Below are 57,671 nucleotides of genomic sequence, written 5' to 3' on the forward strand. Positions count from 1 at the left end.
GGCCCGATAAGCGACCGTTATGGGCGTAAAAAAATTTGGTTAACAGGGATTGTTATCTTTACTCTAGGATCTGCAATTTGTGCATTTTCTGCGTCGCCACACATGTTGATAGCGGGGCGGGTTATCCAAGGAGTCGCTGCTGCTGCTTTAATTCCAGGGGCACTTTCTATTATTACGCAAGCTTTCTCGAATGATATCGAGCGCATCAGAATTATTGGTATTTGGTCAGCAGTGAGTGCACTTTCGTTAATTATTGGTCCTATTTTAGGGGGCTTTTTAGTCGATAGCTTCGATTGGACAACGATATTTTTAATTAATATCCCGATTGGACTACTGACATTACTGTTAGGCTGGTTAGGTATACAAGAAAGTGCAGATCCAGATAAAGCCGCATTAGATCCAATGGGACAAGTTTTAAGTATCATTGCGTTAGGTGGGTTAACTTTTGCTTTAATCGAAGCTGGAGAACACGGTTGGGGCAGTTACCTCACATTGAGTGGGTTAATCATTGCGATTTTTGCATGCTTAGGGTTTATTTGGGTTGAACTTCACGTAACTCGGCCATTATTACCGCTTTTTTTATTCAAAAAAAATCCTTTTTTCTTTCAATATAATATGGCGTCTTTTGCTTTGGGTTTTGCAACTTACAGTAATGTATTCTTCATCGCACTATTTTTGCAAAAAGGCCAAGGGTGGGGGGCATTTGAAGCCGGGATCCGCATGGCTCCTGAGTTTATTGCCATGGCTATTTTTTCATTTTCTTTTGGTAAACTGTCTCGCCGTTTAAGCGTGCGAAACCTCATGATTTTGGGTTTTATTTTAATTGCATTGGCTTCATTATTATTAACTCGTGTGAATACTGAAACACCTTATATTCCTATTGCGATAACCTTATTTATTTTGGGGGCTGGAATGGGGATGTCTACCCCAGCAATTGGGGCACTGGTTATGGCGAGTGTTGATAAGGCCTATTCTGGTATTGCTTCTGCGGTCATGAACGCATTAAGGCAAACAGGTATGACCCTTGGCATTGCTTTTTTAGGGACATTGATGACACATCGCGCTGTAGAGCAGCTATTACAGGATAACAAGCTGGCCATGATGTTGTCGGCACAGGAAATCGAACGTTTGATTCAAACTTCCTCGGTGATGCCATCAACATTTATTGAGCAGGCAACGCGTTCTGCTTTTGTTTCCGGTTTTAATCTGGCGATGTTAGGTGGCGCGATAGCGATATTGATAACGTTATGTCTGATGGCAAGGAATAAATCAGAGAATTAGCGAATATTGGGTAGTAAGCATAAAAAAACACCTGCCGGAGCAGGTGTTTTTAGATATAAATGAATCAATTATTCGTCAAGGAAGCTGCGTAGCACTTCTGAGCGGCTTGGGTGACGTAATTTACGTAACGCTTTCGCTTCAATCTGACGGATACGTTCACGGGTAACATCAAACTGTTTACCAACTTCCTCAAGGGTGTGGTCAGTATTCATGTCGATACCAAAACGCATACGCAGTACTTTTGCTTCACGAGCGGTTAAGCCTGCTAACACTTCGTGAGTTGCAGAGCGTAAGCTTTCTGATGTTGCAGAGTCTAAAGGCAGTTCTAAAGTGGTATCTTCAATAAAATCACCTAAATGTGAATCTTCATCATCACCAATAGGGGTTTCCATTGAAATCGGTTCTTTAGCAATCTTCAGTACTTTACGAATTTTATCTTCCGGCATTAGCATGCGTTCTGCCAGTTCTTCTGGCGATGGCTCACGGCCCATTTCTTGCAGCATTTGACGAGAGATACGGTTCAGCTTGTTGATAGTTTCAATCATGTGAACCGGGATACGAATAGTACGTGCTTGGTCAGCGATTGAACGCGTGATAGCCTGACGGATCCACCAAGTCGCATAAGTTGAGAACTTATAGCCACGGCGATATTCAAACTTATCAACGGCTTTCATCAGACCGATGTTACCTTCTTGAATCAGGTCAAGGAACTGCAAGCCACGGTTGGTATATTTCTTAGCAATAGAAATTACCAGACGTAAGTTTGCTTCAACCATCTCTTTTTTCGCACGGCGTGCTTTCGCTTCACCGATAGACATACGACGGTTGATATCTTTAACTTGTTCGATTGTCAGACCCGTTTCTTCTTCAATTTGGCGCAGTCTTTGTAGGCAACGCAGAATTTCTTCTTCAACTTCAAGTAATTTTTCTGACCAAGGCTTGTTCATTGCTTTTGCAGCAGTTAACCAAGTTTCACTGGTCTCATTACCACTAAATAAAGTAATGAAGTTTTTCTTCGGCATTTTACATTGTTCAACACACAGTTTCATGATGGTACGCTCTTGTAAGCGAACTCGGTCCATCATTTCACGCATGTTATTGACCAAATAGTCAAATTGCTTAGGAACTAAACGGAACTCTTTAAATACTTCGGAAAGCTGCTCGATAGCGGCAGCCGTTTTCGCGTCACTACGACCATATTGTTTAATATGTTGACGCGTTTTTTCATATTGCTCACGAAGATCAGAGAATTTTTGACGCGCTAATTCAGGATCGATGCTGTTATCGTCATCGCTATCGCTGTCATCGCCGTCTTCATCTTCTTCGTCTTCGTCATCGTCTTTATCAAGCTCTTCTTGTGGTAATTCAGAGCCAACGTGAGTCGCTGTTGGTGCGAGATCTTCTTCCGCGTTAGGGTCAACAAAGCCGGTGATTAAATCAGATAAACGGCTTTCTCCTGCTTCAACACGGTCATATTGCTCAAGAAGATAAGTGATAGCCTCAGGGTATTCAGCAACAGAGCACTGAACCTGATTGATCCCATCCTCGATACGTTTTGCAATGTCGATTTCGCCTTCTCGAGTGAGAAGCTCGACGGTTCCCATTTCGCGCATATACATGCGGACAGGGTCGGTTGTACGGCCGATTTCACTTTCAACACTGGACAGCACTTGTGCAGCGGCTTCAGCTGCATCTTCATCAGTATCGGAAGTATTTTCAGCCAAAATTAAATCATCGGCATCAGGTGCTTCTTCCATGACCTGGATGCCCATGTCATTAATCATCTGAATGATATCTTCGATTTGATCTGAATCGACGATATCTTCCGGCAGATGGTCGTTGACCTCAGCATAGGTTAAGTAACCTTGCTCTTTACCCTTGGTTACGAGTAGCTTAAGCTGCGACTGCGGGTTTTGCTCCATAAGACGGTATCCACACTTCTGAGTATTTAGATTGGTGTCGGTCGGCGAAACATTCGGCCAACAAGAACATACAAAGGGAACATTTATTATTTGCTACGCCCTTTATTTTTCGTAGCATTTTACAGGCATCTGCCTTGTGTTTATCGGCACTTAAGCCGTTTAAAATACTAATTCTGTTTTGGGTTGATACTATGTTTTCACTCTAGAAAGAGTGATTAAGCGGACTTCTTCGCGCTCTTCTGGGGTCAGCCCTTCAGTTCGTTCTTTTGCTATTAAGTAGTCAAAACGTTCGTCGAGTGCGCTGTTAAATAGATGGTTTAAGGCATCTATAAAAGTATTTTCCGCTATCTCCTCTATTTCTATATCGTTCCACGTTGCGAGTTTTTCAAGCTGTTTCGCAAATTTATTATCACGATAACGCTCTAGCAACTGCCCAGTTGACATTCCGGGGGTGGAACGGCAGACATCGACCAATTCCTGAAATAGAGAAAGCCCCGGCATTTGAATATGGGCAATTCCCTCTAACGAGGGAACAAGTTCCGAAAAGTTCGGATTCTGTACCAACAGCGCGATAAGTATTCGCATTGTGGTTGGTTTTAATTTGGGCGCCTGATAGTTAACTTGTTCTGTGCTCTCTCTATCAATCATAGCAAGAACTTGAGAAATATCCGGTATACCAATAAAATTTCCTAGCTCTTGTGCCATATAAAGGCGCAGTGTTTCACCAGGTATTTGTTTAATCAAAGGGATAGCCAGTTTACTAAATTTTGCTTTCCCTTCTTGTGTTTTTAAATCTACCTGTGGCACAAGTGAATCAAATAAAAAAGCAGAAAGGGTTTGAGCATCTTTCATACGTTGCTCAAAAGCGTCTTTGCCTTCTTTTCGTACTAATGAATCTGGGTCTTCACCGTCGGGTAAAAACATAAAACGCAATTGACGGCCGTCAGTCAGATAAGGCAGTGCTGTTTCAAGTGCTCGCCATGCCGCTTCTCGGCCAGCGCGGTCTCCATCATAACAGCAAATAACCGTATCTGTTGAACGATAAAGTAACTGAATATGTTCTGAGGTTGTTGATGTGCCAAGTGAAGCAACCGCATAGCGGATATCGTACTGAGCAAGTGCAACAACGTCCATATAGCCTTCAACTACCAGTAATTTTGATAATTCATTACTGTTTTGTGTTGCTTCATAGAGGCCAAATAACTGACGGCCTTTATGGAAAATATCTGTTTCGGGGGAGTTTAAGTATTTAGGGAGAGCATCTCCTAATACGCGCCCACCGAAGGCAATCACACGACCGCGCCTATCCCGAATTGGGAACATGACACGCTCTCTAAAGCGGTCATAGACTCGGCCATTATCATTTGTCACTAACATGCCTGCATCATCAAGCTGTTTGCGACTTTCTGGGTTTACAGCGAATTTTTTGAGCAAATTGTCCCAGCCCGCAGGGGCGAAACCAATTGAAAAATGCTCAATAATTTCGGCACTTAAACCACGTTGGCTTAAATAATCTTTCGCTTTATTAGCTGAAGAATGACTTAAGGCAGCACAGTAAAATTGATTAATTTTTTCCATCAACTGATATAAATTTTGTCGTTGATGAAGTTCTATTTGGCTTGAACCCGTTCCTTTTTCGTAAGGAACATCAAGGCCATGTAGTGCAGATAATTCTTCAATGGCTTCAACAAAATCGAGTTTGTCATAGTTCATTAAAAAATCGATAGCGTTGCCATGAGCACCACAACCAAAACAGTAATAAAATTGTCTTTCACCATTTACGGTAAAAGAAGGTGTTTTTTCATTATGGAACGGACAACAAGCGTGATGGTTTTTACCCTGTTTTTTTAACGGGACTTTTGCATCGACTAAATCAATGATGTCGGTTCTTGCTAACAAGTCATTGATAAATGAACGCGGAATTCGTCCAGCCATAAGCCTCTTTTTCGCCTGTTGATGAACGATAATAAGCCGCGCTTCCTTTAGGAAAGCACGGCCTTTAACTGCTTAGCTATGTACTACTACAAAAACTGGAGTGACTACAAGAGAAACTAAAGTTTTGTATTAGCTATCGTCTACAATGAATGCGGCTTTCACCGCAAACAATTAATACAGACGAGTACGGCGTGCGTTTTCGCGAGCCAGTTTCTTAGCGTGACGCTTTACAGCTGATGCTTTAGCGCGTTTACGTTCAGTCGTTGGTTTTTCATAGAATTCACGACGACGAACTTCAGCTAAAACACCTGCTTTCTCACAGGAACGTTTGAAACGACGCAGTGCAACGTCGAATGGCTCGTTTTCACGTACTTTAATTACCGGCATGTGCCTCTCACCTCAATAGAAATCGGTTTGTTGCTGGTACTGATTCACCAGCCTTCATTTAAAATGGTGCGGAATTTTACTTCAATGAGTACGGGTTTGTAAAGTGCCGTATAAAATTGAATCACACAAGATTACCTGATTTGCAGTTCATTTGATGAAAAAGCAAACAAAACCAGATAATAATGAGAATTAGCCACACGAAATTTTTATTACAGGGGACTGATTATAGACTATACAGTCAGGAAAGTCAGCCTTTTGACAACATTAATTACGCGATTGAACGAAAATAGTGATAGACTTGCGGTTATGCAATAAACAAGGGTAGTGCAATGCGTGTTTTAGGTATCGAAACCTCTTGCGATGAAACTGGTATCGCAATCTATGATGATGAGCATGGCTTATTAGCCAATCAATTATACAGCCAAATTAAAGTTCATGCAGACTACGGTGGTGTCGTGCCTGAATTGGCTTCACGCGATCATATTCGTAAAACAGTGCCGTTAATTCAAGCAGCGTTGAAAGAAGCCAATTTAACAAGTCAAGACATCGACGCTGTAGCCTATACTGCGGGGCCAGGTTTGGTTGGGGCTTTAATGGTTGGTGCAACAGTAGGGCGTTCATTAGCTTTTGCCTGGAACGTTCCCGCCGTGGCCGTTCACCATATGGAAGGCCATTTATTGGCACCGATGTTAGAAGAGAAAAGCCCTGAATTTCCTTTTGTCGCGTTACTGGTTTCTGGTGGGCATACTCAGCTTATCAGTGTGACCGGAATTGGTGAGTATGAGCTGCTAGGCGAATCCATCGATGACGCAGCAGGCGAAGCGTTTGATAAAACAGCAAAACTATTAGGTTTAGACTACCCAGGTGGCCCAGTGTTATCTCGCATGGCGGAGCAGGGTACTGCGGGTCGTTTTGTGTTTCCTCGCCCAATGACCGACAGACCAGGGCTGGATTTCAGCTTCTCTGGGCTAAAAACCTTTGCAGCCAATACCATCCGTGAAAATGCGGATGACGACCAAACTCGTGCGGATATTGCGAGAGCCTTTGAGGATGCCGTGGTCGATACTCTGGCAATTAAATGCAAACGCGCTTTAGAACAAACAGGTTTTAAACGTTTGGTGATGGCGGGGGGTGTTAGTGCTAATCGCGCACTTAGAGCTAAAATGGAAGATGTTCTCAAGCAGCGTGGCGGTGAAGTTTTTTATGCTCGCCCTGAATTTTGTACGGATAACGGCGCAATGATCGCGCTGGCGGGGCTTATTCGCCTTAAAGGTGGAACCACTACAGGGCTTGGGGTGACGGTTCGCCCACGTTGGCCTTTGGCAGAATTGCCCCCGCTAGAAAAATAGTGTTGTTGGTGTATCTCTATTTTTGTAAAAGGGCTGGGATGACAGCCCTTTTGTTATTCAGTTAAGTACTAATGTAAAATAACGACCGCATCTTCCAGCCGGCTTGACCGTTCTTTTACCATTTTCGATGTCTCTGTGCTTTGTTCTACCAGTAATGTGCTTTGTTGTGTGATGGTTTCGAGCTCACTGACTGCTTGGGTAATATCGGCTATCCCTGCCGCTTGTTCAGAGGTTGCTTGGCTAATATGGGTGATCAATTGCGTGACGTTTTGTATTTGGTCAACAATCTCCTTCATGGTATCCCCTGCCGTATGGACTTGATTTTTCCCTGAATAGACTTTCTTTTCACAATCATTAATTAATTCACGAATATCATTTACTGCACTTGCACTACGGCTTGCTAGGCTACGAACCTCATTTGCGACAACGGCAAAGCCTTTGCCTTGTTCACCTGCACGTGCGGCTTCTACCGCGGCATTTAACGCGAGTATATTGGTTTGAAATGCGATGTCTTTAATCACGTCAGTGATGGAGTTAATTTTGCTGGTGCTACTGACAATTTCATCCATGGTATCCACAACAGCTTCCATCATGGCGCCCCCATTCACTGCTGTTTTGCTCGTTGTATTCGAAAGTTGGTCAACTTGAATCGTGTTATCAGCATTCATTTTTACGGAAACGGCCATTTGGTTCATTGTTGCAACGGTTTGTTGCATATAGCCGACGGTTTGTTGAGTGTGAGTGTCTAATTCATGACAATCGGAGACTAAAGATTCACTGCCTTTGCGAACGTTATCAACTTGTTCGGAGACATCTTTTATTAACCAACGGCAGATTAGCCCAAGTTGCCCGATAGAACGTAATATTAAGCCAATTTCATCTGTGCGCTGCATATGGTTAACGCTATGTCGATTTCCTCGTGCAATACCAAGTGCCTGTTTGGTCATGTTTTCCAGTGGAGTTGCTAGCATTTTTTCAAGTATCACATCACCGACCAATAGTATGATAAATGTACAGGCACTCATCAGCAGTAGAGGCACGCTTGGCTGCAAAATAAAGCTAGCCGTAATAAGCCAAAGGATAAATAACAGACTCATGATGAGTCGGATACGTGAACGTGTTGAATATGTTGAGAAGTGAAATGGTAATTTTTTAGAAAGCACAATCCCCTTGAAAATTTTTTGTTGGCTTTTATTTTCATTCATTGCTGCATAGAGTGGTTCTACCGTTGCAATTTCTTGGCGTGTTGCTCGAGTACGAATGGACATATAGCCTGTAATAACGCCTTTGCGTTCCACTGGGACAATATTAGCTCGAACCCAGTAGTGGTCACCATTTTTCCGACGATTTTTCACAATGCCAGTCCAGGGTTCTCCTTTTTTAAGTGTTGTCCACATGTCGGCAAAAGCTTCTTTGGGCATATCTGGATGGCGGATAATATTGTGTGGACGTGTTAATAATTCATCTAATTCATAACCACTAACCTGCACAAAGAAATCATTAGCGTGAACAATGTTTCCTTGTAGATCGCTGGTTGTCATTAATGTGATGTTTTCATCTAACACATATTCATTTTGAGTGATATAAGGGGTTCTGCTCATTATAAATACCATTATTATAGTTTAATTTTCCTTTTATATAGTCGACAGCTTTTAAATATTCCTTAGTAATAAATTTGCAATAATTTAACTTTTTTTTAAAAGTGTGCGCTAGTTATGGCAAAAATGTAACGTAGCACAAATTACTACTAGTACAGTTTTAAGGAGGGATATCACGCTGTTGTTATCAATGAGGATTTTTGGGAAATTTTAAACAAGGCAAGTAACATAAAAAAAGAGCTGAAATCAGCTCTTCTTAGAGAAAATCAAATGTCACCATTAGTCATCGAGTTCTTGTTCTTTAGCTTCTTGGGCTATTTCTTTATTGGTTTTTCGTTTTTTATTTTTCAGCTTTTGCCAAATACGACTTTCTTGACCACGCCAAAGGCGTTGTATATTACCGTGATGGCGAACTAACACTAAACAAGATAGCATAGCGACCGGAAAGGTGAATTCAGGTTTAAACCACCAAACATAAAAGGGAGCAAGTAAGGCGCTGACAATCGCTCCTAGTGACGAATAACCACTAAGTAACACCGTCAGTAACCATGTTCCTGCGACTAAACCAGAAAGATCCCAACCAATAGCGGCAATTGAACCAAATGCGGTTGCTACCCCTTTTCCGCCTTTGAAACGAAAGAAAATGGGATATATGTGCCCAAGACAAGCTGCAATTGCAACAAAGCCAAGATAGAATGGTTGCACATTTAAATAATAAGCAAGCCAAACTGGGATCATCCCTTTTAATACGTCACAAATGAGTACTCCGGCAGCGGCTGCTTTACCGCCTACACGTAATACGTTAGTTGCACCAGGGTTACCAGAGCCGTGTTGACGGGGGTCGGGTAGTCTCGCCAAACGGCAGATCAGTATCGCACTCGAAACTGAGCCGCAAAGATAGGCGAAGATTATCATGCCAAGCGCGGTTGCACTCATAGCTAGCTCCAAAAACGGTTAAGGCCATAAATTCACTTCAGTCTTGGATAATACGCATATTTTTGCTGAAGTGGTATCAATTCAGTACATAAATGAGAAAATGACGTGATGGATATCGTATTTATTGAGCAATTATCAGTCATCACCACGATTGGTGTATATGACTGGGAACAAGATATTGAACAGAAATTGGTGCTCGATATCGAAATGGGATGGGATAACAAACGCGCGTCTATGAGCGATAATGTTGAACATTGCTTAGATTATGCCAAAGTTAGCCAAGCTATCCTTGCTCATGTTGGGAATAATAAATTTGGTTTAGTTGAACGTGTTGCCGAAGAAGTTGCACAATTATTGCTAACACAGTTTGATAGTCCATGGGTTCGCATTAAAGTGGCTAAACCGGGGGCAGTAGCACGCGCTAAACAAGTTGGGGTTGTTATCGAAAGAGGCACGAAAACCGCTTAAATGTTGTCTGGCGGTGTTTAACCGCCAGTTTTGTATCTATTAGGCAACGACAACTATGATTTTTTGTCTCTGTTGCCAATTGCCGACCGCTTCTATACGTTGTCGAGTGAGTTCTTGACGAATTTCAGGGCCTTTAAACCCTTGCTCAACAATAGGTTTGACTTCAACAGCTTGCGCAATAGCAAAAGCTTGCCTGAAATATACCCCTTGTGGGTACGGCTGTTGTTCAAGACCTAACCGACCTCTGGCATCCGCTTCACTGATTAAACTTAGTTGTTCAACACGTTCTGGTTTACGCCAACTATCAAGTCCATCAAAAATCGCAATTAGATCATTAGCATGTAATTTATTGATAACATGGATTTTATCATGATATCGTGCCGCTAGACGAGCTAAGTCACGAGCCGTGGTTGGTACTTTTAATCTTACACAGAGTGTTTCTATTAATGGAATACCTGCTTCACCATGGTTTGGATGGCTTGGCCAAATATCGGGTGGTGTTAGAGCCTTGCCTAAATCATGGCACAATGCGGCAAAGCGAATATCCACATCCTTAGATAAGCGGGAAATCACTTTCATTACCATTAGAGTGTGGATACCTGTATCAATTTCAGGGTGCCATTTTTCAGGGGCAGGAACGCCAAATAGCGCATCAATTTCAGGAAAAAGTACAGCTAAAGCACCGCATTGGCGTAAGACATCAAAATACACCTGTGGGGAATTTGATTTCAGCGCTTTTTCTGTTTCGGTCCAAACTCGCTCGGCGGTGAGATGAGATAATTCCCCTGTAGCGGCCATCGTTTGCATCAAGGCGAGTGTTTCTGGTGCGATAGTAAAACCATGCTCAAAGTAGCGAGCGGCAAAACGAGCAACCCGTAAAACCCGTAAAGGGTCTTCAGAAAATGCATCGGAAACATGGCGTAAAATACGCTTATCGAGATCAATGACACCGTGGAATGGGTCAATAATTTCACCTGACTCATCTTGAGCTATCGCATTAATCGTCAAATCACGACGCAGTAAGTCATCTTCGATAGTGACATCCGGTGCGCTATAGCAGCTAAAACCGGTATAGCCTGCACCAATTTTACGTTCTGTTCGGGCTAAAGCGTATTCTTCATGGGTTTTTGGGTGCAAGAAAACAGGAAAATCTTTTCCGACTTGTTGAAAACCTTGCGATAGCATTGCCTCGGGGGTTGCGCCAACCACCACGTAGTCTCTGTCTGAAATAGGCAGCCTAAGCAGTTGGTCACGTACTGCTCCACCCACGAGATATACTTTCATTCGAATGGCCTCAATTACATCCAGCCGTCATTACGTTTTTTACGACGTGGAATAATGTGCGGTAAAATTAGGCCTAAAATTAAGCCAACACCAGCAACACCACCACCATACATAAACCATTGTAAGATCAATTCGCGACGGCGATCGTCTAAGTTAACTTCTGCAATTTCGAGTTTCTTACCTGACTTGATCAACTCGTTTTTTAATTTTTCATTTTCAGCCTTCAGTTGGCTGACGATATTGTCATTATCAGCGACTTTTTGCTGCATATCAGCCGTTCGTGTATTCCACGTGCTGTCAATATTGTCGAGCTGTTGGCGTAATTTTTGGTTCTCAGCTTCAAGTTCTGGAATTCGGGTTTTCATACTTGGCGTATTGCTGAGTTGGTCAACAGGTAACCAGACCGTTCTGCCTTTTTCATCACGGACTTGTGCGAACTTGTTATCTGTGGAGAGCAATTCAACCGCTTCCCCTGCATTGAGCGTACCTACAATACGATATTTTGTGCCAGGTCCACTATGAACGTATGTGGATAAATCATCTGACACATAACGTTTTTCTGCTGCGTGTGAATTTAAGGAAAGGCCTAGCCCCATGATTGAAATTAATAATAATGGAATTTTTCGCATGGTATTTACAGTCTTTTGATGGTGAGTGAGTTTTATATTATTTGAATATTAATGAGTAAAGTGTATGGGTGCAAACCCTAAACGCAGATGTCTCTACACTCTAAAGGAGAATGAGAACTATCCTAACTGTCTAAATTACCCTTATTTTTACTCTATTTTCAATATAACTCACTGAAAGAAATATGACAGGTAGAATTTTTGATTACCATACAGTTTCTTTTCTCAGCTTAGCTCGATTGGGGTAATATGAGTGAAGTGAAATAATTAAATAAGGATATGTATGAGCCACGTAGAGGTTGAACTCAAACTTGCTGCTAAGAGTTCCGCAATAGAGGCTGTACGACAGTGTTTATCGACATTGTCTCACCAATACAGTGAGCCGACAAAGTTAACTAATATCTACTTTGATACGGCAAACAAGCAGTTACGTCAGTGGGATATGGGCTTACGCATCCGAGGTTGTGATGGGCGTTATGAAATGACCATGAAAACAGCTGGGCAGGCGATTGGTGGTTTACACCAACGGCCTGAATATAATGTTGACATTGATTCGCCAGAACTTGATTTAGCGGCATTACCCGCTGAAATTTGGCCCGAAGGAACTGATATTTCTCAGCTTCAGTCTGAATTAAATATCCTCTTTAGCACCAATTTTACCCGTGAAAAATGGTTAGTGACTTTTGAAGATAGCGAAATAGAAGTAGTTTTTGACCAAGGCGAAATTTCCTCAGGCGCAAAGGATTTGCCTATTCAAGAGTTTGAATTAGAGCTTAAAAAAGGCTTTATTGCTGATGTACTTAATTTAGCAAAGAAATTTGCAGATATCGATGGTCTGCATTTGTCATCACTTAGCAAAGCTGCGCGCGGATATTCATTGTTATCGCCGCTAAAAGAACCATTAACTCGCCCAGATTCGTTGTTTGACTATGAAGAGCAACCTCTCGAAAAGTCATTAACTCATATGCAATTACTTTGCCAGCAGCATGAAGCTTATTGGTTAGCCAATGGCAGCAATGCACGCCAAGGCTTTAGTGAATTTTTACGCTTTGTTCAGGCATTTTTAGTCCATTACCAAAATTCAGCGCCTCACTTTATTCATGACACTCCGCTAGAGCAATTACGTTCGGATATTGCCAATGAAGCGGTTAGTGCTGAGGATTTTTGCTATAGCAGCCAGTGGTTAAAATGTAAATTAGCCTTTATCCAATGGTTAAGTGCTTTAACTTATCAAGAAGCCCATTAAGGTACTGATAACATGCATGCTTTTCCTGAATTATTGCAAAGCCAAGGTGAACGCGTTTTAAGACAATTAGCAGAACAAGCGAATGAATTATTACCGTTAAATGAACAAGAAATTCAAGTGCTTACCTTTAGTGATTTTGTGTTAAAGCAGGTATTGGCACATTCACGGTTTTTACTTGAAATTCGCGCTCAACCACCCAAAGCCGATGAATGGAAAAGTTATGCGTCATGGTTAGCTCAAGACTTGTTATCTGTTAGCAACGAAGATCACTTGATGCAAGTGTTACGCTCATTTCGTCATCATATGTTAGTGCGCTGCGCCTGGATGCAAGTACTGGAAATAAGCACGCAAAAAGAAACGATTTATCAGCTCAGTGTATTGGCAGAAACCTTGGTTGTTGCGGCGCGAGACTGGTTGTATCAAGAATATCGTCAGTCATGGGGAACGCCTTGTAATGCAGAAGGCAAGCCTCAGCCGCTATTGATTTTAGGAATGGGGAAATTAGGGGGCAGAGAGCTCAATTTTTCTTCAGATATTGATCTGATTTTTGCATACCCAGAAAATGGAGTTACTCAAGGTGGCAGAAAAGAGTTAGATAACGCGCAATTTTTTACCCGTTTAGGGCAAAAATTAATTCGCGTACTCGACCAAGTGACTGAGTATGGTTTTGTCTATCGGGTCGATATGCGTTTGCGGCCATTTGGTGATAGCGGGCCGCTGGTTTTTAGCTTTTCCGCGCTTGAGGATTATTACCAAGAACAAGGGCGTGATTGGGAACGCTATGCGATGGTTAAAGCTCGTATTATGGGCGCTGATAGCCTCCATTATGAGGAGTGTTTACGAAAACTTTTGCGTCCTTTCGTTTATCGCCGCTATATTGACTTTAGCGTGATCCAATCCTTACGCAATATGAAAAATATGATTGAGCGGGAGGTTCGGCGCCGTGGTTTGGTCAATAACATCAAATTAGGGGCTGGAGGTATTCGTGAAGTTGAATTTGTTTCACAGGTTTTCCAGTTAATTAGAGGGGGACGGGAACCTGTTTTACAGTCACAATCCTTATTTTCAACGCTACAAGGTATCCGAGAACTCGCATTATTAACCGAAGATCAAGTTAATATTCTGCAAAATAGCTACCTTTTCTTGCGTAGAGCCGAAAATTTACTGCAAAGTATTGATGACCAACAGACACAAACGCTCCCTGAAGAGGCTTTAAACCAAGCGCGTTTAGCGTGGGGAATGGGTTTTGCTGATTGGCCTGCATTTTATCAGGTTTTGAATCAGAAAATGTCGGCAGTGCATCAAATATTTACTGAGCAAATAGGCCAGGAAGATGACACCGAGAACACTGATGCATTTGATGAAATCTACATCACATTATGGCAAAGTGAATTGTCAAAAGAAGAATTAGCCACCTATTTGCCGTCTAAAAATGAAGAGATTGCACAACGTATTATCCACGGCATAGTGATGTTCCGTCATGACCTCAATAAACGCACAATTGGCCCTCGTGGACGGGATGTACTTGATGAATTAATGCCTAAATTATTGGCAAAAGTCGGTGAGCGCGATGATGCAGGGCAAGTCATTGAACGTATCACACCACTGTTATTGAGCATTGTTAGCCGCACAACTTACCTCGAGTTAATGCTTGAATTTGACGAGGTTTTGACGCACGTTATTCGCCTATGTGCGGCTTCACCAATGATAGCAGAGCAGTTAGCCCGTCACCCATTGTTACTTGATGAGTTGCTCGACCCTCAATCGTTATACCAACCTCTACCACTAACCGCTTACCGTGATGAATTGCGCCAATATTTAATGCGCGTTCCTGAAGATGACGAAGAACAACAACTGGAAGCATTACGTCAATTCAAACAAGCCCAGTTATTGCGTATCGCTGCTGAAGATATTTCAGGTGTTTTACCCGTAATGAAAGTTAGTGATCATCTGACTTACCTTGCAGAGGCGATTATTGATGCGGTGGTACACCAAGCATGGCAAAAAATGGTAAAACGTTATGGTGAGCCAGCACATCTAGCGCAAAGTGACAAAAAACAATATGGGTTTGCGGTATTAGGTTATGGAAAGCTAGGCGGCTGGGAATTGGGTTATGGCTCTGACTTAGATCTCGTTTTTCTTTTCGATTGCCCTTTAGATGTGGTTACCAATGGCGAACGCTCCATTGATGCACGCCAATTTTACTTACGTGTTGCTCAGCGTATTATCCATTTGTTTAGTACTCGAACACCTTCAGGCGTGTTGTATGAAGTTGATGCGCGGCTCAGGCCTTCCGGTGAGTCAGGTATGTTAGTCAGTACGATACAATCATTTGATGATTACCAAAAAAATGATGCTTGGACATGGGAGCATCAAGCGCTCATACGAGCCCGAATGGTATTTGGTGATGAGGATTTACAACGGCAATTTATACAGACTCGCCACGAAACTCTGTGTATGCCAAGAGACCCTCACACCTTGCAGCAGCAAGTGCGTGATATGCGCTTGAAAATGCATCAGCACTTAGGAAGCCATCAAGCCAATGAGTTCGATTTAAAAGCCGATCCCGGTGGGATCACTGATATTGAATTTATCGCACAATACTTAGTTTTGCGTTTTGCCACAGAAAATAATGTGTTAACGCGTTGGTCCGATAATGTGCGTATTTTCGAGCTGATGGCGCAATATGGCTTTATGCCAGAAGATGAAGCAAATGCCTTAACTCAAGCGTATGTTACGATGCGTAATGAACTTCATCACTTAGCATTACAATCATTGCCAAGCCGTGTTGAAATGACCCAATTTACTCAACAACGTGAACAAGTTTTAGCGAGTTGGCAAAAATGGCTTGAGGAATAAGGAATAAACGCATTTTATTTAGCTAAATAGCGCAATATGCTAGTATTGTTGCTAATTATTATCAGATTTCCTTTTTAAAACTGGAGTGCAGGATGAAAGTAACTCTTCCGGATTATAAACAAGCCGGTGTGCTGGTGGTTGGTGATGTTATGTTAGACCGTTATTGGCATGGTCCTGCAAACCGTATTTCGCCAGAGGCCCCTGTTCCGGTCGTTAAAGTCACGATGGTAGAAGAGCGTCCCGGTGGTGCAGCTAACGTCGCGATGAACATTGCCTCGTTAGGGGCAAATTCACGTCTTGTCGGGTTAACTGGGATTGATGACGCGGCAAAAGCACTGACTGAAAACTTAAATGCGGTGCAGGTGCGTTGTGATTTTGTCGCTATTCCAACCCATCCAACGATTACTAAATTACGTGTACTTTCACGTAATCAGCAACTTATCCGTCTTGATTTTGAAGAAGGTTTTGACAATGTTGATGTCGCACCTGTGTTGGAACGCATTGAACAGGCGTTACCTCATATTGGTGCTCTGGTGTTATCTGATTACGCGAAAGGGGCGTTAACTCATGTCGAGAAGATGATAGCGCTTGCCAACAAGGCCAATGTTCCCGTCTTGATTGACCCGAAAGGCAACAATTTCGAACGTTACCGCGGGGCAACATTACTAACGCCAAACATGTCTGAGTTTGAAGCGATTGTTGGGCCATGTAAAAACAATCAAGACGTTGAAGAAAAAGGCATGAAGCTGCTTCAGTCATTGGAGCTTAAAGCACTGTTAATTACGCGCTCAGAACAAGGTATGAGCTTAATTCGTCGCGATGAAGCACCATTGCATTTACCGACTCAGGCGCAAGAAGTGTTTGACGTAACAGGAGCCGGGGACACCGTAATCGGCGTACTTGCAGCGTCTATTGCATCTGGCCGCCCATTACATGAATCTTGCGCATTGGCTAATGCCGCAGCAGGCGTGGTCGTGGGTAAATTAGGAACCTCCACGGTTTCGCCAATTGAATTGGAAAATGCCATTCGTGGCCGTGCTGACACCGGGTTTGGTGTGATGAGCGAAAGTGAATTGAAACAAGCCGTTGCGAATGCAAGACAGCGCGGTGAGCGTGTGGTGATGACGAATGGTTGTTTTGATATTCTTCATGCAGGGCATGTGTCGTATTTAGCCAATGCACGTAAATTGGGAGACCGTCTGATTGTAGCTGTAAATAGCGATGCATCGACACGCCGCTTAAAAGGTGAAACACGCCCAGTCAACCCATTAGAACAACGCATGACCGTTTTAGGTGCTTTGGGGGCAGTGGATTGGGTTGTGGCTTTTGAAGAAGACACTCCGCAACGCTTAATCGCAGAAGTGCTGCCAGACATCTTAGTTAAAGGGGGGGATTACCGCCCTGAAGAGATAGCGGGCAGTGCGGAAGTGTGGGCCGCGGGAGGCGAGGTCAAAGTCCTTAACTTTGAAGATGGTATTTCCACAACGAATATCATTAAAAATATTATGAAAACGAGTTAATTTATCATTATTAATTAATTAATTAGTTAGTTAAAAACCTCACGTGGGTATGTAAAAACGCCGTGAGGTTTTTATTTATCTAAAATTAAAGAGGTGTCACTTTTTCAATTTAATTACTCAGCTGTCTTTTCTTCTACATTTAAATGGGCTTCAAGTGCGCTAACGCGTTGTTCCATTTTCGCTAATTTTTCGCGGGTACGTAATAAAACTTGAGTTTGAATATCAAATTCTTCACGGCTGACTAAGTCTAATTTACCGAGCTGTGATTGTAACAGTGAACGCAGTTTTTTATCAAAATCTTCACCTAAATCACGTACGCCTTGCGGTAAAGCGCCTTGAATTTGGCGGGCAACTTGTTCAATTTTTTTCGGATCGAGCATTCGCGGGTCCTTCAGTTAATCAAGATATTATTAAGCGTAGTGTAATACCTCTTTTCGCCTTGTGCTAGCTCGAATTAGTTAGCAAAAAGGCCTCGTTGTATTATCTGTGACGAGAGCAGCTTGCTATTCGTCTAAGGTAGTAAAATTAACCGTGATAACTCTAAGTTTTTATTCATGTTTTTTGACTAAAAGTGTGAGTCATTCGCCAATTTTGATTATCATCGTTGCGAACTTGAATTATTGGCGTTATATTAATTGCGTATATCTCAGGGCGGGGTGAAAGTCCCCACCGGCGGTAAACATGCATCACGCATGAAGCCCGCGAGCGCTTTACCATTTTGTGGTAAAGGTCAGCAGACCCAGTGTGAATCTGGGGCCGACGGTTATAGTCCGGATGGGAGAGAATTAACAGTATCTGCATGTTTGTGCTGTTACGCACAATAGTGTTCTGCATACCTGAATAGGTAAATGCCTGTTGTTGGCTATTTATATATTCACCATTTCTCGTATTCCTAAGACTGCCTTGATTCTGGTAACTAGTTAATAACTATTTAAGAGGTTTTTTACCATGGATCATTCGCTACTTTCTGTATTCGGTAATCCTATCGAGCGTGTTGAAAATGCTATCGAGGCTTTACGCCAAGGTAAGGGTGTTCTTGTTCTTGATGATGAAGATCGTGAGAACGAAGGCGATTTAATTTTTGCTGCAGAAACCATGACTGCGGAACAAATGGCATTTACCATTCGTTATAGCAGTGGGATCGTATGTCTTTGTATCACTGAAGAACGTCGCAAGCAGCTCGAATTACCAATGATGGTGGAAAATAACACCAGCCAAAACCAAACTGGCTTTACGGTAACCATCGAAGCGGCAAAAGGCGTGACTACGGGGGTTTCTGCGGCGGATCGTATCACCACTATTCGTGCTGCTATTGCTGATAATGCAGTTCCTGCTGACCTAAATCACCCTGGCCACGTTTTCCCATTGCGTGGACGTGATGGTGGGGTATTAGCGCGTCGTGGACACACTGAAGCATCTATCGACCTTGCAACTCTAGCGGGTTTCAAACCTGCTGGTGTGCTGTGTGAGTTGACTAATGATGATGGTTCTATGGCTCGCACCCCAGAAGTGGCAGCATTTGGTAAGCAGCATGGTTTGACGGTTGTGACAATTGAAGATTTAGTGCAGTACCGTCTTCAGGTCGAGAAGAAAGCGAGCTGATCCTCATAATATTTTGAGGAAGAGCTCTAGATAGAGATTTTGATAAGTTTAAATATTAATAGGCTAAAATAAGCTAATTTATTTAAATTATTGATAGTACGTTAAGCATATAGAATGTTATTAAGGCCACTGAGTTGCACACCTCGTGGCCTTTTCAATTTTTTTGATGATCATACTCATAATTAGCCCACTGTGTTTTTGACAGGAAAGCGTATGCTGTAGGAAGAAACTAATTGAGTTGGAGTTGAAATCATCATGTCGCTAAATACTTCAGTGGTAAAAAATAAGATCCCTGCCATTTTTATTGGTCATGGTAGCCCCATGAACGCGATTGAGGATAATCCTTATACTCAAACGTGGGAGAAACTCGGTAAAGCTTTACCTCGGCCAAGTGCAATTTTAGTGATTTCAGCCCACTGGTATACGCGTGGAACCGCAGTTACTTCGATGTTAAAACCGAAAACGATTCATGATTTTGGTGGGTTCCCTGAAGCCTTGTACCAAATCGAATATCCTGCCCCTGGTTCTCCTGAATTAGCTCAGCAAGTTGCCTCATTATTAGCCCCTGAGCCAATTTACCTTGATGAACAAGAGTGGGGATTAGACCATGGCACGTGGGAAATTTTGGTACGTATGTATCCAGAAGCCGATATCCCCGTAATCCAATTGAGTATCGATGGTAGCAAGCCTGCTATTTGGCACTATGACCTTGGAAAAAAACTATCCGTTCTAAGGGATGAAGGTGTATTGATTATGGGGAGTGGCAATGTTGTACACAATTTACGAGCGATGAATTGGCAAAATTCACATGCTGAGCCATACCCGTGGGCAATATCTTTTGAGAAATTTGTGTATGACAATCTGAAAAGCCATGAAACGCCACATCCACTAGCTAGCGGATTGGAACGGGAGGATGGCAAATTGTCGAACCCATCACCAGAACATTACTTGCCTATTTTACCTATTTTAGGCACTTGGGATGGTCAAGAAGAGATTAGTACACCGATTGAAGGAATTGTGTCAGCATCGTTAAGTATGTTGTCTATTCAGGTAGGATAAATTTTTCTGCGATAGCTTTGTTTCATAAAAAAGCCCAAATCATATTGCTATGTTTGGGCTTCATTTTTAGCTTTAAGTATGATTAGCCGATGATCGTATGTGGGTAAAAACGTGATAAATCTTGAGTGATCAATTCGTTATCTTCACGAATACAGATCCCCGCAGGTTGATCATTCACCAACCAGCTTCCGACTAAGGTGTAATTACCTTCAAATTGTGGAAGTGGGTGGAACTGTTGAATAATCATGCCTTCTTCGCCGTATGGGCCATCCGCGGCTGCAATTTCTTTACCGTTTTCGATAATACGGATATTAGCACCTTCGCGAGAGAATAGGGGCTTAATAACGTATTTTTCGAGTTCTGGTTGGGTTTTGCCATCTGCAAAATAAGCAGGCAGTAAATTTGGGTGATCTGGGAACATTTCCCATAACATTGGCAATAAAGCTTTATTAGAAATGATGCTCTTCCATGCAGGTTCTAACCAGCGTACACCAGCATCTTGCAATTTAGTCGAGAAAATTTCTCTTAGCATAAATTCCCACGGATATAGCTTGAACAGGTTACTAATCACCTGATCTTGTGTATCCGAAAATTCACCTTTTTCACCTAGACCAATTTCATCGATATATAAGAATTCAGTGGCAATACCGGCTTCATTTGCACAGTCTTGTAAATATTGAACGGTACCGCGATCTTCTTCTGTATCACGGCAACAAGACATATGCAACAAACGGAAACCATACTGATCTTTTAATTGCGTAAAGCGCTCGATCAATTGCTCTTGAATGCTATTAAATTGATCGGCGTTTTCAGGGAGTTTTCCTGCTTCAATTTGATCTTCTAGCCAGATCCATTGGAAAAATGCAGACTCATATAATGAGGTTGGAGTATCCGCATTGTTTTCCAATAGCTTAGGTGGGTTAATACCATCGTAAGCGAGGTCAAGCCTGGAATATAAAGAAGGTTGTTCGCTTTTCCATGAACTGCGAACAAATTCCCAGCAATGCTTAGGGATCTGAAAACGTGCCATTAGCTCATCGCTTTCAACAACACGTTCAACCACTTTTAGGCACATTTGATGCAACTGCTCGGTTGCATCTTCGATTTCTTCAATCTGTGCCATAGTGAATTGGTAATACGCATCTTCTGACCAGTAAGGCTCACCATACATAGTATGAAATTCAAAGCCAAATTCAGAGGCTTTTTCGCGCCAGTTTGGGCGCTCTACTATAGGAACTCGTTTCATTACTTATCAACCACCCATCGAACGGGAAGAAGAGGTTGATTTTGCAGAAGAAGATGAACGTTGTGCCATCGCTTGTTTATTTACGGTGTCACCAAAACCACCACGGGTAACGGTTGAAGTTGTTGGTGGTTTAGGTGCCATGGCTGTTTTCGGTACGCTCATTGAACGACCACCTGCAACTGCAGGGCCATAGCTTTTACCTGATGCATCCACAAACTTACCGTTGGCTGGGCTAGCTGGGTTTTTTGAGCTGAATAATGGTTGTGATGCAGCGCTACCGCCCATCATACGGCCCATCATATAACCCATCATTAATGGCATCCACATGCTACCACCGCTGCTTTGTGCTTGGGCCGTTTGTTCACCATTGGTTGAACTAGTGCCTGCAAGACCTGCTTGAGCTGGAGCTTGAGTACACATTGATTCACCAAACTCAGCAATGCAGTCAGCTTGAGTTTCATATTTAGGTGCAGTTTTAGCCGCTTCTTGTAGAGCATTATTGTAGGCGATGGTGCACTGTTCTGCTTGCGATGGGTTCGCTTGGCTACAATCTTGCGCATTGGTGTACAGTGATACGGTTTCATCGCTTTCTTCACAAGCGGAAAGCATAAATACAGCACTGACCGCAACAGCCACAGGTGCTAAACGGTATGAACGCCAAGACTTACGGAAGGCGCTCTGGTTAATATTTTTGGTACGCTTCATGGTCATGGTAATTACCCTGAATTAAATTAAGTAAGATGTTTTTAGATGTTAGCTCTAGGATAGGGGATAAACGCTGAAAATTAAAGCAGAAATATAGGAGAAATGAGCTGAATTTATCATTTTGATAACTTTCTGCTATTTTTCCCTAATTAGCATGGCGTTTCTTGAAGAGAAAATAATATTTTTATTTTATATCAATATATTAGATGTAGGTTGTTTTTTGCTCTAATGCGTAGTAATAAGAGTGAGAATTCACTGAATTTGTGCCCGTGGCTAATGAAAAGGCGTTATAAACGGTTTAATTAGTACAAATTAGCAATTCTAAGTAGTTTGCAGGATTACCCTCAAAAAATAACCCGCTATGTAAGCGGGTCATTATGTCATTTTCACATGAGCTAAATATTTTAGTTCATTTTTGGCGCATTGGTATTACGGATAATACTACTTGCAGAGGTTGAAATCTCTTTACCTAAATTCGCATTCAGGCGTGCAATATCGTCTTCGTTCAATGTGCCGCGAGCAAATTCGATATTCAGTTGGTTAATCATGTAGTCATAACGCGCATTAGACAGATTCTGCTTCGCTTGGTATAGCGCTGTTGTTGCTGTCAATACGTCAACAATGGTACGTGTTCCTACTTGGTAGCCTGCTTCCATCGCATCTAATGAGCTTTGTGCGGAAACAACAACTTGTTTGTAAGCATTAATACTACTGATTGACGATGCTACGTTATTAAATGATGAGCGAACTAACTGAACCACATTGCGATAAACGCTTTCTAGTTGCTCACTAGCACCTTGGAAACCATATTGTGCTTGTTCGACCTGAGAACTTACTGCACCACCACTATACAGTGGAATGCTTAAATTTAAGCCAATGCTATTTTGGCCGTTGTAGCTATTGCTCGCACTACCGCCATATGGAGTATTATAACCACTGCCGTGTTGGTAACTATTTGTGACTGATGTTGAGGCATCAAGGCTAACCGTTGGCATGTGACCTGTTTCCGCTAAACGGATGTTTTCACGAGAAACGTCTTGTGCTAAACGTGCGCTTAACAGGCTGAGGTTACGCTCTTCCGCTTCTTTTAAGATAGCGTTGATATCGCCCAGTTCATTGGTTTTAAAACGGTCGATATTTAAAGAGGCAAGTTGGTTATAGTACACGCCGCTGACTTGACGCAATTTTTCAATCGCATTTTCTAACTCGTTACGGCCTGCAACTTCTTGTGCTATAACGCTATCATAGTTTGCACGGGCGTTTTGCACGTCAGTAATAGCAACAAGACCAACGTTAAAGCGTTGTGTCACTTGGTCTAATTGGCGATAAACAGCTTCTTTATTCGCTTCAATATAAGATAACGCGTCAATCGCTTTTAATACGTTAAAATACGCAATTGCAGTATCTAAAATTAATTGCTGCTGACTTGTTTGGTAAGTGACATCAGAAATACCCGCTGTTTTTTCTTGGATAGTTAATTGACGCCATTTAGACATATCAAACACAACTTGGGTTAGTTTCAGTGAAGCATTTAAACCTGTGCTTTCAGTGTTTCTTGCATCACGGTAACCGCTTCCGTAGCTAGCTCCTGCACCTAAACCTAATTGTGGCAATAATGGGCTACGAGATTCATTAATTTTTTCAAAAGCTTGATTACGTTCTGCTAATGATTTTCTTAACTCAGGGTTACTTTCTTTGGATTTTTGGTAAACCTGTAGTAAATCTTCTGCGTAGCTATTGGTACTGAGACCCACAAAACTCATCGAAATTAAAAGGGGAAGCAGTTTCTTCATTTTGATTCCTTGATTAAACAGCAAATTAAGTTGAGTCTGTTGCCTAAAACGTACCATGCCTAACTAGGCGATAGATATTAAATTATCCGTTTTAGAGACAGTTATTAAAAACAGACACTACGTTGCTCTTAGATTTGAATAATGGCGCTTATTGTAACAGAGTATCACTTCTATTAACGGTAGCCTTTTGTGCCATTTTGTCTCAATTTATTAAACATTACCTCATCTGAGGTTAAAAAACCTTAAAAACTGTTTTAATCCACAATTATTTCCTTAAGATGGAATAATTGGGTTTGGAGAATGCAATGACAAAACAAATAAAGCAGCCAATTAAATATGGCAAGAATGATGTTGAAATTATATCCAAGCGTAAATTATTTAACGGTTTTTTTCAAATGGTTGAATATCAATTTCGACATCGTCTTTTCGCGGGCGGATGGAGTAAAGAAATTCGCCGTGAAGTTTTTGAACGTGGTCACGCAGGTGTGGTTTTACCCTATGACCCGAAAACGAATAGTGTTGTTTTAATTGAACAAATTCGGTTACCTGCGATCGAAACTAGCGAAACACCTTGGCTGCTTGAAGCAGTTGCTGGAATGATAGAGCCAAACGAATCGCCCGAAGAGGTTATTCGTCGTGAAGCCGTTGAGGAAGCTGGGCTTATTATTGGTCGTACTGAAAAAGCAGTAAGTTATCTTTCTAGCCCGGGTGGTACGACTGAACGTATGCATGTATTTATCGGTGAAGTCGATAGCAGCCAAGCGAAAGGGGTGCATGGGCTAGCGTCAGAAAATGAAGATATTTGTGTGCATGTGGTTAGCCGAGAACAAGCTTATCAATGGGTTGAAGATGGCACAATTGATAATGCAGCAACCGTTATTGCTATTCAGTGGTTACAGCTCAACCAGCAAAAACTTTATGAAAAGTGGATGAAACAGTTTTAAATAACGATTAATCTGGTGAAGTGTGTGCTGATTATCAGAAAGTTAGAAAGTAAAGTTTTAAGATAGTTATAAGTGTGTTTAGCTTTTATATAGTTTTAATGAATAGATTAGGTACTAAATAATATTTAAGGAAAGGAATACTTTTGGACAGCCAGCTTGAAGTGACTGCGAAGAACTCTAAAATTGTGAGAATTTTACAGGTTACTGATACGCATCTTTTTGCTAATACAGAAAATACGCTTTTAGGGGTAAATACTTACCGTAGCTATCAGGCGGTACTTGATGCTATCACAGAGCAAAATCTTCCAATTGATTTAATTGTTGCGACAGGGGATCTGGTTCAAGACCAATCACCACAAGCTTATCAGCATTTTGCGGATGGTATTGCGCGTATTCCTGCCCCTTGTGTATGGCTTCCTGGTAATCATGATTACCCACCTGCTATGGTAGAAACACTGCGAGTTGCTGGGATTTCAAGTGCTAAACAAATTTTAATTGGCGATGAATGGCAAATTCTGATGCTTGATAGCCAACTTCAAGATGTACCTCATGGTGAGCTTTCTGAACAACAATTGGAATGGATGAAAGCCAGCTTAGATGCTGAACCTGAACGTACCACATTGATTATGCTGCATCACCATCCTCTAGCTTCGGGTTGTACTTGGCTTGATCAGCACAGTTTGAGAAATTCACATATTTTAGCTGACTACTTAAAAAACTACCCAAATGTTAAAGCGATGCTATGTGGCCATATTCACCAAGAAATGGATGAAAACTGGCACGGGATTCGGTTATTAGCTACGCCTTCTACTTGCGTACAATTTAAACCTCACTGTACTAATTTTGCCCTTGATACTGTCGCGCCGGGTTGGCGATATTTAGAATTAAGCATTAATGAGCAAAGTCAAAGGCATATTACAACCCACGTTCACCGTTTAGACACAAGAGAGTTTAGCCCTGACCTTGACTCTGACGGTTATTAATTCGCTTATGTCTACTCTACTTTATATTCATGGTTTTAATAGCTCACCTCAATCCGCTAAAGCTAATAACTTAAAGCAATGGATTGACGAGAATTATCCACATATTAATATGCTTGTACCGCAATTGCCGAACTACCCTCAGCAAGCTCAAGCGATGTTGGATGATATTATCCAACAGCACCAGCATGAAAAAATGGGGCTAGTTGGGTCTTCACTAGGCGGTTATTTTTCGATTTGGTTTTCAGAGCGTTATCAGCTCCCAGCTGTCGTTGTAAACCCTGCAGTGCGTCCTTTTGATTTACTGCAAGATTACTTAGGCGACAATACAAACCCATATACTCATGAACAATATGTGTTGGAAGAAAAGCATATCCATGAGCTAAAATCCTTATACATTGAAAGACTCGCATCTCCTCATCTTATCTGGCTATTACAGCAAATGGGCGATGAAGTACTTGATTATCGAGAGGCAGTTGCCTATCTTTCAAAGTGCAAACAAACTGTGGAACCTGACGGTAATCATGCCTTTATTGGTTTTGAAGCTTACTTTTCTCAAATTGTTGATTTCCTTCAATTGGCAGAGAAATAGTGTCAAAACGTATGAACACTGTTATTATCAACAGTAACTCACTGATTGAATAGTTCAATTAATCACCTATTACCGCAGAATGACAACATGACTCAATCTAGTTATAACGCAGAGGCCATTGAAGTCCTCAGTGGTTTAGAGCCTGTTCGCCGTCGTCCGGGGATGTATACCGACACCAGTCGACCGAACCATCTGGCTCAAGAAGTAATTGATAATAGCGTCGATGAAGCGCTTGCGGGGCACGCGAGCCACATCGAAGTTATTTTACATGCCGATCAATCCCTTGAAGTAATCGACGATGGGCGCGGTATGCCTGTCGATATCCACCCTGAAATGAAAGTGTCAGCTGTTGAGCTGATTCTAGGGCAATTACATGCAGGGGGAAAATTCTCCAATAAAAACTACCAATTCTCAGGTGGTTTGCATGGTGTCGGGATTTCTGTCGTCAATGCGTTATCAAAACGTATTGAAGTTACTGTTCGTCGTGATAGCCAAGTGTATCAAATTGCTTTTGAGAACGGCGACAAGGTTGAAGATTTGCATGTAATAGGGACTTGTGGCAAACGTAACACAGGTACTAGCGTGCATTTTTGGCCAGATGGCAGCTATTTTGATAGTCCAAAGTTTTCAGTAACTCGTTTAACTCATAACTTAAAAGCTAAAGCCGTTTTATGCCCTGGCGTGAAAATCACGTTTAAGGATAAGCTCAACAATACAGAGCAAAGCTGGTGCTACAGTGACGGGTTGACCGATTACCTAATGGAGTCAATTGACGGCCTTGAAGCGTTACCGCCAAAACCGTTTACAGGCGAATTTTCCGGGGAAACTGAAGCCGCACAATGGGCGTTGCTCTGGTTGCCTGAAGGCGGGGAATTACTAACAGAAAGTTATGTCAACCTTATCCCAACAGCGCTAGGTGGGACCCATGTTAATGGTTTACGCCAAGGGTTGCTTGATGCAATGCGTGAGTTTTGTGAATTCCGTAATATATTGCCTCGTGGTGTTAAGCTCTCCGCTGATGACATTTGGGAGCGCTGCACTTATGTGCTTTCCGTTAAAATGCAAGACCCACAATTTGCAGGGCAAACGAAAGAACGTCTGTCTTCGCGTCAATGTGCTGCGTTTGTTTCGGGTGTGGTAAAAGATGCTTTCAGTTTATGGCTTAACCAGAACGTGCAAGTGGCTGAACAACTCGCAGAAATGGCAATTTCTAGCGCGCAACGTCGAATGCGTGCAGCGAAAAAAGTGGTGCGTAAAAAACTCACCAGTGGCCCTGCATTACCGGGTAAATTAGCCGATTGTAGCTCCCAAGACCTGAGTATGACGGAATTGTTCCTTGTAGAAGGGGACTCCGCGGGAGGGTCTGCAAAACAAGCTCGTGACCGCGAATATCAAGCTATCATGCCGTTGCGCGGTAAAATCCTCAATACATGGGAAGTGTCTTCTGATGAAGTTTTAGCTTCCCAAGAGGTACATGACATCTCTGTTGCTATTGGGATAGACCCCGATAGCGAAGACCTTAGCCAATTGCGCTATGGGAAAATTTGTATCCTTGCGGATGCGGACTCCGATGGCTTGCACATTGCTACACTGCTATGTGCATTATTTGTCCGTCATTTCCCAACATTAGTAAAAGCAGGGCATGTCTATATGGCAATGCCACCGTTATATCGTATCGATTTAGGTAAAGAAACGTTTTACGCCCTTGATGAAAGCGAAAAAAATGCTGTGCTTGAACGTCTTAGCCGCAAGCGCGGTAAACCCAATGTTCAACGTTTTAAAGGGTTGGGTGAAATGAACCCACTGCAATTACGTGAAACGACATTAGATCCAAATACTCGTCGTCTTGTACAGCTAATTATCGATGATGAAAACTACCAAGAAACACTTGCTGTCATGGATATGCTTCTTGCTAAAAAACGCTCTGAAGATCGCCGTAATTGGCTGCAAGAAAAAGGCGATATGGCTGAAATTGATGTCTAATATTCGAATTGCGATGAGAAAGGAACGAATTGAATGAGTGAAATTACTCATGATGGTGTAGAGCGTTTACCGCTGCATGCCTTCACTGAAAATGCCTATCTGAACTATTCGATGTACGTCATCATGGATAGGGCATTACCATTTATTGGCGATGGGCTTAAACCTGTTCAGCGCCGTATTGTGTATGCGATGTCAGAACTTGGCTTAAGCAACACTGCGAAATACAAAAAGTCCGCCAGAACGGTGGGCGATGTTCTCGGTAAATATCACCCACATGGTGATAGCGCTTGTTATGAAGCGATGGTGTTGATGGCGCAGCCATTTTCTTACCGCTACCCGCTGGTGGATGGCCAAGGGAACTGGGGGGCACCCGATGACCCTAAATCATTCGCAGCAATGCGTTATACAGAATCACGTTTATCAAAATATGCTGAAATTTTACTCAGCGAACTTGGCCATGGCACAGTTGATTGGGTACCAAACTTTGATGGTACGCTAAACGAGCCAAAAATGTTGCCGGCACGTTTACCGAATATTCTGCTAAACGGTACAACGGGAATTGCGGTTGGGATGGCGACAGATATTCCACCCCATAACGCCCGAGAAGTGGCTCAAGCGTTGGTTGCTTTACTGGATAAACCGACACTAAATCTTGATGACATCATGGCATTTGTACCGGGGCCTGATTATCCAACTGAAGCAGAAATTATTTCTTCCCGTGATGATATCCGTAAAATTTATCAAAATGGGCGCGGTTCTGTACGCATGCGTGCTGTGTGGGAAAAAGAAGATGGTAATGCGGTTATCACGGCTCTACCTCATCAAGTTTCTGGGGCGAAAGTCTTAGAACAAATTGCCAGCCAAATGCGTGCAAAAAAATTGCCGATGGTTGAAGATTTACGTGATGAATCAAACCACGAAAACCCAACTCGTTTAGTGATTGTTCCGCGCAGTAATCGTGTTGATCTTGAACAAGTCATGACACACTTATTTGCGACAACAGATTTAGAGCGTAGTTACCGTGTTAACCTAAATATGATTGGTTTAGATAACCGACCAGCGGTAAAAGGGCTTGTTGAGATCTTAAATGAATGGATTGCTTACCGTCGTCAAACCGTACGTAATCGCTTAAATCATCGGTTAGAAAAAGTATTAAGACGTTTACATATTTTAGATGGTTTATTAATTGCCTATCTGAATATTGATGAAGTCATTGAAATTATTCGTACAGAAGATGAACCGAAAGCGGTTTTAATGTCACGTTTTAATATCAGTGATACCCAAGCTGAAGCTATTTTAGAGCTAAAATTACGCCATTTAGCCAAGCTTGAAGAAATGAAGATTCGTGGCGAGCAAGATGAGTTGGCTAAAGAACGCGATGATTTACAAGCGATTCTCGGGTCTGAAAGACGTTTAAATACGTTGATTAAAAAAGAGATTCAATCTGACGCCAAAGATTACGGTGATGACCGTCGCTCCCCGTTGCATGAGCGGGAAGAAGCGAAAGCAATGAGCGAGCATGAAATTTTACCGTCAGAACCGATTACCGTTGTGCTTTCTGATATGGGATGGGTGCGTAGTGCTAAAGGGCATGATATCGAACCGACTAACCTAAATTATAAAGCAGGAGATGGTTTTAAAGGAGCAGCACGAGGCAAGTCAAACCAAGCGGCGGTGTTCCTTGATACGACAGGGCGCAGCTATTCTGTGGACCCACTGGAATTACCTTCAGCGCGTAGTCAAGGTGAGCCTCTAACGGGTAAATTAACTCTGCCTCCAGGTGCGACCATTGAGCATGTATTAATGGCGCCTGACGAACAGAAATATTTAATGGCTTCTGATGCAGGTTACGGTTTTATTTGTACCTTTAATGATTTAGTCACTAAAAATAAAACAGGTAAGGCCTTAATCTCCTTACCTGAAAATGCCAAAGTATTAGCACCAATTGAACTGCATAATGAGCAGGAAGATTTGCTATTGGCAATTACCAAGGCAGGGCGTATGTTGATATTCCCTGTAGCGGATTTACCTCAACTTTCAAAAGGTAAAGGTAATAAAATTATCAATATTGCTGGCGCGCAAGCGGCAACGGGTGATGATTTATTGACTTGGTTGATGATCTTGCCTGTGGGGGCATCAATGACCTTGCATTTTGGTAAGCGGAAACTGAAATTTAAAGCAGAAGATTTGCAAAAATACCGTTCAGAACGTGGCCGTAAAGGGACGTCATTACCGCGTGGAATGCACAATATTGAGCGTATTGATATTGAGCCAGTAGATACTGAATAATTAACAAAAACAAACCTTATAAATCTTGTTGAGTATGAAGTTCAAAAGGTTTATAAGCAGACAATATTCATCATGGGGCTGCGAAGCCCCTTACAATTTGGGGTTAGTATGTTAGCGCTGATTAGAGCGATCATTGTCATTATCTACACTATTTTTGTGTGCATAGGCGGCGGTATTTACTGCTTGTTTAGCCCACGCAACCCAAAACACGTAATGACATTTGGCCATATGTTTGGGCGGTTATCCGTCGTGTTTGGGATTAAGGTTATTAATCGTGTACCTGAGAAAGCCAAAAGTTATGGCCCAAGTATTTATATAGGGAATCACCAAAACAATTACGACATGGTGACTATGTCAAATGGGGTATTACCGAGAACAGTTACAGTCGGTAAAAAAAGCTTGGTTTACATTCCATTTTTTGGTTTTCTGTATTGGATCACCGGTAATATTTTGATTGACCGTGCGAATCGTTCTAAGGCGCATAATACGATCACGCAAGTCGCAGACCAGATCAAAAAACGTAAAATATCCGTATGGATGTTCCCTGAAGGAACGCGTAGTCGCGGTCGTGGTTTATTGCCATTTAAAACAGGGGCATTTCATGCGGCTATTGCAGCAGGGGTACCTATTGTGCCTGTTTGCGTTTCGAGCACACAAGGTAAAATTAAGCTAAACCGTTGGAATAACGGTAGCGTAATTATTGAAATGTTAGACCCTATTGATACATCACTTTATACCCGTGAGCAAGTGAGGGAATTATCGGAACATTGCCATGCTTTAATGGAAGCAAAGATTAAAGAACTCGATCTTGAGGTTGAAGAGATGGCAAAACAGGGTAAATAGCCTAACCGATTGAATTTATTTTAATAATAGGCAATATGTGAATATTGCCTATTATTTTAGATTGAACATAGCATAAACTGTCTTTATTGTTATCGACTGCCTGACTTTCCTTTTCTAATTACTTACCCTTACTATTTATAATCTTATTAATTAAATTTTAATGTATTGGATAGATATTTTTAGAATTTAGACTTTTTTCGCGATATCATGGCTCACAAATTATTGCGGTCTTAAATTGTTGTATCTAAGTAGTTATATTGCTAGCGCCAACCTAAAATTAGCCATATCATTGGCTGAATATTTATAATATCAAATAATAAAATGCGCTGGAATTTTGTTTAGCGGAGAATTTATGTCATTCAATCGATGCCAAACCCTAATAGCGGCAGGGATGGCTCTATGTTTGTCCTATGCGCCTATTTATGCAAATGCAGAAGGGGCAACAGCTTTACCTGTACCACCGTTATTAGAATCACGGTCTGGACAGCCATTATTTTTAACATTACAAAAAATTCATTGGTCTTTTGATGGAAAATATTCAGCCGATATTTGGGGAGTTAATGGTTCTTCTCCTGGCCCGACTGTCAAAGTAAAAAATGGCGATGATATTAAGCTTATTTATAGTAATCGCTTACCTGAAGCCGTTTCGATGACTATCAGTGGCTTGCAAATACCAGGAACACAAATAGGTGGAGCCGCACGGTTAATTTCACCTAATGCGGACTGGTCTCCGGTGATCCCGATACGCCAAAATGCAGCTACGCTCTGGTATCATGCGAATACTCAAGGGAAAATGGGCGAACAAGTCTACAATGGTTTATTAGGGATGTGGATCATTGAAGATGATGTGACGAAAAACCTGCGTTTACCGAAACACTATGGTGTTGATGATTTTCCGGTCATTATTCAAGATAAGCGCTTAGATAATTTTGGCGTTCCAGAATACAAAGCGGATGAAAATGGTTTTTTAGGCGATACATTACTGGTTAACGGCGTGCAAAATCCATACATTGAAGTTTCTCGAGGATGGGTGCGCTTACGGTTATTAAATGCGTCGAACTCCCGTAATTATGTAATGAAAATCAGTGATGGCCGCCCATTTTCGTTGATTGCATCTGACCAAGGTTTACTAACTGTCCCTGTGAGTGTTCAAGAACTACCGTTAGCGCCGGGTGAACGACGCGAAGTCTTGATTGATATGGCTAAAACGCAAGAGTTAACTATCACGGCAGGTGAGTCGGCTACCTTTATGGACCGCTTAAAGGGGTTATTCGAGCCATCGAATAATTTAATTTCAACTAATGTGCTAACTATCAAAGCGACAGGGTTAATGTCATTAGTAACAGACGGCTTACCGACACAATTAGTTGAAGATAAAACGCAAGTCACATCCAGTATTACACAACGCAATATTCACCTTAATGATGGTTTTGGTATTAACAATGCGACCATTGATACAAATAGGGTCGATTTCTCAAGTCTCCAAGGTAATTGGGAGCGTTGGGTTGTGACGACGAATGAACCGCAAGCGTTTCATATTGAAGGTGTGCGTTTTAAGGTTTTAAACCGTAATGGTAAACCAACTCCACCAGAAGACTATGGCTGGAAAGATACGGTATGGGTTGATGGTCGCGTTGAATTATTAGTGGAAATGATGCAGCCATCCTATAACCACTTTCCTTTTTTATTCTATAGTCAAAACTTGGAAAAAGCGGATTTAGGTTCAGTGGGGCAGTTGGTTGTTGCACCGCAAGACACAATGCAATAATTCGTATTACAACAATATTGAATATTTAAAAAGCAGGCATTTAGCCTGCTTTTTTGATGGGAGCTAATAAGGCTAGCTTAGCGCCACTCGAACACCAAAGGCGATTAATACCACTCCGAGAACCTTATCAACATAGGTTTGTACTTTTGCTAGGCCTTTTCTGACAGGGGCACTTTGGATCAAAAAGACTAATATTGGCCAGTAAATGACAGCTAAGCCCCAAATAATAAAGGCAAACCATAATTTTTCACCGACGGTAGAATTAACATCTAATACTTGAGTGAAGACGGCTAAAAAGAATAGCGTGGCTTTTGGGTTTAATACATTGCAGAGGAAACCTTGCATAAAGGCTTTCTTGAATGAAACAATTTCGTGTTTACTGGTCGTAAGATCAACGCTATGGCCGGATTGCGGAAGTAAGCTTTTGACACCGATCCAAATTAAATAGGCCGCACCTGCGTATTTTAAGATATTAAACAGCCAAGGTGTGGTGGTAATTAAAACAGCTAGGCCCGCAACGCAGTAGGACATATGCAACGCGATAGCGACTATCACACCACATGCAGACATTAATGCCGCAGAGCGTTGATAGCGAGCTGAGTTTTTGACAATTAAAAAGAAGTCAGGCCCTGGAGAAAGCATACCGAGTGCCGCGATGGTCGCAACCATAATACTCGTTTCGTACATTTTTGATCTTTTTTCCCGTTCAATGTTGGTAAATAAAAATGACCGACTAAATACTCGTATTTAGGCTGATATCAGAGGGTTCATTTTGTTTTTTCATGTTATTTTTAGTCGTAAGTTTATCAATTTGAGTATAAGTGATTCAAACCTGTTTAAGGAAGCTTAAATTTAGTCGACGAAACAATTCTCTTTCCGTATAGTGTGCTCAATTTTTATATCTTGTTTCTAAGGTGAATAGATGAATATTAGCTTAATCGCAGCAATGGCGATCGATCAGGTTATCGGCATGGAAAAAGCGATGCCTTGGAATTTGCCGGGGGATCTAGCGTGGTTCAAACGAAATACGTTAAATAAACCGGTTATCATGGGGCGTGTGACCTATGAATCTATTGGGCGCCCATTACCACAACGTGTAAATATTGTATTAAGCAGTGTTCCTGGCACTGATTCTGATGTGATTTGGGTAACGTCAATTGAAGAAGCGTTAGCCGCGGCACAAGCAATTGAAAATGTTGATGAAGTGATGGTGATTGGCGGTGGTAAAGTTTATCAACAATTTTTACCATTAGCGAATAAACTCTATTTGACTCATGTTGATGCCGAAGTTATTGGTGATACCCATTTTCCAACTTATGAGCCTGATGAATGGGATTCTATTTTTACGGAATACCATGAAGCTGATGAAAACAATACCCATGGTTATTGTTTTGAGATCCTAACCAAAAGAGCTTAATTTTTGGTTTGATCACAAAATGGCGCTTAATTGCGCCATTTTGCTATAACTTACAGTTGATCATATAAAAAGTTATTCTTTGCGGCGTTTTTGATATGACTTTTGGCGGTGATACTGCTTGGTTTCCCAATGGAATAGCGTCAAGTCTCCTCCCCAGCAGCACCCAGTATCTAAAGCATAGACGTTATCGGGGGTACATTTTCCTTCGAGCGATGCCCAGTGACCAAAAAATACCGAGTAATCATCAGGAATTTGGCTTGGTAGATCGAACCACGGTTTTAGTGGGGCAGGTGCCTTTTTGGGGTTTTCCTTGCAAATCATATCTAATTGCCCGTTCGGAAAACAGTAGCGCAGACGTGTTAAGGCATTGGTACTAAAACGCAAGCGTGCTAGCCCCATTAGGCTTTCAGACCAGTTATTTGGCATATCACCATACATGGAGTCGATAAATAGTGGATATGCATCACTGGAAAGCACTGCTTCAACTTCTCTTGCACACATGCGTGCTGTTTTGATATCCCATTGCGGAGTCATACCGGCATGGGTCATCAAGATCTTTTTTTCTTCATCAATTTGTAATAAAGGTTGGCGACGTAACCAATTGATCAGTTCGTCAAGATCAGGGGCATGTAATAACTCATCGAGGTGATCTTTGGGTTTATTGCGACTGATCTTACAGTAAATTCCCAACAGATGGAGATCATGGTTACCAAGCACTAGACGTACGGCTGAGCCAAGGCTTTTTACATAGCGTAAAACTTGCAGTGATTCAGCTCCGCGAGCAACGAGATCGCCTGTTAACCATAATGTGTCTTTGGTTGGATCAAAATGAACACTTTCCATCAAGTCACGGAGTTCACGATAGCAACCGTGAATATCACCTACTAAATATGTCGACATAATTAATTAATCAGTGTTGGGATGGCAAGACGAAAAGCAGGGATATCAACGTGGAAACTGTCCCCTTGCGTACTTATCATCACATAATAACCTTCCATCGTACCCATTGGTGTTTCAAGGATTGCGCCACTGGTATAACGATATTCTTTTCCTGGCTGAATAAGGGGTTGTTCACCCACTACTCCTTCACCTTGAACTTCGGTTTTATGGCCATCACTGTTAGTAATGAGCCAATAACGGCTCATTAATTGGATAGGTTCCCGCCCTAAATTACGAATGCAGATTGTGTAAGCAAACACATATCTCGCAATATCGGGTTGAGATTGGCTTTCTATATAGACACTCTGAACTTGGATGCTAACATTCGGCTCATTAAGCATAGTGCCTCCTTCAACAGACTATTCTGAACGGTTAGAGAGATAGTTTGCCATTTTACAATATTGTTCAACAGAAATATTTTCTGCTCGAGTGCTTAAATCAATACCCAGTTCTGTTAACTCTTCAACGCTGAATAAATCCCCAAGACTGTTACGAACAGTTTTACGGCGTTGATTGAAAGCTTGTGTGGTAATGCGACTTAAAAATTTAATGTCTTTTACCGGATATGGGTTTTCACGATGAGGAATCAACCTAACAATGGCAGAATCTACTTTTGGTGCGGGTGTAAATGCAGTCGGCGGTACTTCCAATACAGGCACCACGTTACAGTAATATTGTGCCATGACACTCAAGCGGCCAAAGGCTTTGCTGCCAGGGCCTGCGACCAGACGATTCACCACTTCTTTTTGTAACATGAAGTTCATGTCAGCAATGGAGTTGGTGAATGTGAATAGATGGAACATTAATGGTGTAGAGATATTGTAAGGCAAGTTACCAAAAACGCGCAGGGGTTGACCTGCTTGTTTGGCTAATTCACCAAAATCTACTGTCATTGCATCTTGCTGAATGATAGTTAATTTATCTTTTAGCTGAGGGTGAACGTGTAAGCGTGCTGCAAGGTCACGGTCAAGTTCAACTACAGTCATTTTATCGATTCGGTTACCGACAGGTTCGGTTAAGGCACCTAAGCCGGGACCAATTTCTACAATGGACTGACCCGGCAGCGGGTTCATGGCATCCACGATGCTGTCGATAATAAATTGGTCAGTTAAAAAGTTCTGCCCGAAGCGTTTGCGGGCAAAGTGCCCCTGATGGACTCGATTATTCATGTATTCTTAGATGTCATTTGGATAGCTAACTTTAATGCGGTGATAAAACTTCCCACATCAGCATGACCCGTACCAGCGAGTTCAAGGGCTGTGCCATGGTCGACAGAGGTACGGATAAAAGGCAGGCCGAGAGTAATATTTACTGCTCTGCCAAAACCTTGGTATTTTAACACAGGAAGGCCCTGATCGTGATACATTGCTAACACTGCGTCTGCATGGTCTAAATACTTAGCTTGAAATAGGGTATCTGCAGGCAATGGCCCAATCAAATTAATCCCTTTTGTGCGCAGGTTTTCGAGCGCGGGCTCTATCGTATCAATTTCTTCGGTACCCATGTGCCCGCCTTCTCCTGCATGTGGATTTAAACCACAAACATAGATGGCTGGTTTTTCAATACCAAATTTTGTTTGTAAATCATGGTGTAAAATCGTGATGACTTCATTCAGGCTTTGTTGAGTGATGGCAGCTGACACGTCCTTGAGTGGCAAATGCGTTGTGGCTAATGCAACACGCAGTTCTTCGGTAGCTAGCATCATAACAACGCGTTCACAGCCACTTCTTTCTGCAAAGAATTCAGTGTGGCCGCTAAATGGTACGCCAGCATCATTAATGATGCCTTTATGTACAGGCCCTGTGACTATGGCTGAGAATTCACCCTTTAAACAGCCGTCACAGGCTTTTGCTAAGCTTTCTACGACATATTGGCCATTATCAACGTTAAGTACACCTGCCTTTGCAGCCGTTGCTAAATGAACAGGTAGAACGGATAAACTACCCACAGGTTGTACTTTAGTGACGGTATTGAGGATATATTCGGTTAATGTCAGTGGCAAATTCAGCGCTTTGGCACGCTGGCGTAACAATTCAGGATCAACACAGGCAACCAGCTCAACAGGCCATTGCTGTTGAGCAAGCTGAATCAGTAGGTCAGGACCAATCCCGGCAGGTTCGCCGGGAGTGATGACAATAGGCTTAATTTGATTTTTCATCTGTAGACTGGCTGTCACGGCCATCAACCATTTTCACATAAGCGGAAGCACGTTGTTCTTGCATCCAGCTCTGTGCTTCTTCATTAAATTTACGGTTGAATAGCAGGCGGTACGCTTGGTCTTTTTGTGCCGCATCTGTTTTATCAACGTTACGAGTGTCTTCTAATTGGATTAAGTGCCAACCAAAATTTGATTGAACAGGTTGGCTTAATTCGCCTTTATTCAGTCTCATTAATGCATCACGGAAAGCCGGGTCGTAGACATCAGGCATATTCCAACCTAATTCACCACCTTTTAATGCGCTACCTGGATCCTCAGAATTCTCTTTTGCTGCATCTTCAAATGAAACTTTGCCTGAACGAATTTCCTGAGCAATTTTGGTTAATTTTTGTCTTGCCTGTGCATCATCCATAATTGGTGATGACTTAATTAAGATGTGACGTGCTTTCACTTCTGTGACAGAAATCGGTTGGCTGCCACCACTTACATCATTTACGCGTAAAATATGGTAGCCGACACCGGAACGAATTGGGCCAGCAATATCGCCTTTTTTCGCATTTTTCAGCTGTTCAGCAAAGACAACAGGCAATTCTTGTAGGCGTGACCAACCCATATTACCGCCTTTCAGCGCTTGAGGGTCTGCTGAATAAGCGATAGCTAACTTACCAAAATCTCCGCCTTTTTTCAGTTCAGCTAAAATTTTATTCACTAATGCTTCAGCGTTTTTTAGTTGTTCTTGCGTTGGGTTTTCTGCCAACGGGATCAAGATATGGCTTAGATTAACGCCCATTTCATAATTGGCTTGTGAGCTCATTTGCTCTGCTAGAGAATCAACCTCTTGAGGTAAAATGGTAACGCGGCGGCGAACTTCATTGTTACGCACTTCAGCGATCAGCATCTCTTTACGAATTTCGCTACGATATTGATTCATATTGATGCCATCTGCGGTTAAGCGTTGTTGCATTTGCTGCAGTGTTAAACCGTTTTGACGAGCGATATCCGTAATAGTTGCATCCACGGCTTCATCTGGAATATTGATTTGCATTTGGCTAGCCATTTGCAAAATGATGTTATCCATAACGAGACGCTCGAGGATCTGATGACGCAGAGTTTGATCATCAGGCACTTGTTGACGTGCGTTCTGAGCGTTCAGTTTTACTGTGTTGATCATATTCTGGACGTCACTTTCCAGCACAACACCGTTATTGACGACCGCAGCGACTTTATCCATTTGCTGAGGCGCAGCCAAAGCAGTGGAGCTTGCGAACATCAGTCCCAGAATAAGCGTTCTCCAATTCTTCATAATGGTCCTATAAATATTGACTTTGATTCCGCAAAAGCGGGCTAATCTCTTTTTTACTCGTCATACTTCAAGTTGCAGTATTGTTGACTGCGTTCATTCGCACTAGTCACATACTCATGTATGCTCCTAGCGACTCACTTGCTTGTCGCCTAACTGCAACTCGAATTATTTAGAGTAAATACTCGTTATACCTTAAGTTGCAGTATTGTTGACTGCGTTCGTTCGCACTAGTCACATACTTATGTATGCTCCTAGCGACTCACTTGCTTGTCGCCTAACTGCAACTCGAATTATTTAGAGTAAATTTATGTTATTTTTATCAGAAAGCACGTTGATAAGGCATAATGCCACTTTCTAACATTTTCTGACTACCTAAACTATGATTGTTATTTAGGCCTCTAAGTTCCACATTGATTGACCATTTATTGTCATATTCACTGCTAAACTTCTCTTTTTGCCAACCAACTATCTTACGTTCATAGCCAAGATTGACTGCCCAGCAACAAGTATTGTATTGCAAACCAACCAGTTGGCTCGCAGGTTGCTGTTGTTTGGTATCATAATAATATGAACCTACAAAGCCCCAACGCTCGCTTAATGGCCAACTCATGACAGCACCCACTTGTGAAATACCGCGTTGGTATTCAGGCAGTGTATAGGTATAGCCACCATTCGCAGTATCTTCACGACGGAAGGTTGCTTGAATATAATCGCGGTCAACGAAACGGTAGTTCAACTGAACTAAACGATCGGCATCTAAACGGTATTCTGCAACCGCATTCCCCATTGTGACATTACCGAGACGGCGGTCATATTGTAACCCACCACGCAAGCCCCAGTTATCATCAATTCGCCACATAGAGTCAGTGGCCCACAATAATGAACCTGTGTTGCTTTTATCATCTATTGGGCGATTTGAATCACCAGCACGTGGGCGTTCAAAGTAATAAATTTGCCCCACAGAGAAGTTAAAGCGCTCAGCTAAAGTATCGTCATAAACACGTGTTGTGACACCTGTGGTGAACTGGTTTGCAGAGGCGATACGGTCAAGGCCACTGTAAATCCGGTCACGGAATAAACCGCTATAGTCTGACTGCAGCAATGAAGAGTCAAAGTTATTGATATTATCTTGATCTTTATACGGAATATACAAATATTGGACACGTGGTTCTAATGTTTGAACGAAATCGCTGCCTTGGAAAAGGTCTCGTTCGAAGACAACTTTTGCATCGCTTTTAAACATGGGTAGAACACGCGTAACATTTTTTTCTAAGCTAGTATCCGTATTCGAGCGAGGAATATCTTGGTCGTAATGAGTCGCATACAATTTGATGCTGTTATTCATATTTGCCCAACCATTAGACAATGGCAGGTTTACTTCTGGCTCAATGTGTAAGCGAGTTGCGTCTGGGTTATTTTTACCCACACTCGTAAAACGAGCAGCTTGTGCGTAAGTATGCACGTCAAAGGCACCTAAATTATTTTTATAATAATTGAAGTCCACTTGTGGCTCTGCTTTATAAGCGCGCTTGTTGGGGTTATCCGCAAAAATTTGGAATTGCTTGTGAGTGACTTTCGCATTCCAGTTTGTATCTGAATAACCTGCACTGAATTTTTGCGTAGCGTAGCCATCAGTGGTGCTACCGTACTGGGAACTAAAGTCAGTAAAATAGCTAGGGTCGCTCACTTTGGTATAGTCAGAGCTGAAGTTCCAATGCCCCGCGTAAGTCCCAGAATGGCGCCAGTAGAATAACCAACGGTCATCGCTATCACGATCTTCACGCTTACCACGTTCTTTGTCTTTGATATAAGCACGGTCATGATTTAGAAAATCAAAGGCCACGGTGCCTGTACCTGGAGCAATAAGGTAGCGGAATTCATTATTTAATTTTACACCACGGTGGGTCATAAATTGCGGTGTAATTGTGGCATCGTAGTTTGGTGCAATATTCCAATAATAGGGTAATGAGAACTCTAGCCCATCGTTACTTGAATAACTTCCCGTCGGAATTAAAAAACCTGAACGGCGCTTATTGCCAATCGGTAATTGCATATATGGGCTATAGAAAATAGGCACGTCACCCACTTTAAAGCGCGCATGCCAAATTTCAGCGACTTCTTCTTCGCGGTCGATAATGACTTCAGAGCCCGCGACGCTCCAGCTATTATTACCGGGTAAACAGGTTGTGAATGTACCGTTTTCCATAATAGAGTAACGGTTTTCACCACGCATTTTCATTTTCGTCGCATCACCACGCCCCTGACGGCCTACCATCATGTAGTTACCGTCATTCACATCAGTGTTTTTATTATCTAAGTTAGACCACGCAGAAGGGCCTTTTAAGATAATTTGTGGGTCATCGTAGTGCACATTACCAGTGGCTGTTACTTCACGCACAGGGAGTTCACCCGCTGTTTCTGTTTGGGTGAGTTTAACGTTATCAGCGGTTAATGTTTGGTTCCCTTGTTGAATATCGACATTACCTTCATATTCAACAAAATTAGGGTATTCACCACGGACATCTTCAGCGGTAATGTGAATCGGCAGGTTATTAGGGTCACCTTTTACAATCGGTTTGGTGTAAACAGGGACACCCAGCATACACTGCTGTGCAAGGTCAGCATGCGCTTGCTGACTATAAATTGCCGCCCATACCATGGTGGCGAGTAGTGTTGGATAGCTTTTTTTCATCATTAAATATGGGGTTCCGTCATCATTGGCATCGCCAGCAAACGCTCAAAGACTAACTTAGCCAACCACTTTGCGCCAGTATAATGTAAGAAACTTTACGCGCGGGTAGTTATGCATAGAGCTGAATGAATAGTATGATAATGCAAAATTGCATTTTGAGCATTGAAGAATTGAGGGATATATGCACTATTGGGGCAAAATTATTGGCGTTATACTCGCAATCGTCTCTGGATTGGGCTTTTGGGGAGCGCTAGTTGGGTTAATTATTGGGCATGGTTTTGATAAAGCATCGATTCAACGTAAATTTGCAGGGAGAATGAATAAGCGAGATCGCCAAATCATTTTCTTTGCGAGTACCTTCCAAATTTTGGGGCATTTAACGAAGTCCAAAGGCCGTGTAACCGAGACAGATATTCAGCTTGCGACCAATTTAATGGACAGAATGCAATTACATGGAGAAACACGAAAAGCGGCTCAACAAGCATTTAGAGAAGGCAAATCCCCTAACTTTCCATTGCGTGATGTATTAAAACAATTACGTATGGCCTGTTATGGCCGTTTTGACTTGATTCAGATGTTTCTGGAAATTCAATTACAAGCTGCTTTTGCTGATGGACAATTACACCCGAACGAACGAAAAGTGTTGTTTATTATTGCCGAAGAGCTCGGTATTTCTAAGGTTCAGTTTGAACAGTTCTTGGATATGATCCAAAGTGGTCGCCAATTTGGCCAAGGATACTCTCAGCAGCAATCAGGAGGGTATTATCAGCAATCAAATGGCCCAACCCTTGAAGATGCTTGTAAAGTGCTTGGCGTGTCTCCTAGTGATGACCCAACAAAAATTAAGCGAGCCTATCGTAAACTGATGAGCGAACATCACCCCGATAAACTAGTTGCGAAAGGTTTGCCGCCAGAGATGATGGAGATTGCGAAGCAAAAGGCGCAGTCTATCCAAGCAGCTTATGACTTAGTTAAGAAGGAGCTCGGCTTCAAATAAATTTCCCCGTCATATTTCGCGCCGCAGCGTTGTTGGCTGCGCTCGCGCACCCTAGTCACATACTACTGTATGCTCCTAGGGATTTGCTCTCTTGCCGCCTAGCTGCAACACGAACTATTTAGGGGAAATCAGGCTAACGAAGAAAAACCAAAAAATCTCGCTTTGTTGTCTTCATTCATGAACCCTAGTCACGTAGTAATCTACGCTCCTAAGGATTCGCTCTCTTGCCGCCTAGCTGCAACACGAACTATTTAGGGGAAATCAGGGGAATAATTAAAATGGATTATTTCGCTTCCGTTTTTTGTTGGCTGCGCTCGCGCACCCTAGTTACATAGTTATGTATGTTCTTAGGGTAAAACAAACGGGAAAATAATCAGCGCAAAAACAGAGTGAGTTAATTTTTGCACTGGTAATATTGAAATCTAATCAATCGATTAGAGACCGTTAAAAATCCGGTGGGCAGGTAAAATGCATTGGCGTGCCATATTCAGGATGAGTGATGTATAATTCCTGTGCATGTAATTGTAAGCGAGGGGCGAGCGCTTTGGCTTCATCGTGAGCATAGAAACGGTCGCCTAATATTGGGTGGCCTAAAGCTAACATATGGACTCTCAGTTGGTGAGAACGACCCGTAATAGGTGAAAGCTTCACGCGTGTCGCTTGTTCTTCGTATTGTAATACTTGGTATTCAGTTTGTGCCGATTTCCCTGTTTCGAAACACACCTTTTGCTTAGGGCGGTTTGGCCAATCGCAAATTAGCGGCAAATCAATCAAGCCTTTTTCTTTTTCTAAATGTCCCCAGACACGAGCAATATAGAATTTTTTGGGCTCACGCTCCCTAAATTGGCGTTTGAGCTCACGCTCAGCCTTTTTGTGCAGTGCCACAACCATGACGCCACTGGTTGCCATATCTAAGCGATGTACGGATTCAGCAGCAGGAAAATCACGTTGAATACGGCTCATAATGCTATCGTGGTGCTCAGGGGCTTTTCCGGGAACAGAAAGTAGTTCGCTTGGCTTGTTGACGACAATGATATGGTCGTCTTGATAGAGGATGTGGAGCCAAGGTTCTAGCGGTGGATTGTACGGTATCATTCAATTACCCGTCATACTTCAAGTTGTAGGGGTGTTAGCTTCACTCAGCTACTCGGGTCACGTACTTATGTATGCTCCCCAAGATATCTTCGTTTGCTGCCTACCTACAACTCGAATTACTTAGGGTAACCCTATTTTTATTACGCAAAAGTACGAAATAAAATAATTAGTTCGAGTTGTAGATTTTAAATTAATTATCAAACCATATAGAACAATATGGTTTGATTATCATAGTTTACTGATGAGTCACCACAACTAAGCGAATGGCATCTAGGCGCCATGTGGCTTGGTCGATATTGGTCATCAGTTGCTGGCGCTCTTCTTCAATAATATCAAGCTCTTCATCACGGATGTTTGGGTTGACCGCTTTGAGTGCTTCTAAACGAGAAAGCTCCAACGTCAGCGCTTTATCAGCCGCTTCTTTTGCATTTTCTATCAATGCTTTGGCTTCTTTTTCGATCATCGGCTCAGATAAGCGTAATACCGAATGAACCTCATTTTGTACTGCATTTACCAGTTTGCTCGCCATATGGCGGTTAATGGCATTTAATTGGCGGTTAAAACTTTCAAACTCAACTTGAGATGATAAGTTATTACCTTTTAAATCAATTAATAAGCGTACCGGGGTTGCTGGTAAGAACCGGCTGATTTGCAGGTTCTTAGGCGCTTGAGCTTCCACAACGTAAATGAGTTCAGTCAATAAGGTGCCAACAGGCAGCGCTTTGTTTTTCAGTAAAGAAACCGCACAACTGCCTGTATCGCCAGATAACACTAAATCTAAACCATTACGAATAATAGGGTGTTCCCAGCTGATAAATTGCGTATCTTCACGGGAAAGCGCTTGCTCTCTATCAAACGTGATGGTGCAGCCATCTTGAGGAAGTCCTGGGAAATCAGGTACTAACATATGGTCAGATGGCGTTAGGATAATTAAGTTATCACTTTTGTCTTCTTGATTAATGCCAACGATATCAAAAAGATTGAGCGCAAAGTTAACCAATTCAGTATCGTTATCGCCTTCGCTAATTTCTTCAGCTAACTGATTACCTGACTCGCCACCGTTTGAATGCATTTCAAGTAAGCGGTCACGGCCTTGTTCTAATTGCAATTTTAAGCTGTCATGCTCTGCGCGGCAGGTTTTAATAAAATCATCAAAACCTTCAGTGACTGTCGGTTCAGCCATAAATTGCAGCAATGGTTGGTAGTATTTATCGTAGATAGCTCGGCCTGTTGGGCAGGTATGTTCAAAGGCATCTAAGCCTTCGTGATACCAACGGATCAATACAGATTGAGCGGTATTTTCTAAATAAGGCACATGAATGCTGATATCACGGCTTTGGCCAATACGGTCTAAACGGCCGATGCGCTGCTCAAGTAAGTCTGGATTAAACGGCAGATCGAACATCACCAACTGGTTAGCAAATTGGAAGTTACGCCCTTCAGAGCCGATTTCAGAACACAATAGCACCTGTGCCCCTTCTTCTTGAGAAGCGAAATAGGCAGCTGCTCGGTCACGCTCTAATAGTGATAACCCCTCATGAAACACGGCAGCACGAATCGCTTCGCGTTCGCGTAACACTTGCTCCAATTGTAGTGCGGTTGCGGCTTTCGCGCAGATTACTAACACTTTTTCATGGCGGTTTGCGGTCAAAAAGCCCATTAACCATTCAACACGTGGGTCAAAGTTCCACCAAGTGGCATTTTCACCTTCAAACTCTTGGTAAATTTGCTCAGGGTAGAGCATTTCTTTTGCACGTGTTTCAACGTCTTTTTTACTGCCCATAATACCTGCCACTTTAATTGCAGTTTGGTATTGGGTGGGCAATGGCATTTTTAGTGAATGCAACTCACGGCGAGGGAAACCTTTGACACCATTACGGGTATTTCTGAACAACAGTCGGCTGGTACCATGGCGATCCATTAACATGTTGATCAGTTCTTGGCGTGCGGCATTGCCGTCTTCACTTTCAAGGTTTGCAGCCTTTAATAGTGGTTCGATATCTTGTTCTTTGATTAGCTCATTAAGCAAATTTTGCTGGTCATTAGTTAGTTTATCACCTGACAGCAACAGCGAAACCGCATCAGCAACAGGGCGGTAGTTTTCTTGCTCAGCAATAAACTCCTGGTAATCATGGAAGCGGCTAGGGTCAAGTAAACGCAGGCGAGCGAAGTGACTTTCTTGGCCTAGCTGTTCCGGTGTTGCCGTTAATAGCAAAATAGACGGAATATTTTCAGCTAATGTTTCAATAACTTGATATTCGCGGCTCGGGGCAGTTTCGCTCCACTGTAAGTGGTGAGCTTCATCGACAACCATCATATCCCAGCCCGCTTCAACTAATTGGTCAAAACGCTGCTTATTACGGCGGACAAAATCCAGTGAACACAGAACGAGTTGTTCTGTTTCAAATGGGTTATCGCTATCATGTTGTGCTTCACTGTAACGGCTATCATCAAACAAAGAAAAACGCAGATTAAAGCGGCGCAGCATCTCAACCAGCCATTGGTGTTGTAAGCTATCAGGAACGATAACTAAGACGCGCTCTGCACGGCCTGCCATTAATTGCTGGTGGATAATCATCCCCGCTTCAATGGTTTTACCTAAGCCCACTTCGTCAGCGAGTAATACGCGCGGATGGTGGCGTTTTCCCACTTCATTGGCAATATGTAATTGGTGTGGGATCAGGCTTGCACGAATACCGCGTAGGCCTGTCGCTTGGTGTTTGACTTGCTCACTTTGAAATTTGCGCGCACGAAAGCGTAAAGCAAAGCGATCCATACGGTCAATTTGCCCAGCAAATAGACGATCTTGCGGCTTATTGAATGTGAGCTTGCTGTCGAGGAACACCTCTCTAAGGCTCACACCGGTTTCTTGCGTATCTAAACGTGTGCCGATGTAAGTCAATAATCCTTTATCTTCTTCAATGCTTTCAACTTGAAGTTGCCAGCCTTCGTGGCTGGTAATGGTATCACCTTCATTAAACATCACTCGGGTAATAGGGGCATCGCTGCTAGAGTATAGGCGGTTTTCGCCACTGGCAGGGAAAAGCAACGTTACCATACGGGCATCAATTGCCACGACGGCACCTAATCCAAGTTCGCTTTCTGTATCGCTGATCCAGCGTTGACCAAGAGTAAATGGCATAGATTTAACTTAATTCCATAAAATTGAGAGTTTATTTTTTAGATTTTTTAAGACAATTTTTATCAGTGTCTTCGCCCAGTGTTGGTGTAACTCATTAATAGTTACACAAGGAAGAGTTCGAATTATTTTAAAAATAGTCGTTACCTGATGATTAATTATACACATTTAATCATTCAAATTGCAGCAAAGTGAGCACTAAGGCGTTTGCTGGGCTTGTGGCCGAGACAATGAGTCAGTCTATTTGAATTATAATGAGTATTGTTGATTATCACGCATAATTTGTGTAGCCAGACGTGCGAGACACCAAAGGGGCGATATATTAATTCAACCGAAGGCTATCGTCACCTGTTAAAAAAACATCAAAGGTAGAATAAATTTTAAAACAAAAGGGTAATTTGCCCAGTTAGCAGGGTATCAAAGTCATCCTGTAAGAAAGGCAAGATAGCATCTGCTATCGGTTTGATTTGTTTGGATATATAATGTTCGTAATCCGGTTTTGCCGTGATGATTTCCAATGGTTCAGGCCCCGCCTGAGTAATAATATAGTTTATCCAACCGCCATTTTGGTACTGCAAAGGGCGCTGTAATTTTAAATTATAGTCATCAGCAGTACGAGCGGCTCGAACATGCGGAGGAACATTTTTTTGGTAATCAGTCAATTTTCGGCGCAGACGCTTACGATAAACTAAACGGTCATCATATTGGCCCGAACGAATATTTTGGACATACTCACGAATATATTCACGGTAAGGTTGGTGATAAAAAATACGAGTATAGAGCTCTTTTTGGAATATTTGAGCTAATGGTGTCCAGTCTGAACGAATGGTTTCCAGCCCTCTAAATACCATGGTGTCTTTACTCAATCCTGCATAGCGCTTTTTGCTCCCCATTTCGGCACCACGTACGGTGGGCATCAAAAATCGGCGGTAATGGGTTTCATACTCGAGCTCTAAAACACCTTCTAATTGCCATTCTTCTGCTAAATGTTTTTTCCACCAACTATTTACGTAATCACGTAAAGCAAAGCCAATTTTTTGTGCTTGTTCTTCATTGTGGGCATCACGTAACCATACAAACGTGGAGTCGGTATCTCCATAAATAACTTGGTAACCCTGTGACTCAATCAAGCGTTTGGTTGTACGCATAATTTCATGGCCACGCATGGTGATTGATGCGGTCAGTCTTGGGTCAAAAAAACGGCATCCTTCAGCTCCTAATACTCCAGCAAATGCGTTCATAATAATTTTTAGCGCTTGGGATAGTGGTGCATTATGCTCTTTTTTGGCTTTATCCCGCTCTTGCCAGATATGGCTGACAATATCGGGTAAACAGTGGGTTGTGCGAGAAAACCAAGCTTGGCGAAAACCGGGAACCGAATGTGCAAGGTTAGGGTGTGCTAACCCGTCAATCATACCTGCAGGGTCGATGAGAAAAGTTCTAATAATTGAAGGATATAGGCTTTTGTAGTCCAAAACTAATACGGAGTCATATAACCCGGGTTGGGAGTCCATGACAAAGCCCCCGGGGTTCAGTTGCATTTTTTGTTCTGTGAGGTTGGGCGCAACGAAACCAAGTCGGTGTAAGCGGGGAATATAAAGGTGTGAGAATGCAGCTACAGAGCCCCCCATTTTATCAACAGCAAGACCTGTTACCGTTGAACGTTCCTGCAAGAAAGCCATTAAATCGGTTTTTTCAAAGATTCGATGGACTAAAATACAGTCCTGAATATTGTAGTGAGCTAAAGCAGGTTTATCGTGAGCGAAACGACGGTTGATCTCATCCATTCGGTCATAAGGGGTATCAATCGCTTTACCTTCACCAAGTAGCGCTTGGGCGACAGACTCTAAACTAAATGATGGAAAACTCCAGGTCGCTGCTTTTAATGCATCGATACCATCAATAATTAACCGGCCTTCAGCAGCGGCAAAAAAGACGCCTTGTTTAAATCCATGCTCTCGCCATTCCAGCTTTTTGCTTTGCCGGCCAAACAATAAGGGGATGCCATAACGCTCTGCATGTTTTTGTAATACTTGTAGGTCGAATTGGATTAGGTTCCAACCAACGATGGCATCAGGGTCGTATTGGTGAAGCCATTCATTGAGTTTATGAAGTAATTGCGGGCGGCTATTCACATAGATTAAGCGATGTTCAGCGCTCAATGCAGGCCCTTGTTCTGGTCCCAACATAAATACCACGTTGTCACCACAGCCAGACAGCCCTATAGAATAGAGTTCACCATGTTGGCTGGTTTCGATATCAAGGGAAACGGCCTTGACTAAGGGGCGGTAGCCTTCGCAAGGTTTTAGTTGAAACTCCCCTTGCTGATTTCGAGAAAACCAGACAGAGGCTGCGATAAAGCGTTCCATTAGATACCGTTCACTTGGGCGAATATCGGTTTCTAATAATTCAACATCCAATTCGTTGCAGTTTTTTTCAAGGTTCTGTAATTGTCGATATTGGTGGCAATAAATCGCATAGACCTTTTCACGTTTAAAATCAATTAATTCAAGAAGCCGATAGGTAATATTGGGTTGTTCATCTAATAGGTGTTTTACTCGAGGAAATTGAGATTCAGCTAAAAAACCAATCGCTTTTTGATATGGAACAGTGACCTTTTGTGGTTGGTTATCAGTGAGTAGCCAATAAGAGACCTCGACACCGTGACGGGTGTCTCTCCAGTGCCGGCTAAGAATAAAGCCTCTTTCCGCTGGGGCGATGAGTTGGGTCATTAGGCTACTCGCATAAAAATAGTTAGGATAAATATACGCGAATAGTGTGAATTTATACAGTGCTAATTATTAGAAACGGCTGTAATACTCAATAAAGCAGATGCTGCACTTTGCCCTTGTAATAGGCTTTGGGTATCGCCATCGTAAGCAATTTTGCCCTCTGCAATAACCAGTGTTCTCGGGGCAATTTGTAGGGCATCATTAACATTATGAGAAACCATTAACAGTGTGATTGATTTTTCCGCACAAATTTCCTTGAGTAATAGTAGCATTTCTCGGCGTAATGCAGGGTCGAGAGCAGAAAAGGGTTCATCGAGCAGTAAAATCGGTTGATTACGGATCATGCAGCGTGCTAATGCCGCACGTTGTCGTTGCCCCCCCGACAGTTGCGCCGGTAACCTATCTAAACATTCACTCAGGCTGACACGACTCGCCATTTGCTCAACTTGCTGAATTTGCGTTTTATTGAGGCGCAAATTGGGTTGTAACCCAAGGCCAATATTTTGCCGGATCGTCAGGTGTGAAAATAAATTATTTTCTTGAAATAGCATAGAAACAGGGCGCTTAGCGGGTGGGCTAAAGGTATGGTCTTCGCCATTAAGCTCAATCGTACCATTATTGGGGAATTGAAAGCCGCTAATCAAACTTAATAGCGTACTTTTCCCTGCACCACTAGGCCCCATAACAGCAACAGATTCACCAGATTGAACAGAAAAATCAAACGACATTGTCAGGTTGTCGTATTGGTAATCTAGCTGAGTCAATTTAATCATGATGTTTTCCTGAAATACGTTCAATCAAGCTAAATAAGCAAAAACAAAGCAATAACAATAGCATGGCTGTCACTGCACCATCGTTTGATCGGTAAGCCCCTATTTGCTGATAAAGATAATAAGGGAGCGTGCGGAAGTTATCATTGCCAAATAACGCGACGACACCAAAATCACCAATTGAGATAACACAGGCAAACGCAAGAGCTTGAGCAATTGGTTTGCGTAGTGCTTTCAGTTCAATAATTCGCAAACGATTAAAACCCGAAATATCGAGTGATTGGCATAACGGGTTATAGCGTTCAGCACTGTCTCGCATAGGGTTTTCTAATACTTTTAACGCATAAGGAATGGCCAACAAAGCGTTAGTCATGATAACTAATGGGTAAGGGGATTCAGGTAAGCCTATCGTTTCATTAAAAAAGATAAAAAAACCTGTCGCGAGGACGATACCCGGCATGGCTAAAATAATTAACCCGCTAAGCTCTATGGCTTGCCCTAAACGAGCTGCTTGGCGTAAGCGCAATTCGCGGCTGCTCCATAACAACATTAAGGTTAGTACCACACAGACAGCGCCAGCACATAGTGCAATAAACACTGAGGTTGCCGTGGCTTGCCATAAGGCGGGTTGCTGCAATACCGCCCAAAGTTGCCCATTTAATCCATCGAAAATAACCGCGAACAGCGGGGGGAGTAGTAATAGTATGGCAGCGGCGATGAGCAAAAAATCACGAATGCGGCGAAACGTGTTATCAGCAGGATTAACCCATTGGGACTGATGACTAAAACCAACAGAAAATACACTATTTACTCTGTGGCAGATAAACATCAAACCGACACAGAAGAAGAGTTGAATTAATGCTAAAATAGTGGCTCGCCCTAAATCAAAATCATAATTAAGTGCTTGGTAAATAGCTAATTCGATGGTCGTAGCTGCTGGGCCACCCCCCAACGCGAGAACAGTCGCAAAGCTGGCAAAGCACAGCATAAAAATTAACGCAGCAGTGGGTAATATTTGTCTCCGTAAATAAGGCCATTCTAAAATGGTAAATTGCTGCCACTCATTAAACCTCAGCTGTGCTGCAATTTGCCGTTGCTCAATAGCGATATTTTCTAAAGATTGTAATAGCATACGCGTTGCTAGCGGCATATTAAAGAAGACATGTGCTAGCAAAATCCCCTTTAGGCCATAAGGCGAAAAACTGTAATTAAGCCCCAATAATTGGCACAGTTTAGCCAGCCAACCCGTTTGCCCGTAAACCGATAAAATACCAAATACGGCAACTAACACAGGAAGAACCAACGTCATTGCACATAAGCGTAAAAATAGAGTTCGCCCAAAAAAACGACGGCGATGCAATGCTCTGGCGAGAAAAATAGCAGGGACTACAGAAAAAATAGCGGATAAAAAAGCCTGCCAAAAGGTAAAACCAATCACATGCCACAAATAGCTATCGCTGATAATATCAGCCATTGAAATTTCAGGCGCAAAAAACCACAGAGCACCAAAACTAATGAGTGCAACGGTAATCAGTAATCCGGAGGCCAACGCCCCCGGTAGTAGAGATAAATTAATTAGCGACTGACGGCGGTTTGCCATAAACGAGTCCAATTTTGGCGTTCTTTGGCCACTTCTTGAGAACTAAATTGTAAGGCTTTTTCAGGTAGAGGTAACTGGTTATAGACCTCTGGCAATGGAATATCAATGACCGGATACATCCAGTTGGTTGTTGGTAAAGTATTTTGGAATTCAGGGGTTAAGACAAACTGTAAAAATTGTTTTGCCAATTCAGGCTCTGGACTGTTTTTTAACCTTGCAGCCACTTCAACTTGCATATAGTGCCCTTCATTAAATAAGGCGGCAGCATAGTTATCTTTTTGGTCATTAAGCATTTGATAGCCCGGCGACGAGGTATAACTGAGTACAAAATCACCTTCTCCTTTTAAGAACAGGCCATAAGCTTCACTCCAACCTTTTGTTACGGTAAGCGTTTTGCCTGCCATTTTTTGCCATGCATCAGCAGATTTGTTGCCATACAGCTTTTCAATCCACAGCATCAAGCCAAGTCCAGGGGTACTGGTTCGAGGGTCTTGGTAAATAATTTTCCAATTATTTTCACTATTTAATAATGCATCCATGCTGGCTGGTGGTTGTTTAATTTTATTAGTGTCATATATAAATGCGAAGTAACCATAGTCATAAGGAATGAAAGTTGAGCTATCCCATGAAATAGGGAGTTTTAATGCGCTGGTATTAATGTCAGCAGGGGCAAACAGGCCTGTTTTTTCAGCAGAATCTAATAAATTATTATCTAACCCTAAAATCACATCCGCTTTGCTTTTTTTTCCTTCCATTCTGAGCCTGTTTAGCAGAGCTACGCCATCCCCCAGTGCGACTATTTTTAATTCACAATCGCACTGCGCTTCGAAATTCTTTTTAATTTGTGGGCCCGGTCCCCATTCTGCTGCAAAGGAATCGTAGGTATAAACAGTAAGCGTTGGTTTATCAGCCCATGCCAATTGACTTAAACTGAGTGCACTAAAGGTAAGAATAGATGCTATAATTTTGTTTTTAAACATGCTTTTTCCTGCGCTAAAAGATAGTGACACAGGATTTGAGGAGGAACCGGTGCAGATATGCTGGCGGTGGCTCAAATCCCTACGCCGGTATTAACCGGATCAGGTTCTACGGGTTATTTCTCAGCCTAAATAAATTCGGCACCCCGTTGAGATGTTCACTATTGTAGTGACTTCAGGCATATCTGCAAACTGTATTGATATAGGTTTACCAGTTTAGGTATGTGTGAAACAATTAGGCATCTTTCAAATTTGGTTATTGAGGTAGTCTGTGATTGATGATGATGGCTACCGCCCGAATGTAGGAATTGTAATTTGTAATCGGCAAGGGCAAGTTTTATGGGCCCGCCGCTATGGTCAGCACTCATGGCAATTTCCTCAAGGAGGCATCAATCCTGGGGAATCGCCGGAACAGGCGATGTATCGTGAGCTATACGAAGAAGTCGGGCTACAGCGTAAAGATGTCAGGTTATTGGCATCTACCCGTAATTGGTTACGTTACAAATTACCCAAGCGTTTGGTGCGTTGGGATACAAAACCTGTTTGTATTGGGCAGAAACAGCGTTGGTTTTTACTCCAACTTCAATGCAATGATGCCGATATAAACGTGCAGCGCAGTAAATCGCCAGAATTTGATGGCTGGCGATGGGTCAGTTATTGGTATCCTGTTAGGCAGGTCGTTTCTTTTAAACGTGAAGTTTATCGGCGTGTCATGAAAGAATTCGCCCCCGTAGTAATGCCTTTACAGGAACAAAAATTACCACAACGACCCACTTTTAATAACCGTAGGCGTGGAGCAAAGTAGCCTATGTTGATGCGTTTACGTGAAATTGTCGAAAAAGTTGCAATGGCGACAAGTTTGACTGATGCGCTAGAAGTGTTGGTGAATGAGACTTGCAAAGCAATGAGAACAGATGTTTGTTCCATTTATTTAGCAGATCACCTTCGCCAATGCTATTACTTAATGGCAACCCGCGGGTTAAAAAAACCTAGCGGGATTGCTATTCGTCTAGGTTTTGATGAAGGTGTCGTAGGGGCGGTAGGGCGCCAGTCTGAGATGCTCAATCTAGCCGATATTCGTGAACACCCTCAGTATAAATTCCTGCCTCAGCTTAAAGAAGAACGCTTGAGAGCTTTCTTAGGTGTTCCCGTGGTCTATCGTCGCCAATTATTAGGCGTGCTGGTGGTACAGCAGCGGGAAAAGCGGTTGTTTAATGAAACCGAAGAATCTTTCATGGTCACATTGTCAATGCAACTGGCTGTGATTTTGTCACAAGCGCAAGCGAAAGGTATTTTTGGGCAATATCGGCAAAATAGAATTAAAGCGATTCCGGTATCACAGGGAATTGCAATGGCTTATGGGTGGCAAGATAGCTCCCAACCTTCTTTAGATAGTATTTTCCAAGCGAGTGCTATTGATATCGATAAAGAAAAACAACGCCTTGTCGCCGCTCTTGAAAGTGCCACAGCAGAATGTCGTCGTATTAGTAAGCGTTTTATGGCTAGCTCAGCAAAAGAAAGTGCTGCGATTTTTGATCTCTATAATCATCTACTTAGTGACCCTCAACTAAAAAAACACCTGTTTGCCGCTATTAATGACAATGCAACCGCTGAATGGGCGGTTAAAACGGTTATTGAAAATTATGTGGAGCAGTTTTCTCGCCTGCGTGACCTTTATCTAAGGGAAAGAGGGGCAGACTTAAAAGCATTAGGTCAACGCTTATTGTTTCATCTTGATGATTCACTTACCGCAAATGAACAATGGCCAGAAAGCTTTATTTTAGTTGCTGATGAGCTAAGTGCTAGCGTGTTGGCTGAGTTGCCTATTGAACAACTTGCCGGTGTGGTCGTGCGTGACGGAGCAACACATTCTCATTCTGCGATTTTAATCAGAGCCATGGGGATCCCTGCAATTATGGGGGCTGATATTGAGCCTTCGTTATTACATAACCGCCATTTAATATTGGATGGGTACCGTGGTGAGGTCTTTATTGAACCTGAAAATTTAATTGTTCAGGAATATCAGCAAATTATTGAAGAAGAAAATGCCATTAGCCGCTTAGCTGAAGGGACTCTTGAGCAAGATGCAATACTTAAAGATGGCGAAAAAGTTCACATTTACCTTAATGCAGGTTTAAGTCCGCGTTACGAGCAACAAATTAACACTGGGGTTGATGGTGTTGGTTTGTATCGTACTGAGCTGCCTTTTATGCTGCACAATGGTTTTCCCTCGGAAGATGAGCAGAAACAGCTCTATAAGGAAGTTTTGCAACTTTTTCCTACCAAACTGGTTGTGCTAAGAACTCTTGATATAGGGGCAGATAAACAGCTGCCTTATATGCCAATTAGCGAAGAAAACCCAAGCTTAGGTTGGCGTGGTATTCGTATTATGTTGGACCAGCCCGAGATCTTTTTGATTCAGCTAAGGGCTATGTTACGGGCGAATACGCTTTCGGGTAATTTACGTATTTTATTACCGATGGTGACAAGTGTTAATGAGATAGACGAAGCAATTTTGCTGGTTAAAAGAGCAAGAGAAGAAGTGAGTGTTTTATTAAAAATGCCAGTTGAGATGCCTCAAATTGGTATTATGCTTGAAGTTCCTTCTTTACTGTTTTTACTACCTGAAATTAAAAAACGTGTTGATTTTATCTCTATCGGGACTAATGACTTTACACAATATTTACTTGCTGTTGACCGTAATAACACCCATGTAGCAGCGCTATATGATAATCTTCATCCCTCAGTTGTGCGCTTTTTAGCAAAGGTAAGTGAAGAGTGCCAACGCCTGGAACTCCCTGTAAGCGTTTGTGGGGAAATGGCAGGTCAACCACTTAGCGCAATGGTATTAATTGCACTTGGGTATCGCTCTTTAAGTATGAGTGGGCGTAGTGTTCCTCGCATGAAATATTTAATCCGCCAGCTTGACCCTGCTTTGATGTCACAGTTAGTACCGAAGTTATTGGCTGCAGAAACTTGTGATAGCGTTAGGCAAGAAGCGAGTGAGTTTATGGAACAGCACCGTTTAGGTGGTTTTGTGCGTGGTGGAATTTAATTTACAACAAGATGTAAGCATCTAATTTGGTTAAGGCCTAAAAATATCAAGTATAAATGATGATACTTTTTGTTGTATGCTTCAGGGTGCTTCACAAATTGAAGCCTGTTGAATACGTAATAGTCGACGAGTAGTTGGCTTAATGATTAAAAAGTGGGGAACAATGAGTAACAACTACTTAGCATTTCCGGAAATAGATCCTGTTATGTTTTCGATTGGGCCAGTGTCGTTACATTGGTATGGTTTTATGTACCTTGTTGGTTTTGTTTTTGCCCTTTGGCTTGCAGGGCGTCGTGCCGCAAAACCAAATAGTGGCTGGACAAAAAATGAAGTCGAAAACTTGTTATATGTTGGCTTTGTTGGCGTATTTGTTGGTGGTCGGCTAGGTTACGTTTTCTTCTATAATCTTCCTGTTTTTCTTGATGATCCTCTATACCTCTTTAAGGTTTGGGATGGCGGTATGTCCTTCCATGGGGGCTTAATCGGTGTGATATGTGCCATGATGTGGTTTGCTCATCGTACTCGCCGTCGTTTCCTGCAAGTTTCTGACTTTGTTGCACCATTAATTCCATTTGGTTTAGGCATGGGGCGTATTGGGAACTTTATTAATGGGGAGCTATGGGGACGAGTTACACTTGATACGCCATGGGCATTTTTATTTCCACATTCACGCAGTGAAGATATTCAGCTTGCCGCCCAAGACCCTTCGTTACTACCCATATTAGAGCAGTATGGTGTGCTACCAAGACATCCATCACAACTTTATGAAATGTTCTTAGAGGGAATTGTTCTGTTTCTCATCTTGAACTTATTTGTGCGTAAGCCCCGCCCTATGGGGAGTGTTTCTGGGCTATTCTTGATTGGTTATGGTGCATTTAGGATTATCGTTGAATTCTTTAGGCAACCGGACGCACAGCTTGGTTTATTTGGTGGTATTAGTATGGGGCAAATTCTATCAATCCCAATGATTATTATTGGCATTCTAATGATTGTCTGGGCTTATAAATATGGTAAGAATGTGCCGGCTCATAAGCCACTAAAAGAGCCTAAAAAGAGTTAATTAGTCCATTTATTGGGGCTAACTTAGTCTGTTGAGTATAACTATTTTGTAAATAAAACAATGAAATACAATAAGGCGAAGGTTAGCCACTTAAGTTATTTTTGAAAAAGAGAGTCACTATGAAGCCGTATCTTGATTTATGCCAGCGTATTATTGATGAGGGTCAATGGGTTGAAAACAAACGTACAGGTGTTCGTTGTTTAACCGTTATTAACGCTGACCTTGAATATGATGTTGGTAATAATCAATTCCCCTTGATTACGACTCGTAAAAGTTTCTATAAAGCGGCGATAGCTGAACTTCTCGGTTATCTCCGTGGCTATGACAATGCAGCTCAATTTCGTGAAATTGGTTGTAATACTTGGAATGCAAATGCAAACGAAAACCAAGCATGGCTGAATAATCCCCATCGCAAAGGTGAAGACGATATGGGGCGCGTATATGGTGTTCAAGGGCGCTCATGGCAACGCCCAGATGGAACACATTTAGATCAGCTGAAAAAAGTCGTCAATAACTTAAAGA

At 42.3% G+C, this 57,671-nt stretch carries 45 protein-coding genes and 2 riboswitches (2 of these 47 cut by a window edge); of the genes, 21 read left to right on the top strand and 24 right to left on the bottom strand.

What is annotated here, in order from left to right:
- Positions 1–1,281, top strand: partial view of an MFS transporter gene (locus tag PR683_RS12835; RefSeq protein ID WP_109911768.1) — the 3' portion only. 180 nt of this gene lie to the left of the window's left edge; only the last 1,281 of its 1,461 coding nucleotides appear in the window; its start codon lies off the left edge, out of view; its stop codon occupies positions 1,279–1,281.
- Positions 1,282–1,349: 68 nt separating this feature from the next.
- Here the strand turns inward: PR683_RS12835 and rpoD are convergent, their stop codons facing one another.
- The 3 genes from rpoD to rpsU all read right to left on the bottom strand — a co-directional run bounded on the left by rpoD (position 1,350) and on the right by rpsU (position 5,525).
- Complete coding sequence (gene rpoD / locus PR683_RS12840) at positions 1,350–3,293, bottom strand: RNA polymerase sigma factor RpoD (protein ID WP_123382286.1); 1,944 nt, start codon at positions 3,291–3,293, stop codon at positions 1,350–1,352.
- A 99-nt stretch (positions 3,294–3,392) separates the two neighbouring features.
- Positions 3,393–5,138, bottom strand: coding sequence for a DNA primase (gene dnaG / locus PR683_RS12845; protein ID WP_004908557.1), 1,746 nt, complete (start codon positions 5,136–5,138; stop codon positions 3,393–3,395).
- 171 nt (positions 5,139–5,309) lie between these two features.
- A complete protein-coding gene (gene rpsU, locus PR683_RS12850) occupies positions 5,310–5,525 on the bottom strand; it encodes a 30S ribosomal protein S21 (protein ID WP_001144069.1) in 216 nt (71 codons plus the stop codon).
- 329 nt (positions 5,526–5,854) lie between these two features.
- Between rpsU and tsaD the strand changes: the two genes are divergently transcribed.
- Entirely contained in the window at positions 5,855–6,874 is a 1,020-nt protein-coding gene (tsaD, locus tag PR683_RS12855) for a tRNA (adenosine(37)-N6)-threonylcarbamoyltransferase complex transferase subunit TsaD (RefSeq protein WP_004908561.1), read from the top strand.
- Positions 6,875–6,942: 68 nt separating this feature from the next.
- Here tsaD and PR683_RS12860 read toward each other — a convergent pair whose 3' ends face one another.
- Together PR683_RS12860 and plsY are read right to left on the bottom strand one after the other, a co-directional pair.
- Positions 6,943–8,475: a methyl-accepting chemotaxis protein gene (locus PR683_RS12860; protein WP_272581808.1), complete on the bottom strand. Its 1,533-nt coding sequence runs from the start codon at positions 8,473–8,475 to the stop codon at positions 6,943–6,945.
- A 276-nt stretch (positions 8,476–8,751) separates the two neighbouring features.
- Positions 8,752–9,408: a glycerol-3-phosphate 1-O-acyltransferase PlsY gene (plsY, locus tag PR683_RS12865; protein ID WP_004908566.1), complete on the bottom strand. Its 657-nt coding sequence runs from the start codon at positions 9,406–9,408 to the stop codon at positions 8,752–8,754.
- Positions 9,409–9,516: 108 nt separating this feature from the next.
- Here plsY and folB point away from each other — a divergent pair, with 108 nt between their 5' ends.
- Complete coding sequence (gene folB / locus PR683_RS12870; protein ID WP_004908569.1) at positions 9,517–9,876, top strand: bifunctional dihydroneopterin aldolase/7,8-dihydroneopterin epimerase; 360 nt, start codon at positions 9,517–9,519, stop codon at positions 9,874–9,876.
- A gap of 39 nt (positions 9,877–9,915) precedes the next feature.
- On the opposite strand, the gene PR683_RS12875 is transcribed toward folB, so the two are convergent.
- A complete protein-coding gene (locus PR683_RS12875; RefSeq protein WP_272581809.1) occupies positions 9,916–11,160 on the bottom strand; it encodes a multifunctional CCA addition/repair protein in 1,245 nt (414 codons plus the stop codon).
- Between the two features lie 14 nt (positions 11,161–11,174).
- Positions 11,175–11,789, bottom strand: coding sequence for a TIGR04211 family SH3 domain-containing protein (locus tag PR683_RS12880; RefSeq protein WP_036958005.1), 615 nt, complete (start codon positions 11,787–11,789; stop codon positions 11,175–11,177).
- A gap of 280 nt (positions 11,790–12,069) precedes the next feature.
- Between PR683_RS12880 and PR683_RS12885 the strand changes: the two genes are divergently transcribed.
- The 3 genes from PR683_RS12885 (at position 12,070) to hldE (ending at position 17,411) form a co-directional block, all read left to right on the top strand.
- Positions 12,070–13,032 carry a CYTH domain-containing protein gene (locus PR683_RS12885; RefSeq protein WP_117162530.1) on the top strand — a complete coding sequence of 321 codons (963 nt, stop codon included), beginning with the start codon at positions 12,070–12,072 and terminating at the stop codon, positions 13,030–13,032.
- A gap of 12 nt (positions 13,033–13,044) precedes the next feature.
- Entirely contained in the window at positions 13,045–15,891 is a 2,847-nt protein-coding gene (gene glnE / locus PR683_RS12890) for a bifunctional [glutamate--ammonia ligase]-adenylyl-L-tyrosine phosphorylase/[glutamate--ammonia-ligase] adenylyltransferase (protein ID WP_117162529.1), read from the top strand.
- Positions 15,892–15,983: 92 nt separating this feature from the next.
- Complete coding sequence (hldE, locus tag PR683_RS12895) at positions 15,984–17,411, top strand: bifunctional D-glycero-beta-D-manno-heptose-7-phosphate kinase/D-glycero-beta-D-manno-heptose 1-phosphate adenylyltransferase HldE (RefSeq protein ID WP_004908578.1); 1,428 nt, start codon at positions 15,984–15,986, stop codon at positions 17,409–17,411.
- A 113-nt stretch (positions 17,412–17,524) separates the two neighbouring features.
- On the opposite strand, the gene ubiK is transcribed toward hldE, so the two are convergent.
- A complete protein-coding gene (ubiK, locus tag PR683_RS12900; RefSeq protein WP_004257742.1) occupies positions 17,525–17,791 on the bottom strand; it encodes a ubiquinone biosynthesis accessory factor UbiK in 267 nt (88 codons plus the stop codon).
- 258 nt (positions 17,792–18,049) lie between these two features.
- A riboswitch (FMN riboswitch) is annotated at positions 18,050–18,201 on the top strand.
- 158 nt (positions 18,202–18,359) lie between these two features.
- Here ubiK and ribB point away from each other — a divergent pair.
- Positions 18,360–19,013, top strand: coding sequence for a 3,4-dihydroxy-2-butanone-4-phosphate synthase (gene ribB / locus PR683_RS12905; RefSeq protein ID WP_004908582.1), 654 nt, complete (start codon positions 18,360–18,362; stop codon positions 19,011–19,013).
- 255 nt (positions 19,014–19,268) lie between these two features.
- On the top strand, positions 19,269–20,072 hold the full coding sequence (gene ygiD, locus PR683_RS12910) for a 4,5-DOPA dioxygenase extradiol (RefSeq protein ID WP_004908585.1): 804 nt from the start codon (positions 19,269–19,271) through the stop codon (positions 20,070–20,072).
- A gap of 82 nt (positions 20,073–20,154) precedes the next feature.
- On the opposite strand, the gene PR683_RS12915 is transcribed toward ygiD, so the two are convergent.
- The 3 genes from PR683_RS12915 to tolC all read right to left on the bottom strand — a co-directional run bounded on the left by PR683_RS12915 (position 20,155) and on the right by tolC (position 23,816).
- Positions 20,155–21,318, bottom strand: a complete 1,164-nt coding sequence (locus PR683_RS12915; RefSeq protein ID WP_272517663.1) for a glutathionylspermidine synthase family protein — start codon at positions 21,316–21,318, stop codon at positions 20,155–20,157.
- 6 nt (positions 21,319–21,324) lie between these two features.
- Positions 21,325–22,029 (bottom strand): DUF1190 family protein, encoded by a 705-nt coding sequence (locus PR683_RS12920; RefSeq protein WP_042851529.1) that lies wholly within the window; start codon positions 22,027–22,029, stop codon positions 21,325–21,327.
- Between the two features lie 398 nt (positions 22,030–22,427).
- Positions 22,428–23,816, bottom strand: coding sequence for an outer membrane channel protein TolC (tolC, locus tag PR683_RS12925; RefSeq protein WP_042851530.1), 1,389 nt, complete (start codon positions 23,814–23,816; stop codon positions 22,428–22,430).
- 305 nt (positions 23,817–24,121) lie between these two features.
- On the opposite strand from tolC, the gene nudF reads away from it, so the two are divergent.
- From nudF to ftsP, 7 genes are all read left to right on the top strand, one after another.
- Positions 24,122–24,760, top strand: a complete 639-nt coding sequence (gene nudF, locus PR683_RS12930; RefSeq protein ID WP_004908597.1) for an ADP-ribose diphosphatase — start codon at positions 24,122–24,124, stop codon at positions 24,758–24,760.
- A gap of 143 nt (positions 24,761–24,903) precedes the next feature.
- Positions 24,904–25,743 carry a 3',5'-cyclic-AMP phosphodiesterase gene (cpdA, locus tag PR683_RS12935; RefSeq protein ID WP_109911776.1) on the top strand — a complete coding sequence of 280 codons (840 nt, stop codon included), beginning with the start codon at positions 24,904–24,906 and terminating at the stop codon, positions 25,741–25,743.
- A 7-nt stretch (positions 25,744–25,750) separates the two neighbouring features.
- Complete coding sequence (gene yqiA, locus PR683_RS12940; RefSeq protein WP_004908603.1) at positions 25,751–26,332, top strand: esterase YqiA; 582 nt, start codon at positions 25,751–25,753, stop codon at positions 26,330–26,332.
- A gap of 87 nt (positions 26,333–26,419) precedes the next feature.
- Positions 26,420–28,315, top strand: coding sequence for a DNA topoisomerase IV subunit B (gene parE / locus PR683_RS12945; RefSeq protein WP_004908605.1), 1,896 nt, complete (start codon positions 26,420–26,422; stop codon positions 28,313–28,315).
- Positions 28,316–28,348: 33 nt separating this feature from the next.
- Entirely contained in the window at positions 28,349–30,604 is a 2,256-nt protein-coding gene (parC, locus tag PR683_RS12950; protein ID WP_004908608.1) for a DNA topoisomerase IV subunit A, read from the top strand.
- Between the two features lie 108 nt (positions 30,605–30,712).
- The gene (locus PR683_RS12955; RefSeq protein ID WP_004908611.1) at positions 30,713–31,447 is read left to right on the top strand and encodes a 1-acylglycerol-3-phosphate O-acyltransferase; all 735 of its coding nucleotides are present in this window, start codon (positions 30,713–30,715) and stop codon (positions 31,445–31,447) included.
- 352 nt (positions 31,448–31,799) lie between these two features.
- The gene (ftsP, locus tag PR683_RS12960; protein WP_109911778.1) at positions 31,800–33,215 is read left to right on the top strand and encodes a cell division protein FtsP; all 1,416 of its coding nucleotides are present in this window, start codon (positions 31,800–31,802) and stop codon (positions 33,213–33,215) included.
- A 72-nt stretch (positions 33,216–33,287) separates the two neighbouring features.
- Here ftsP and PR683_RS12965 read toward each other — a convergent pair whose 3' ends face one another.
- Complete coding sequence (locus PR683_RS12965) at positions 33,288–33,902, bottom strand: LysE family transporter (RefSeq protein ID WP_004908618.1); 615 nt, start codon at positions 33,900–33,902, stop codon at positions 33,288–33,290.
- A gap of 235 nt (positions 33,903–34,137) precedes the next feature.
- On the opposite strand from PR683_RS12965, the gene folA reads away from it, so the two are divergent.
- Complete coding sequence (folA, locus tag PR683_RS12970; RefSeq protein WP_004908621.1) at positions 34,138–34,632, top strand: type 3 dihydrofolate reductase; 495 nt, start codon at positions 34,138–34,140, stop codon at positions 34,630–34,632.
- 72 nt (positions 34,633–34,704) lie between these two features.
- On the opposite strand, the gene apaH is transcribed toward folA, so the two are convergent.
- The 6 genes from apaH to lptD form a co-directional block, all read right to left on the bottom strand.
- A complete protein-coding gene (gene apaH, locus PR683_RS12975; RefSeq protein WP_004908624.1) occupies positions 34,705–35,532 on the bottom strand; it encodes a bis(5'-nucleosyl)-tetraphosphatase (symmetrical) ApaH in 828 nt (275 codons plus the stop codon).
- Positions 35,533–35,534: 2 nt separating this feature from the next.
- The gene (apaG, locus tag PR683_RS12980; RefSeq protein WP_004908625.1) at positions 35,535–35,912 is read right to left on the bottom strand and encodes a Co2+/Mg2+ efflux protein ApaG; all 378 of its coding nucleotides are present in this window, start codon (positions 35,910–35,912) and stop codon (positions 35,535–35,537) included.
- Between the two features lie 18 nt (positions 35,913–35,930).
- Positions 35,931–36,740, bottom strand: coding sequence for a 16S rRNA (adenine(1518)-N(6)/adenine(1519)-N(6))-dimethyltransferase RsmA (rsmA, locus tag PR683_RS12985; protein ID WP_164529108.1), 810 nt, complete (start codon positions 36,738–36,740; stop codon positions 35,931–35,933).
- The gene (gene pdxA / locus PR683_RS12990; RefSeq protein ID WP_272571409.1) at positions 36,737–37,729 is read right to left on the bottom strand and encodes a 4-hydroxythreonine-4-phosphate dehydrogenase PdxA; all 993 of its coding nucleotides are present in this window, start codon (positions 37,727–37,729) and stop codon (positions 36,737–36,739) included. Before pdxA ends, rsmA begins: the two co-directional genes overlap by 4 nt.
- Positions 37,713–39,032: a peptidylprolyl isomerase SurA gene (gene surA / locus PR683_RS12995; RefSeq protein WP_042851532.1), complete on the bottom strand. Its 1,320-nt coding sequence runs from the start codon at positions 39,030–39,032 to the stop codon at positions 37,713–37,715. The genes pdxA and surA overlap by 17 nt, the downstream gene beginning before the upstream one ends.
- Positions 39,033–39,351: 319 nt before the next feature.
- On the bottom strand, positions 39,352–41,727 hold the full coding sequence (lptD, locus tag PR683_RS13000) for an LPS assembly protein LptD (RefSeq protein ID WP_042851533.1): 2,376 nt from the start codon (positions 41,725–41,727) through the stop codon (positions 39,352–39,354).
- A 178-nt stretch (positions 41,728–41,905) separates the two neighbouring features.
- Here lptD and djlA point away from each other — a divergent pair, with 178 nt between their 5' ends.
- On the top strand, positions 41,906–42,721 hold the full coding sequence (djlA, locus tag PR683_RS13005) for a co-chaperone DjlA (RefSeq protein WP_004908636.1): 816 nt from the start codon (positions 41,906–41,908) through the stop codon (positions 42,719–42,721).
- A gap of 444 nt (positions 42,722–43,165) precedes the next feature.
- Here the strand turns inward: djlA and rluA are convergent, their stop codons facing one another.
- From rluA to thiB, 6 genes are all read right to left on the bottom strand, one after another.
- Complete coding sequence (gene rluA, locus PR683_RS13010) at positions 43,166–43,816, bottom strand: bifunctional tRNA pseudouridine(32) synthase/23S rRNA pseudouridine(746) synthase RluA (protein ID WP_004908638.1); 651 nt, start codon at positions 43,814–43,816, stop codon at positions 43,166–43,168.
- A 235-nt stretch (positions 43,817–44,051) separates the two neighbouring features.
- Complete coding sequence (gene rapA, locus PR683_RS13015) at positions 44,052–46,958, bottom strand: RNA polymerase-associated protein RapA (protein ID WP_110731769.1); 2,907 nt, start codon at positions 46,956–46,958, stop codon at positions 44,052–44,054.
- A gap of 377 nt (positions 46,959–47,335) precedes the next feature.
- On the bottom strand, positions 47,336–49,687 hold the full coding sequence (locus PR683_RS13020; RefSeq protein WP_196720017.1) for a DNA polymerase II: 2,352 nt from the start codon (positions 49,685–49,687) through the stop codon (positions 47,336–47,338).
- Between the two features lie 62 nt (positions 49,688–49,749).
- A complete protein-coding gene (gene thiQ / locus PR683_RS13025) occupies positions 49,750–50,460 on the bottom strand; it encodes a thiamine ABC transporter ATP-binding protein ThiQ (RefSeq protein WP_196720018.1) in 711 nt (236 codons plus the stop codon).
- Positions 50,453–52,057 (bottom strand): thiamine/thiamine pyrophosphate ABC transporter permease ThiP, encoded by a 1,605-nt coding sequence (gene thiP / locus PR683_RS13030; RefSeq protein ID WP_272581810.1) that lies wholly within the window; start codon positions 52,055–52,057, stop codon positions 50,453–50,455. Before thiP ends, thiQ begins: the two co-directional genes overlap by 8 nt.
- Complete coding sequence (gene thiB / locus PR683_RS13035) at positions 52,033–53,037, bottom strand: thiamine ABC transporter substrate binding subunit (protein ID WP_272581811.1); 1,005 nt, start codon at positions 53,035–53,037, stop codon at positions 52,033–52,035. The genes thiP and thiB overlap by 25 nt, the downstream gene beginning before the upstream one ends.
- A 58-nt stretch (positions 53,038–53,095) precedes the next feature.
- Positions 53,096–53,193: riboswitch (TPP riboswitch) on the bottom strand.
- A gap of 112 nt (positions 53,194–53,305) precedes the next feature.
- Here thiB and rppH point away from each other — a divergent pair.
- From rppH to PR683_RS13055, 4 genes are all read left to right on the top strand, one after another.
- Positions 53,306–53,839: an RNA pyrophosphohydrolase gene (gene rppH, locus PR683_RS13040; protein ID WP_004908658.1), complete on the top strand. Its 534-nt coding sequence runs from the start codon at positions 53,306–53,308 to the stop codon at positions 53,837–53,839.
- Between the two features lie 3 nt (positions 53,840–53,842).
- Entirely contained in the window at positions 53,843–56,089 is a 2,247-nt protein-coding gene (gene ptsP / locus PR683_RS13045; protein WP_004908660.1) for a phosphoenolpyruvate--protein phosphotransferase, read from the top strand.
- Between the two features lie 163 nt (positions 56,090–56,252).
- On the top strand, positions 56,253–57,149 hold the full coding sequence (lgt, locus tag PR683_RS13050; RefSeq protein ID WP_004908663.1) for a prolipoprotein diacylglyceryl transferase: 897 nt from the start codon (positions 56,253–56,255) through the stop codon (positions 57,147–57,149).
- Between the two features lie 119 nt (positions 57,150–57,268).
- Positions 57,269–57,671, top strand: partial view of a thymidylate synthase gene (locus PR683_RS13055; protein ID WP_004908666.1) — the 5' portion only. The gene runs 449 nt beyond the window's last position; only the first 403 of its 852 coding nucleotides appear in the window; it begins with the start codon at positions 57,269–57,271; its stop codon lies off the right edge, out of view.

Source organism: Providencia sp. PROV269 (genome assembly GCF_028477785.1).
Lineage (GTDB): Bacteria > Pseudomonadota > Gammaproteobacteria > Enterobacterales > Enterobacteriaceae > Providencia > Providencia rettgeri.

What these genes read in the sequence shown, in the direction of transcription:
- dnaG (WP_004908557.1), bottom strand. Translation starts at nt 5,138, where the DNA reads ATGGCTGGACGAATTCCGCGTTCATTTATCAATGACTTGTTAGCAAGA.
- rpsU (WP_001144069.1), bottom strand. Translation starts at nt 5,525, where the DNA reads ATGCCGGTAATTAAAGTACGTGAAAACGAGCCATTCGACGTTGCACTG.
- tsaD (WP_004908561.1), top strand. Translation starts at nt 5,855, where the DNA reads ATGCGTGTTTTAGGTATCGAAACCTCTTGCGATGAAACTGGTATCGCA.
- PR683_RS12860 (WP_272581808.1), bottom strand. Translation starts at nt 8,475, where the DNA reads ATGAGCAGAACCCCTTATATCACTCAAAATGAATATGTGTTAGATGAA.
- plsY (WP_004908566.1), bottom strand. Translation starts at nt 9,408, where the DNA reads ATGAGTGCAACCGCGCTTGGCATGATAATCTTCGCCTATCTTTGCGGC.
- folB (WP_004908569.1), top strand. Translation starts at nt 9,517, where the DNA reads ATGGATATCGTATTTATTGAGCAATTATCAGTCATCACCACGATTGGT.
- PR683_RS12875 (WP_272581809.1), bottom strand. Translation starts at nt 11,160, where the DNA reads ATGAAAGTATATCTCGTGGGTGGAGCAGTACGTGACCAACTGCTTAGG.
- PR683_RS12880 (WP_036958005.1), bottom strand. Translation starts at nt 11,789, where the DNA reads ATGCGAAAAATTCCATTATTATTAATTTCAATCATGGGGCTAGGCCTT.
- PR683_RS12885 (WP_117162530.1), top strand. Translation starts at nt 12,070, where the DNA reads ATGAGCCACGTAGAGGTTGAACTCAAACTTGCTGCTAAGAGTTCCGCA.
- glnE (WP_117162529.1), top strand. Translation starts at nt 13,045, where the DNA reads ATGCATGCTTTTCCTGAATTATTGCAAAGCCAAGGTGAACGCGTTTTA.
- hldE (WP_004908578.1), top strand. Translation starts at nt 15,984, where the DNA reads ATGAAAGTAACTCTTCCGGATTATAAACAAGCCGGTGTGCTGGTGGTT.
- ubiK (WP_004257742.1), bottom strand. Translation starts at nt 17,791, where the DNA reads ATGCTCGATCCGAAAAAAATTGAACAAGTTGCCCGCCAAATTCAAGGC.
- ribB (WP_004908582.1), top strand. Translation starts at nt 18,360, where the DNA reads ATGGATCATTCGCTACTTTCTGTATTCGGTAATCCTATCGAGCGTGTT.
- ygiD (WP_004908585.1), top strand. Translation starts at nt 19,269, where the DNA reads ATGTCGCTAAATACTTCAGTGGTAAAAAATAAGATCCCTGCCATTTTT.
- PR683_RS12915 (WP_272517663.1), bottom strand. Translation starts at nt 21,318, where the DNA reads ATGAAACGAGTTCCTATAGTAGAGCGCCCAAACTGGCGCGAAAAAGCC.
- PR683_RS12920 (WP_042851529.1), bottom strand. Translation starts at nt 22,029, where the DNA reads ATGACCATGAAGCGTACCAAAAATATTAACCAGAGCGCCTTCCGTAAG.
- tolC (WP_042851530.1), bottom strand. Translation starts at nt 23,816, where the DNA reads ATGAAGAAACTGCTTCCCCTTTTAATTTCGATGAGTTTTGTGGGTCTC.
- nudF (WP_004908597.1), top strand. Translation starts at nt 24,122, where the DNA reads ATGACAAAACAAATAAAGCAGCCAATTAAATATGGCAAGAATGATGTT.
- yqiA (WP_004908603.1), top strand. Translation starts at nt 25,751, where the DNA reads ATGTCTACTCTACTTTATATTCATGGTTTTAATAGCTCACCTCAATCC.
- parE (WP_004908605.1), top strand. Translation starts at nt 26,420, where the DNA reads ATGACTCAATCTAGTTATAACGCAGAGGCCATTGAAGTCCTCAGTGGT.
- parC (WP_004908608.1), top strand. Translation starts at nt 28,349, where the DNA reads ATGAGTGAAATTACTCATGATGGTGTAGAGCGTTTACCGCTGCATGCC.
- PR683_RS12955 (WP_004908611.1), top strand. Translation starts at nt 30,713, where the DNA reads ATGTTAGCGCTGATTAGAGCGATCATTGTCATTATCTACACTATTTTT.
- ftsP (WP_109911778.1), top strand. Translation starts at nt 31,800, where the DNA reads ATGTCATTCAATCGATGCCAAACCCTAATAGCGGCAGGGATGGCTCTA.
- PR683_RS12965 (WP_004908618.1), bottom strand. Translation starts at nt 33,902, where the DNA reads ATGTACGAAACGAGTATTATGGTTGCGACCATCGCGGCACTCGGTATG.
- folA (WP_004908621.1), top strand. Translation starts at nt 34,138, where the DNA reads ATGAATATTAGCTTAATCGCAGCAATGGCGATCGATCAGGTTATCGGC.
- apaH (WP_004908624.1), bottom strand. Translation starts at nt 35,532, where the DNA reads ATGTCGACATATTTAGTAGGTGATATTCACGGTTGCTATCGTGAACTC.
- apaG (WP_004908625.1), bottom strand. Translation starts at nt 35,912, where the DNA reads ATGCTTAATGAGCCGAATGTTAGCATCCAAGTTCAGAGTGTCTATATA.
- rsmA (WP_164529108.1), bottom strand. Translation starts at nt 36,740, where the DNA reads ATGAATAATCGAGTCCATCAGGGGCACTTTGCCCGCAAACGCTTCGGG.
- pdxA (WP_272571409.1), bottom strand. Translation starts at nt 37,729, where the DNA reads ATGAAAAATCAAATTAAGCCTATTGTCATCACTCCCGGCGAACCTGCC.
- surA (WP_042851532.1), bottom strand. Translation starts at nt 39,032, where the DNA reads ATGAAGAATTGGAGAACGCTTATTCTGGGACTGATGTTCGCAAGCTCC.
- lptD (WP_042851533.1), bottom strand. Translation starts at nt 41,727, where the DNA reads ATGATGAAAAAAAGCTATCCAACACTACTCGCCACCATGGTATGGGCG.
- djlA (WP_004908636.1), top strand. Translation starts at nt 41,906, where the DNA reads ATGCACTATTGGGGCAAAATTATTGGCGTTATACTCGCAATCGTCTCT.
- rluA (WP_004908638.1), bottom strand. Translation starts at nt 43,816, where the DNA reads ATGATACCGTACAATCCACCGCTAGAACCTTGGCTCCACATCCTCTAT.
- rapA (WP_110731769.1), bottom strand. Translation starts at nt 46,958, where the DNA reads ATGCCATTTACTCTTGGTCAACGCTGGATCAGCGATACAGAAAGCGAA.
- PR683_RS13020 (WP_196720017.1), bottom strand. Translation starts at nt 49,687, where the DNA reads ATGACCCAACTCATCGCCCCAGCGGAAAGAGGCTTTATTCTTAGCCGG.
- thiQ (WP_196720018.1), bottom strand. Translation starts at nt 50,460, where the DNA reads ATGATTAAATTGACTCAGCTAGATTACCAATACGACAACCTGACAATG.
- thiP (WP_272581810.1), bottom strand. Translation starts at nt 52,057, where the DNA reads ATGGCAAACCGCCGTCAGTCGCTAATTAATTTATCTCTACTACCGGGG.
- thiB (WP_272581811.1), bottom strand. Translation starts at nt 53,037, where the DNA reads ATGTTTAAAAACAAAATTATAGCATCTATTCTTACCTTTAGTGCACTC.
- ptsP (WP_004908660.1), top strand. Translation starts at nt 53,843, where the DNA reads ATGTTGATGCGTTTACGTGAAATTGTCGAAAAAGTTGCAATGGCGACA.
- lgt (WP_004908663.1), top strand. Translation starts at nt 56,253, where the DNA reads ATGAGTAACAACTACTTAGCATTTCCGGAAATAGATCCTGTTATGTTT.